Source organism: Streptomyces camponoticapitis (genome assembly GCF_014646115.1).
Taxonomy (GTDB): domain Bacteria; phylum Actinomycetota; class Actinomycetes; order Streptomycetales; family Streptomycetaceae; genus Streptomyces; species Streptomyces camponoticapitis.
The window spans coordinates 57928-114990 of record NZ_BMMV01000018.1 but is presented as its reverse complement, the minus strand read 5'-3'; the positions used below and the strand labels follow the sequence as shown (position 1 = coordinate 114990).

At 71.0% G+C, this 57063-nt stretch carries 51 protein-coding genes (1 of these 51 only partly in view); 26 read left to right on the top strand and 25 right to left on the bottom strand.

The window, feature by feature from the left end; translation table 11 throughout:
- The 6 genes from sepX to galU form a co-directional block, all read right to left on the bottom strand.
- A protein-coding gene (gene sepX, locus IEY79_RS25095; RefSeq protein WP_189109855.1) for a divisome protein SepX/GlpR crosses the window boundary here: on the bottom strand, positions 1-464 show its start. It extends 613 nt beyond the left edge of the window; 464 of the gene's 1077 nt are visible here — the first part of the coding sequence; it begins with the start codon at positions 462-464; its stop codon lies beyond the left edge, outside the window.
- 142 nt (positions 465-606) lie between these two features.
- Positions 607-1230: a GNAT family N-acetyltransferase gene (locus IEY79_RS25090; protein WP_189109854.1), complete on the bottom strand. Its 624-nt coding sequence runs from the start codon at positions 1228-1230 to the stop codon at positions 607-609.
- Entirely contained in the window at positions 1227-1757 is a 531-nt protein-coding gene (locus IEY79_RS25085) for a MogA/MoaB family molybdenum cofactor biosynthesis protein (protein WP_189109853.1), read from the bottom strand. Before IEY79_RS25085 ends, IEY79_RS25090 begins: the two co-directional genes overlap by 4 nt.
- The gene (moaC, locus tag IEY79_RS25080; protein ID WP_189109852.1) at positions 1754-2323 is read right to left on the bottom strand and encodes a cyclic pyranopterin monophosphate synthase MoaC; all 570 of its coding nucleotides are present in this window, start codon (positions 2321-2323) and stop codon (positions 1754-1756) included. Before moaC ends, IEY79_RS25085 begins: the two co-directional genes overlap by 4 nt.
- Before the next feature lie 71 nt (positions 2324-2394).
- Positions 2395-3735, bottom strand: coding sequence for a molybdotransferase-like divisome protein Glp (gene glp, locus IEY79_RS25075; RefSeq protein ID WP_229701104.1), 1341 nt, complete (start codon positions 3733-3735; stop codon positions 2395-2397).
- A gap of 4 nt (positions 3736-3739) precedes the next feature.
- Positions 3740-4642 carry a UTP--glucose-1-phosphate uridylyltransferase GalU gene (galU, locus tag IEY79_RS25070; RefSeq protein WP_189109850.1) on the bottom strand — a complete coding sequence of 301 codons (903 nt, stop codon included), beginning with the start codon at positions 4640-4642 and terminating at the stop codon, positions 3740-3742.
- 93 nt (positions 4643-4735) lie between these two features.
- Between galU and IEY79_RS25065 the strand changes: the two genes are divergently transcribed.
- Positions 4736-5332, top strand: coding sequence for a 5-formyltetrahydrofolate cyclo-ligase (locus IEY79_RS25065; protein WP_189109849.1), 597 nt, complete (start codon positions 4736-4738; stop codon positions 5330-5332).
- A gap of 22 nt (positions 5333-5354) precedes the next feature.
- On the opposite strand, the gene IEY79_RS25060 is transcribed toward IEY79_RS25065, so the two are convergent.
- Positions 5355-8171, bottom strand: coding sequence for a penicillin acylase family protein (locus tag IEY79_RS25060; RefSeq protein WP_189109848.1), 2817 nt, complete (start codon positions 8169-8171; stop codon positions 5355-5357).
- A 222-nt stretch (positions 8172-8393) separates the two neighbouring features.
- On the opposite strand from IEY79_RS25060, the gene IEY79_RS25055 reads away from it, so the two are divergent.
- From IEY79_RS25055 to IEY79_RS25030, 6 genes are all read left to right on the top strand, one after another.
- The gene (locus IEY79_RS25055; protein ID WP_229701103.1) at positions 8394-9968 is read left to right on the top strand and encodes a potassium/proton antiporter; all 1575 of its coding nucleotides are present in this window, start codon (positions 8394-8396) and stop codon (positions 9966-9968) included.
- Positions 9969-10281: 313 nt separating this feature from the next.
- Positions 10282-11649, top strand: a complete 1368-nt coding sequence (locus IEY79_RS25050; RefSeq protein WP_189109847.1) for an MFS transporter — start codon at positions 10282-10284, stop codon at positions 11647-11649.
- A 65-nt stretch (positions 11650-11714) separates the two neighbouring features.
- The gene (locus tag IEY79_RS25045) at positions 11715-12122 is read left to right on the top strand and encodes an FmdB family zinc ribbon protein (protein WP_189109846.1); all 408 of its coding nucleotides are present in this window, start codon (positions 11715-11717) and stop codon (positions 12120-12122) included.
- Between the two features lie 108 nt (positions 12123-12230).
- Positions 12231-13091 carry an S-methyl-5'-thioadenosine phosphorylase gene (locus IEY79_RS25040; RefSeq protein ID WP_373292620.1) on the top strand — a complete coding sequence of 287 codons (861 nt, stop codon included), beginning with the start codon at positions 12231-12233 and terminating at the stop codon, positions 13089-13091.
- A gap of 269 nt (positions 13092-13360) precedes the next feature.
- Positions 13361-13885, top strand: a complete 525-nt coding sequence (locus tag IEY79_RS25035; RefSeq protein WP_308426690.1) for a hypothetical protein — start codon at positions 13361-13363, stop codon at positions 13883-13885.
- Between the two features lie 178 nt (positions 13886-14063).
- Positions 14064-14552: a large conductance mechanosensitive channel protein MscL gene (locus tag IEY79_RS25030; RefSeq protein WP_189109845.1), complete on the top strand. Its 489-nt coding sequence runs from the start codon at positions 14064-14066 to the stop codon at positions 14550-14552.
- Between the two features lie 41 nt (positions 14553-14593).
- Here the strand turns inward: IEY79_RS25030 and IEY79_RS25025 are convergent, their stop codons facing one another.
- Complete coding sequence (locus tag IEY79_RS25025; RefSeq protein ID WP_189109844.1) at positions 14594-14851, bottom strand: hypothetical protein; 258 nt, start codon at positions 14849-14851, stop codon at positions 14594-14596.
- Positions 14852-14932: 81 nt separating this feature from the next.
- Between IEY79_RS25025 and IEY79_RS25020 the strand changes: the two genes are divergently transcribed.
- The 4 genes from IEY79_RS25020 to IEY79_RS25005 all read left to right on the top strand — a co-directional run bounded on the left by IEY79_RS25020 (position 14933) and on the right by IEY79_RS25005 (position 20045).
- Positions 14933-15964 carry a P1 family peptidase gene (locus IEY79_RS25020; protein WP_189109843.1) on the top strand — a complete coding sequence of 344 codons (1032 nt, stop codon included), beginning with the start codon at positions 14933-14935 and terminating at the stop codon, positions 15962-15964.
- Positions 15965-16109: 145 nt separating this feature from the next.
- Positions 16110-16964, top strand: a complete 855-nt coding sequence (locus IEY79_RS25015) for a DUF6227 family protein (RefSeq protein ID WP_189109842.1) — start codon at positions 16110-16112, stop codon at positions 16962-16964.
- 430 nt (positions 16965-17394) lie between these two features.
- Complete coding sequence (locus IEY79_RS25010) at positions 17395-18264, top strand: DUF427 domain-containing protein (RefSeq protein WP_189109841.1); 870 nt, start codon at positions 17395-17397, stop codon at positions 18262-18264.
- 38 nt (positions 18265-18302) lie between these two features.
- Positions 18303-20045 carry an MOSC and FAD-binding oxidoreductase domain-containing protein gene (locus tag IEY79_RS25005; RefSeq protein WP_189109840.1) on the top strand — a complete coding sequence of 581 codons (1743 nt, stop codon included), beginning with the start codon at positions 18303-18305 and terminating at the stop codon, positions 20043-20045.
- Between the two features lie 10 nt (positions 20046-20055).
- On the opposite strand, the gene IEY79_RS25000 is transcribed toward IEY79_RS25005, so the two are convergent.
- Positions 20056-21558: an MFS transporter gene (locus IEY79_RS25000; RefSeq protein ID WP_189109839.1), complete on the bottom strand. Its 1503-nt coding sequence runs from the start codon at positions 21556-21558 to the stop codon at positions 20056-20058.
- 62 nt (positions 21559-21620) lie between these two features.
- Here IEY79_RS25000 and IEY79_RS24995 point away from each other — a divergent pair, with 62 nt between their 5' ends.
- Positions 21621-22607: a helix-turn-helix transcriptional regulator gene (locus IEY79_RS24995; RefSeq protein ID WP_189109838.1), complete on the top strand. Its 987-nt coding sequence runs from the start codon at positions 21621-21623 to the stop codon at positions 22605-22607.
- Between the two features lie 76 nt (positions 22608-22683).
- Here the strand turns inward: IEY79_RS24995 and IEY79_RS24990 are convergent, their stop codons facing one another.
- The 6 genes from IEY79_RS24990 to IEY79_RS24965 all read right to left on the bottom strand — a co-directional run bounded on the left by IEY79_RS24990 (position 22684) and on the right by IEY79_RS24965 (position 29630).
- The gene (locus tag IEY79_RS24990) at positions 22684-23682 is read right to left on the bottom strand and encodes a sigma-70 family RNA polymerase sigma factor (RefSeq protein WP_189109837.1); all 999 of its coding nucleotides are present in this window, start codon (positions 23680-23682) and stop codon (positions 22684-22686) included.
- Between the two features lie 372 nt (positions 23683-24054).
- Positions 24055-25557: a glycoside hydrolase family 3 N-terminal domain-containing protein gene (locus IEY79_RS24985; protein ID WP_189109836.1), complete on the bottom strand. Its 1503-nt coding sequence runs from the start codon at positions 25555-25557 to the stop codon at positions 24055-24057.
- On the bottom strand, positions 25554-26381 hold the full coding sequence (locus tag IEY79_RS24980; protein ID WP_189109835.1) for a carbohydrate ABC transporter permease: 828 nt from the start codon (positions 26379-26381) through the stop codon (positions 25554-25556). The genes IEY79_RS24985 and IEY79_RS24980 overlap by 4 nt, the downstream gene beginning before the upstream one ends.
- A complete protein-coding gene (locus IEY79_RS24975) occupies positions 26378-27325 on the bottom strand; it encodes a carbohydrate ABC transporter permease (RefSeq protein WP_308426692.1) in 948 nt (315 codons plus the stop codon). Before IEY79_RS24975 ends, IEY79_RS24980 begins: the two co-directional genes overlap by 4 nt.
- Positions 27326-27377: 52 nt before the next feature.
- The gene (locus IEY79_RS24970) at positions 27378-28667 is read right to left on the bottom strand and encodes a sugar ABC transporter substrate-binding protein (protein ID WP_189109834.1); all 1290 of its coding nucleotides are present in this window, start codon (positions 28665-28667) and stop codon (positions 27378-27380) included.
- Between the two features lie 180 nt (positions 28668-28847).
- Positions 28848-29630: a dioxygenase family protein gene (locus tag IEY79_RS24965; protein ID WP_189109833.1), complete on the bottom strand. Its 783-nt coding sequence runs from the start codon at positions 29628-29630 to the stop codon at positions 28848-28850.
- Positions 29631-29758: 128 nt separating this feature from the next.
- On the opposite strand from IEY79_RS24965, the gene IEY79_RS24960 reads away from it, so the two are divergent.
- Positions 29759-30256 (top strand): MarR family winged helix-turn-helix transcriptional regulator, encoded by a 498-nt coding sequence (locus IEY79_RS24960; RefSeq protein WP_189109832.1) that lies wholly within the window; start codon positions 29759-29761, stop codon positions 30254-30256.
- Positions 30257-30392: 136 nt separating this feature from the next.
- Here the strand turns inward: IEY79_RS24960 and IEY79_RS24955 are convergent, their stop codons facing one another.
- Together IEY79_RS24955 and IEY79_RS24950 are read right to left on the bottom strand one after the other, a co-directional pair.
- Complete coding sequence (locus IEY79_RS24955) at positions 30393-31940, bottom strand: MFS transporter (RefSeq protein ID WP_189109831.1); 1548 nt, start codon at positions 31938-31940, stop codon at positions 30393-30395.
- A gap of 234 nt (positions 31941-32174) precedes the next feature.
- A complete protein-coding gene (locus IEY79_RS24950; protein WP_189109830.1) occupies positions 32175-32828 on the bottom strand; it encodes a TetR/AcrR family transcriptional regulator in 654 nt (217 codons plus the stop codon).
- A 254-nt stretch (positions 32829-33082) separates the two neighbouring features.
- On the opposite strand from IEY79_RS24950, the gene IEY79_RS24945 reads away from it, so the two are divergent.
- The gene (locus tag IEY79_RS24945; protein WP_229701101.1) at positions 33083-34384 is read left to right on the top strand and encodes a M6 family metalloprotease domain-containing protein; all 1302 of its coding nucleotides are present in this window, start codon (positions 33083-33085) and stop codon (positions 34382-34384) included.
- Here the strand turns inward: IEY79_RS24945 and IEY79_RS24940 are convergent.
- A complete protein-coding gene (locus IEY79_RS24940) occupies positions 34357-35391 on the bottom strand; it encodes an AMP-binding protein (protein ID WP_229701100.1) in 1035 nt (344 codons plus the stop codon). The genes IEY79_RS24945 and IEY79_RS24940 overlap by 28 nt on opposite strands.
- 57 nt (positions 35392-35448) lie before the next feature.
- Here IEY79_RS24940 and IEY79_RS24935 point away from each other — a divergent pair, with 57 nt between their 5' ends.
- The gene (locus IEY79_RS24935; RefSeq protein ID WP_308426689.1) at positions 35449-36075 is read left to right on the top strand and encodes a phosphoribosylanthranilate isomerase; all 627 of its coding nucleotides are present in this window, start codon (positions 35449-35451) and stop codon (positions 36073-36075) included.
- Here IEY79_RS24935 and ppk2 read toward each other — a convergent pair whose 3' ends face one another.
- The 7 genes from ppk2 to IEY79_RS24900 all read right to left on the bottom strand — a co-directional run bounded on the left by ppk2 (position 36076) and on the right by IEY79_RS24900 (position 44779).
- The gene (gene ppk2, locus IEY79_RS24930) at positions 36076-37110 is read right to left on the bottom strand and encodes a polyphosphate kinase 2 (protein ID WP_189109828.1); all 1035 of its coding nucleotides are present in this window, start codon (positions 37108-37110) and stop codon (positions 36076-36078) included.
- Positions 37097-37303 (bottom strand): hypothetical protein, encoded by a 207-nt coding sequence (locus IEY79_RS24925; protein ID WP_189109827.1) that lies wholly within the window; start codon positions 37301-37303, stop codon positions 37097-37099. The genes ppk2 and IEY79_RS24925 overlap by 14 nt, the downstream gene beginning before the upstream one ends.
- Positions 37304-37428: 125 nt before the next feature.
- A complete protein-coding gene (locus IEY79_RS24920) occupies positions 37429-38865 on the bottom strand; it encodes a nitrosuccinate lyase (protein WP_189109826.1) in 1437 nt (478 codons plus the stop codon).
- 39 nt (positions 38866-38904) lie between these two features.
- Positions 38905-40917 (bottom strand): FAD/NAD(P)-binding protein, encoded by a 2013-nt coding sequence (locus tag IEY79_RS24915; protein WP_189109825.1) that lies wholly within the window; start codon positions 40915-40917, stop codon positions 38905-38907.
- Positions 40918-41025: 108 nt separating this feature from the next.
- Entirely contained in the window at positions 41026-42291 is a 1266-nt protein-coding gene (locus IEY79_RS24910) for a nucleotide sugar dehydrogenase (RefSeq protein WP_189109824.1), read from the bottom strand.
- A 101-nt stretch (positions 42292-42392) separates the two neighbouring features.
- Positions 42393-43574: a DegT/DnrJ/EryC1/StrS family aminotransferase gene (locus IEY79_RS24905; protein WP_189109823.1), complete on the bottom strand. Its 1182-nt coding sequence runs from the start codon at positions 43572-43574 to the stop codon at positions 42393-42395.
- Positions 43571-44779, bottom strand: coding sequence for a DegT/DnrJ/EryC1/StrS family aminotransferase (locus tag IEY79_RS24900; protein ID WP_189109822.1), 1209 nt, complete (start codon positions 44777-44779; stop codon positions 43571-43573). The genes IEY79_RS24905 and IEY79_RS24900 overlap by 4 nt, the downstream gene beginning before the upstream one ends.
- A gap of 313 nt (positions 44780-45092) precedes the next feature.
- Between IEY79_RS24900 and IEY79_RS24895 the strand changes: the two genes are divergently transcribed.
- The 11 genes from IEY79_RS24895 (at position 45093) to IEY79_RS24845 (ending at position 56790) form a co-directional block, all read left to right on the top strand.
- Positions 45093-46040, top strand: coding sequence for a 4-hydroxy-3-methylbut-2-enyl diphosphate reductase (locus tag IEY79_RS24895; RefSeq protein ID WP_189109821.1), 948 nt, complete (start codon positions 45093-45095; stop codon positions 46038-46040).
- A 162-nt stretch (positions 46041-46202) separates the two neighbouring features.
- Positions 46203-47270 (top strand): polyprenyl synthetase family protein, encoded by a 1068-nt coding sequence (locus IEY79_RS24890; RefSeq protein ID WP_189109820.1) that lies wholly within the window; start codon positions 46203-46205, stop codon positions 47268-47270.
- A gap of 78 nt (positions 47271-47348) precedes the next feature.
- Positions 47349-48452: a Gfo/Idh/MocA family oxidoreductase gene (locus IEY79_RS24885; protein ID WP_189109819.1), complete on the top strand. Its 1104-nt coding sequence runs from the start codon at positions 47349-47351 to the stop codon at positions 48450-48452.
- Positions 48442-49383, top strand: a complete 942-nt coding sequence (locus IEY79_RS24880) for a sugar phosphate isomerase/epimerase family protein (protein WP_189109818.1) — start codon at positions 48442-48444, stop codon at positions 49381-49383. Before IEY79_RS24885 ends, IEY79_RS24880 begins: the two co-directional genes overlap by 11 nt.
- A gap of 56 nt (positions 49384-49439) precedes the next feature.
- Complete coding sequence (locus IEY79_RS24875; RefSeq protein ID WP_189109817.1) at positions 49440-50768, top strand: M20/M25/M40 family metallo-hydrolase; 1329 nt, start codon at positions 49440-49442, stop codon at positions 50766-50768.
- Between the two features lie 3 nt (positions 50769-50771).
- Positions 50772-51896 (top strand): Ldh family oxidoreductase, encoded by a 1125-nt coding sequence (locus IEY79_RS24870; protein ID WP_189109816.1) that lies wholly within the window; start codon positions 50772-50774, stop codon positions 51894-51896.
- Between the two features lie 69 nt (positions 51897-51965).
- Positions 51966-52889 (top strand): Gfo/Idh/MocA family protein, encoded by a 924-nt coding sequence (locus IEY79_RS24865; RefSeq protein ID WP_189109815.1) that lies wholly within the window; start codon positions 51966-51968, stop codon positions 52887-52889.
- Complete coding sequence (locus tag IEY79_RS24860; protein ID WP_229701099.1) at positions 52889-53395, top strand: DUF6917 domain-containing protein; 507 nt, start codon at positions 52889-52891, stop codon at positions 53393-53395. The genes IEY79_RS24865 and IEY79_RS24860 overlap by 1 nt, the downstream gene beginning before the upstream one ends.
- Before the next feature lie 50 nt (positions 53396-53445).
- Complete coding sequence (locus IEY79_RS24855) at positions 53446-55251, top strand: 1-deoxy-D-xylulose-5-phosphate synthase (RefSeq protein WP_189109814.1); 1806 nt, start codon at positions 53446-53448, stop codon at positions 55249-55251.
- Entirely contained in the window at positions 55248-56405 is a 1158-nt protein-coding gene (gene ispG / locus IEY79_RS24850) for a flavodoxin-dependent (E)-4-hydroxy-3-methylbut-2-enyl-diphosphate synthase (protein ID WP_189109813.1), read from the top strand. The genes IEY79_RS24855 and ispG overlap by 4 nt, the downstream gene beginning before the upstream one ends.
- 172 nt (positions 56406-56577) lie before the next feature.
- On the top strand, positions 56578-56790 hold the full coding sequence (locus tag IEY79_RS24845; RefSeq protein WP_189109812.1) for a DUF4287 domain-containing protein: 213 nt from the start codon (positions 56578-56580) through the stop codon (positions 56788-56790).
- Positions 56791-57063: the final 273 nt, after the last annotated feature.

Genomic DNA, 57063 nt, shown 5'->3' with positions numbered 1-57063 from the left:
GTGAAGACGAGGAAGAGCACCACGGTGGTGCGCCGGCGGCGGGCGAGGACCTGGGACCGCTGGGCGCGGCGGGCGCGTTCGGCCGCTGCGCCGGAGGGGGCCTCGCGGCGCGCGGGCAAGGGCTCAGGCGACGGTGCCGGTGCCGGTGCCGGTGCCGGGATCTCCAGGCGGACTTCCGTATGGTCCGGGGGCGCGGAGAAGGCCCGGACGTCGACGGAGCTCGTCGGCTCCGCCGGGACGTCCGGTTCGTCGTCGGGCCCGGCCTCCTCGGTGGTGCGGTCCTGCAACTCCCTGGCGTACCGGCGCTCCATGGCCGCCCGTCCGGACAGCAGCCGGATGGCGGTGCTGAAGCGTTCCGTCGGACGGGCTTCGTTGAGCTCGTCCTGCCTTCGGAGCCACATCGGTACCAAGTAGGCGGCCCAGGCCCCGACGATGACTGCGTAGATGAGGCCGCTGCTGCTCACGGTTCACACCGTAGAGGTGTTCGCGCGAGGGGATCCGCCAATTGAGCCGGTGTGTCGCACGATCTGGCTGATATCACGGACTTTTTTTGTGATTGTTCGGATCACTTGATGGTCGGATGGCGACCATTATCGAACACATATTTCATTTATGTGGCGTCCCAGGTCGCGCCTGGTGCCAGCGGTACAGGAGTCCTTCGGGCACTTCCTCGGCCGTGAGCGCGAAGACCAGATGGTCCCGCCACGCCCCGTCGATGTGCAGATAACGGGGTCGGGTGCCTTCCTCACGGAATCCGAGTTTCTCCACGACCCGGCGGCTCGGCCCGTTCTCGGGCCGAATACAGACCTCGACGCGGTGCATCCCCACCAGACGGAAACAGTGGTCGACGGCGAGGGCGACGGCCGTGGGCATGACGCCGCGCCCCGCGACGTCCCGGTCCACCCAGTAGCCGACGTGCCCCGAGCACATCGACCCCCAGGTGATCCCGGCCACGGTCAACTGGCCGACCAGGCGCCCCTGGTACTCGATGACGAAGGGCAGCATCCGCCCCGCGTTCGCCTCGGCGCGCAGATGACGGACCATCTGCCGGTACGTCGGGCGCTGGACGACCGGGGCGCCGGGCGGGGCCGGCGGGATCGTCGCCTCCCAGGGCCGCAGCCACTCGCGGTTGCGCCGGTTCACCTCGCGCCAGGCCCGTTGGTCGCGCGCCTTTATGGGCCGGAGGACGACATCGCCGTCCACCAGCGCCACGGGCCAGGAGGGGTTCATGCGTCGGTACGGGGGTGATCGCCGCCGTGGATCTGGTCGACGGCATGGACGAGCAGCCGGTTCAGGACGGCGAGCCCGTCCCGTACACCGCCGGAGGAGCCCGGCAGATTCACGATCAGGGTCCGGCCGGCGACACCCGCGAGGCCCCGCGACAGGGCCGCGGTGGGGACCTTCCGGGCGCCCTCGGCACGGATCGCCTCGGGGATGCCGGGGATCTCGTGGTCCAGGACGCGGCGGGTGGCCTCGGGGGTGCGGTCGGTGGGCGAGATCCCGGTACCGCCGGTGGTCAGGATGACGGCGTACGACGCGGCCACCCCGTCCCGCAGGGCGCGCTCGACCGGGTCGCCGTCGGGCACCACCAGCGGGCCGTCGACGGAGAAGCCCAGCTCCGTCAGGGCGCTCGCGATGATCGGGCCTCCGGTGTCCGCGTAGACGCCGGCCGCCGCCCGGTTGGACGCGGTGACGACGAGCGCGCGGTACGGCTCCCCCGCCCGGGGCGCGGTGCCGCTCTCGGCGGGATCGGTCATGCCGTGCCCCTCTCCGCTGTGCCGTTCGTCCGCGGCCGTCCGTCCGGGTCCGGCGCCCGGCGGGAGTAGTGGCCCGACTTCCCGCCGGTCTTCTCCTCGACCCGTACGTCCGTGATGACGGCGCCCTTGTCGACGGCCTTCACCATGTCGACCACCGTCAGCGCCGCGACGGAGACCGCGGTCAGGGCCTCCATCTCCACACCGGTGCGGTCGGTGGTCCTCACCGTCGCCAGGATCTCCACCGCGTCGTCCGTGACGGCGAGGTCGAGCGTGACACCCGAGAGGGCCAGCGGATGGCAGAGTGGGATCAGCTCCGGCGTGCGTTTCGCGCCCATGATGCCCGCGATACGGGCGGTGGCCAGGGCGTCGCCCTTGGGCACCCCCTCGCCCCGCAGCAGTTCGACCACGCGGGGCGAGACCAGCACCCGGCCGCTCGCGCTGGCGGTGCGCGCGGTGACCTCCTTGGCGGAGACGTCGACCATACGGGCCGCGCCCGCCTCGTCGATATGCGTCAGGCGGCCTTGTGGAGATGGTCCGGGGGTCTCCCCCCGGGAAAACGCAGTCATCGCTGTGGCGCTCCCGGTCCGGGCCCGGCGGGGCCTGTCTGGCAGGACACGCTACCGCCACCGTGCGGCGCTCAGCCGAGCAGCACCACGTCGACCTCGCTGCCGGGCTCCGCCGAGACCGCCTCCTCGGGGACCACGATCAGCGCGTCGGCGTGCGCCAGGGCGGCGACGAGATGGGAGCCGGAGCCGCCGACGGGGACGACCGAGCCCGCCTCGGCGTCGTACGTCCCACGCAGGAACTGGCGCCGGCCCGCAGGGGACCTCAGCGCCTTGTCGGCCTTCAGCGTCGCGCGGACCGTCCGGCGGTGGACGTCCTCGCGGCCCATGAGCGCACGGATCGCGGGGCGTACGAACAACTCGAAGGAGACGTAACTGGAGACGGGGTTGCCGGGGAGGGCGAGCAGCGGGGTGTGATCGGGGCCGATCGAGCCGAAGCCCTGGGGCTTGCCCGGCTGCATGGCGAGCTTGCGGAAGTCGATGCCGCTGCCCGGCTCGTCCTCGTCTCCTACGGAGGACAGCGCCTCCTTGACCACGTCGTACGCCCCGACGCTGACCCCGCCGGTCGTCACGATCATGTCCGCGCGGATCAGCTGGTCCTCGATCGTGGCCCGGAGGGTGTCCGCGTCGTCGGTGACCGCGCCGACCCGGTAGGCGATGGCGCCCGCGTCCCGCGCGGCGGCGGTGAGCGCGAAGCTGTTGGAGTCGTAGATCTGGCCCTGGCCCAACGCCTCGCCCGGCTGGACCAGTTCGCTGCCGGTCGACAGGACGACCACGCGCGGGCGCGGGTGGACCCGGACGGTGGCGCGGCCGATGGCGGAGAGCAGGCCGATCTGCGGCGGCCCCAGGATCGTGCCGGCCTCCAGGGCGAGATCCCCGGCCTGGACGTCGCTGCCGCGCGCGCGGACGTGAGCGCGGGGCTCGACCGGGCGGTAGATCCGGACCTCGCCGCTCGCGCCCTCGGGCGCGGAGCCGGCCGGCCGCATGGAGGTGGCGGCCCCGCCGCCCGTACCGCCGTCGGTCCATTCGACGGGAATCACGGCCTCGGCGCCGGGCGGCAGAGGTGCGCCGGTCATGATCCGGGCCGCCTCGCCGGGCCCGACGCGCGGCAGTGACTCGCCGCCCGCCGCGACATCGCCGATGACGGTCAGGACGGCCGGGAACTCCTCGTCGGCGCCGGACACGTCGGCCGTACGGACCGCGTAGCCGTCCATGGAGCTGTTGTCGAACGGTGGCAGCGCCACCGGCACCGTGACGTCCTCGACAAGGACGCAGCCCTGGGCGTCGGGCAGTTGCAGCTCGATCGGGTCGAGCGGGCGGACCGTGGCGAGGATGTCCGCCAGGTGCTCGTCCACCGTCCAGAGCCGTCCTTGGCCCGAGGCAGGCGCCGGTGCCGGTGTCGCCGTACTGCTCAAGGTCTTACATCTCCTCGTTGACGTAACTGCGGAGCCAGGTCCGGAAGTCCGGTCCCAGGTCTTCACGTTCGCACGCGAGTCTGACAATGGCACGCAGATAGTCGCCGCGGTCACCCGTGTCATAGCGGCGTCCCTTGAAGACGACTCCGTGCACCGGGCCGCCGATCTTCTCGTCCGCGGAGAGCTGCTGGAGCGCGTCGGTGAGCTGGATCTCGCCGCCCCGGCCGGGCTCGGTCTGACGCAGTATCTCGAAGACGGCCGGGTCCAGGACATAACGGCCGATGATGGCGTAGTTGCTGGGCGCGTCGGCCTTGTCGGGCTTCTCGACCAGGTCGTGCACCTTCACCACGTCGCTGTACGGGGTGGGCTCGACGGCGGCACATCCGTAGAGGTGGATCTGGTCGGGCTCGACCTCCATCAGGGCGATGACGCTGCCGCCCTCGTTCTCCTGGATCTCGACCATGCGGGACAGCAGCGGGTCGCGCGGGTCGATCAGGTCGTCACCGAGGAGCACCGCGAAGGGCTGGTCGCCGACATGCGGGGCGGCGCACAGGACGGCGTGGCCGAGGCCCTTGGGGTCGCCCTGCCGGACGTAGTGCATCGTCGCGAGGTCGCTGGACTCCTGCACCTTGGCGAGGCGTTCGGTGTCTCCCTTGCGGGTGAGCGCCTCCTCCAGTTCGTAGTTGCGGTCGAAGTGGTCTTCCAGGGGACGCTTGTTGCGTCCGGTGACCATGAGAACGTCGGAGAGCCCTGCCATCACGGCTTCCTCGACCACGTACTGGATCGCGGGCTTGTCGACGACAGGCAGCATCTCCTTGGGAGTGGCCTTGGTGACAGGCAGGAAGCGAGTTCCCAGCCCTGCGGCAGGGATGACAGCCTTGCTGATCCTGGGGGGCGACTGAGTCATGACGAGCAGCCTATCCGCCGCGGATGAGAGGAAGATGTGGCTCCGGTTAACTTTCTCCCCTTACATACGCATACGAGAGATTTGCGAAGGCCGATGAACTCCGACATGTCAGGAAAACCGGCTCTGCGGCAGGAGCTCCTCGGTGCACGGCGCCTGCTGTCCGAAGAGGACGTCCGGAACGCCTCCGCGGTTCTCGCCCGGCGGGCGCTGGAGCTTCCCGAACTCGCGGAGGCCGGGACCGTCGCCGCGTACGTCTCGGTGGGGCGCGAGCCGGGCACGCGCGCACTGCTCGACGGGCTGCGGGAGCGGGGGGTGCGGGTCCTCCTGCCGGTGCTGTTGCCTGACAACGATCTGGACTGGGCGGCGTACGAGGGGCCGGAGCGGCTGGTGCGCGCGGGGCGGGGGCTGCTGGAGCCGGAAGGCGTCCGGCTGGGGGTGGACGCGGTCCTCGCGGCGCGGGCGGTGCTGCTTCCCGGGCTCGCGGTGGACGGGCGCGGGATGCGGCTGGGGCGGGGCGGCGGGTCGTACGACCGGGTCCTGGGCCGGCTGGAGGTGGCGGGAGCGGGGGCGGTACTCGCGGTGCTGCTGTACGACCACGAGGTGGTCGAGCGGGTCCCTGAGGAGCCGCACGACCGCCCCGTGCACGTGGTGGTGACTCCGGGCGGGACCAGGCGCTTCGCGAGCGCGTGAAGGCACCGCCCGGCCGGGGTGCTTACGGCGCGAGCGTCAGGGTGTCCCCCGTACTCTCCTCCACGGCCCTGCTGCTGAACGACCAGTCGATCAGCTCGCCCTTGGCCCACTTCTCCGTCTGGTCGGTGTAGTTCGGGCTGTACGCGTGCCCGGAGGCGCCCGTCAGGTTGATCCACCGGGACTTGTCCCAGTCACCGACGTTGACCACCATCCGCATCGACGGCACCCACATGACCTCGTAGCCGCCGGCCGCGTTCCAGCCGGTGGCGTTGACCGCGGCCTCGCCGCCGCCCAGGTTCCACGGGCCGCGGTTGAGAAGGGTCTTCACGATGCCGGGGCCCTCCGTACCGAGGGTCTGGTTCTCCAGGTTCAGCTGGTGCAGCCGGCCCCAGCTCCAGGTGGAGACGTCCTTGCCGAGCTTGGCGGTCAGCTCCCAGCGCGCGTCCGTGAGAGCGCGCAGCAGAAGTTCGTCACGTGTCTTGGTGGCTTTCTCCGTACGGGTCTTCGGGGACTGCCACCACTCGTTGTCCGGGTCCTTGAGGATCTTGCGGGTGATCTCGAACCAGCGGTCGCCGCCGTCCGGCTGCGCCGAGTCCGCGGACCGCTGGCCGCACTCCCGCACCAGCTCCGCGAGGTCGTCGACCGGGCCCGTGCTGTCGGCGGGGCGCACGCTGAGGCACTCCCCCTTGACACGCATCTCCTTGGGAAGCTTGTTCCCGAAGGCGAGCTTGAGGACGTTGCGCCAGACAGCGTTGAAGTACGCGGCGGCCGCCGAGTCCGGCTCCTGGGTGGAGTCCCAGCCTTCGAGAAGTTTCTGGGCCTCGCGGATGGCGGGGTCCGAGACATCGATCTTCAGCAGGTGCGGCATGAGCTGCGTGGCGATCTCGCTGCGGTTGTCCGTCTGCATCGTGCGCATGTCGTCGGTGGAGATCTTGCCGCCGTCCTTGATCTTCGACTTGATCAGGTCGTTGATCCGCTGGCTCCGGGCGCCGTAGCCCCAGTCCCCCGTCAGCGGGTACGGGTAGTCGTCCTTGTCGATGACGGCCTGGTTGGCGGTGACGATGTAGCCGCGCTTCGGGTTCTCCTCGTAAGGAAGCTCGTCGAAGGGGATGTAGCCCTCCCAGCGGTACTCCGGGTCCCAGCCCGGGGCCGGCCGCGAGCCGTCGCCCTTGGCGCGGACCGGGATCCGGCCGGGCGCCTGGTAGCCGATGTTGCCCTTGGCGTCGGCGTAGACCAGGTTCTGCGAGGGGACCTCGAAACTCTGCGCCGCCCTGCGGAACTCCGCGAAATCCTTCGCCTTGTTGAGCTCGAAGACCGCGTCCATGGACTTGCCGGGCTTCAGGGCGGTCCACTGGAGGGAGACCGCGTATCCCTCGCCGCGGTCGGGGGCCGCGTTGTCGACGGGGGCCTTGTCGCCGACTCTGCGCAGCTCGGCGTCGCGGTCGGAGACGACGGGGCCGCGCCCGGTGGAGCGGACCGTGATGGTCTCGCTCTCGGCACCGGCGATCTTGATCGTTTCCTGACGGGTCGTGAACTTCTTCTGTTCGTTCCCGTACTGGTAGGTGTCGCCGTTGACCTTCTCCAGATAGAGGTCGGTCACGTCCGCGCCGAGGTTGGTCATGCCCCAGGCGATGTCCTTGTTGTGGCCGATGATCACGCCGGGCATCCCGGCGAAGGTGTAGCCGGCGACGTCGTACTGGCAGTCCTTGGTGAAGCTGCGGCAGTGCAGGCCCATCTGGTACCAGACGGAGGGCAGCTGGGGCGCGAGGTGCGGGTCGTTGGCGAGCAGCGGGTTGCCGGTCGTCGTGTACTTGCCAGAGACGACCCACGAATTGGATCCGATGCCGCTGCCGCTGGGGCCGAGGAGGGCGGGGATCTCGTCGAGGGTGGCGGAGAGTGCGTCGAGCTGGGACTCCAGGCCGTCGGTGACGGCGCCGCCGGAGCCGTTGCCCGTGTTCCCGGTGCCGGTGTCTATGCCTGTGCCGGTCCCTGTTCCCGTGCCGGTCCCAGTTCCCGTTCCCGTACCGGTTCCCGTGCCCGTACCGTCCCCCGACGCCTCGCCCGGCTCGGCCTCGGGGTCGTACTCCTCCGCCAGCGGGTCGACCGCGCCCTCGGAGACGATCGGCTGGTTCCTGTCGTACGGATACGACGGATACAGGTCCTTTATCTGCTTCTCGTCCATCCTGCTCGTGAGCAGCGAACGGTCGATCTCGTCCTGCATGTTGGAGCGCAGGTCCCACGCCATCGCCTTGAGCCAGGCCACCGAGTCGACGGGGGTCCACTTCGCGGGCTTGTAGTCGTTGGTGAAGTTCAGCGCGGCGTACTCGACGGAGATGTCCTTGCCGTCGCGGCCTTCGAGGTAGTCGTTGACACCGTCCGCGTACGACTGGAGGTTCTTCTTCGTCTCGTCGGAGAGCTTGTCGTCGTACTCGTCCTGGGCCACCTGCCGCCAGCCGAGCGTGCGCAGGAACTCGTCCGTCTTGACCTGGCCCTTGCCGAACATCTCGGAGAGCCGCCCCGAGGTCATGTGGCGCCGGACGTCCATCTCCCAGAAGCGGTCCTGCGCCTGGACATAGCCCTGCGCGCGGAACAGGTCCTGGTCGGTGTTGGCGTAGATCTGCGGGACGCCGTAACTGTCGCGCTTGACCTCGACCCGGCCGTCGAGTCCCGGCACCTTTATGGTGCCGGTGGTCTGCGGGAGCGAGGCACGCACGGTACTGACGCCCCAGTAGGCGCCGTAACCAACGCCTGCTACCAGAGCCAGCACCAGGACGATCACGACAAGGCGGGCGCGTCGCCCCTTCTTTTTGGTGGCAGGGGGCGTTGAGTTGGCGGGCATCGCTGTCCTTCGAGGGGCAGGGTGGTCCTGGAATGCTGCAGCAACCATAGGCGCAGCGCTTCACCCGCCCCGACGCGGTGTCACTAGTACGACCGTTGAGGACTCCTCGGACGATCACACAGGAAATCACGCGATCGATCGCACGAACGATCGATCGCGTCAAGAAAACGTTAAAGATTAGGTAAGGTAACGAAGTGCCGACTGCCGGGAAAACGATCCGGTGTGCGTGAGGGGAAGGATCGGCCGCTGACTGTCCACCAGCTCAATGAACTCCTGCTCATCTGCTCGCTCGTGCTGCTGATCGCAGTGGCCGCGGTGCGGATCTCGTCCCGTAGCGGGCTGCCCAGCCTGCTGCTCTACCTCGGGATCGGCGTCCTCATCGGCCAGGACGGCATCTTCAACGTCAAGTTCGACAATGCCGAGTTGACCCAGGTGATCGGCTACGCGGCCCTGGTCGTGATCCTCGCCGAGGGCGGTCTCGCCGCGAAGTGGAAAGAGGCGAAACCGGCGCTGCCGGCCGCCGTCGCCCTGTCGACCGTCGGTGTGGCCGTGAGCGTGGGCGTGACCGCGACCGCCGCGTACTTCCTCGTCGGCCTCGACTGGCGGCAGGCGCTGATCATCGGCGCCGTCGTCTCCTCCACGGACGCCGCCGCCGTCTTCTCCGTACTGAGGAAGATTCCGCTGCCGTCGAGGGTGACGGGTGCGCTGGAGGCGGAGTCGGGCTTCAACGACGCCCCCGTGGTGATCATGGTGGTGGCGCTGTCGACGGTCGGGCCGGTGGAGCACTGGTACGTACTGGTGGGCGAGATCTTCCTGGAACTGGCCATCGGCGCCGCCATCGGGATCGCGGTCGGCTGGCTCGGTGCCTTCGGGCTCCGGCGCGTGGCGCTGCCGGCTTCCGGTCTGTATCCGATCGCCGTGATGGCCATCGCCGTCGTCGCGTACGCGGCGGGCGCCATGGCCCACGGCAGCGGGTTCCTCGCCGTGTACCTGGCGTCCATGCTGCTGGGGAACTCCAAGCTGCCGCACGCGCCCGCGACCCGCGGTTTCGCGGAGGGTCTCGGCTGGCTCGCGCAGATCGGCCTGTTCGTCCTGCTCGGACTGCTGGTGACGCCGCACGAACTGGGCGACGACTTCTGGCCCGCGGTGATAGTGGGTCTGGTGCTGACGGCGGTGGCGCGGCCCCTGTCCGTGCTGGTCAGCCTCGCGCCGTTCCGTATTCCCTGGCAGGAGAAGGCGCTGATGTCGTGGGCGGGGCTGCGTGGCGCCGTGCCCATCGTCATGGCGACGATCCCGATGGTCTCGGAGATCGAGGGCAGCCACCGGATCTTCAACATCGTCTTCGTGCTCGTCGTCGTCTACACGATCGTGCAGGGGCCGACGCTGCCCTGGGTGGCCAGGACGCTGCACCTCGGCGACCCCTCCGAGGCGGCCGATCTCGGGGTCGAGTCGGCGCCGCTGGAGCGGCTGCGCGGTCATCTGCTGTCCGTGGCCATCCCGGACCGGTCGAAGATGCACGGCGTGGAGGTCGGAGAGCTGCGGCTGCCCCCGGGGTCGGCGGTCACGCTGGTCGTACGGGAGAACAAGAGCTTCGTGCCGGGGCCGTCCACGGTGCTGCGGCACGGGGACGAGCTGCTGGTGGTGGCAACGGACCCGGTACGGGACGCGGCCGAGCGGCGTCTGCGGGCCGTCGGGCAGGGCGGAAAGCTGGCCGACTGGCTGGGCACGAACGGGACGGGCGGGCCGGGCGGCGGGGGCGGGCCCGCCAGGAAGCCGGGAGGGCTGGGGGCGAGGTAAGGGCCCGGGGACGAGGTAGGGGCCCGGCCTGGGAATCGAAGGCCGTGGCGCCCGGAGGCGCCAATCACAGGTACGGGCCGGGATCTTCCTGGTATTTCCCGGGTAGCATGAGGCCCGTGCCTGTCACGTCGAGGACGTGACGCACAGACTTGATCGACCAACTCTGCCTGACGCAGAGCTGGCGCGACCGTATGGCGGCCGTGGTGTCCCCTCCAGTGGACCCGGGTATCTACCGCAGTTCCGCGCAAGAGGACAGCTCTCGGCAGCCCCCGCACGTCCGGGGGTGCCACCAGGCGGCAGAAAGGCAAGGACCGTGTCCGACACGGTCGACACCACCGCCGGCTCCTCCGAGGGAACCGCACCGCGCCGCCCGGGCTACGGGCAGCTCCTGCGTACACCCGGCGCCTGGACGTTCCTGCTCCCGGGCTTCGCCGCGCGACAGCCCTTCGCGATGCTCACGATCGGCATCGTGCTGCTCGTCGAGCACACCTCCGGTTCGTACGGCACCGCCGGCATGGTCGCCGCCGTCACCGGTGTCTCCATGGCCCTTTTCGCGCCGCAGAACGGCAAGCTCGCCGACCGGTTCGGGCAGCGTGCGGTGCTGGTGCCGGGGGTGCTGCTGCACGCGGCGTCGGTCGCCGCCCTGACCACGCTCGCGCTGGCCGGCGCGCCCCTGTGGGCGCTGTTCGCCGCCGCCGTACCGACCGGTGCGTCGATCCCGCAGGTGGGGCCGATGGTCAGGGCGCGCTGGGCGGCCCTGCTCGGCGTCTCCGACGAGCGCGCGCGGCTGCTGCCGACGGCGGCCGCCTTCGAGTCCGTCACGGACGAGTTCACCTTCGTCATCGGGCCCGTCCTCGCGACCGCGCTGTGCACCGGCGTACACCCGGCGGCGGGGCTGCTCGCCGAGGGAGCGCTGACCCTGGTGGGCGGGCTGCTGTTCGCCGCGCGGCGGGGGACACAGCCGCAGGCGGCCGGGCGCGGCGCGGGCGGCGCGACGGGTTCCGGCGGGGCGGGCGCGGCGGGCGGCTCGGACGGCTCAGGTGGTTCAGGCGGGGGGCGGGTCTCGGCGCTGTCCGTGCCCGGCGTACGCGTGCTCGCCGTGGTCTTCCTCGGCATCGGCTCGGTCTTCGGCGGTATGCAGGTCTCGCTCACGGCCTTCGCCGAGGAGATCGGCAACCCCGGCGCGAACGGCCTTCTGTACGGAGTCTTCGCCGCCGGCAACATGCTCGCCGGTATCGCGTGCGGCGCCATCGCCTGGAAGACCGGGCCCCGCCGCAGGCTGATCACCGGTTATCTGGGCCTCACGCTGGCCGCCTCCGGGCTGTGGGCCGTGCACTCGGTGCCGCTGCTCGCCGGCCTCGGCCTGCTGGTCGGGCTCTTCATCGCGCCCGCGCTGATCAGCGGCTACACCCTGATCGAGGCCCTGGTCCCCGCCGGAGCCCGTACGGAGGCCTTCACCTGGCTGACGGGCGCCGTCGCGCTGGGGCAGGCCGGCGCGGTCACGGCGGCCGGTCAGCTGGCGGACGCGCATGGCGCGAGCGCCGGATTCGTGGTGCCGCTGGTGGGCACCGCACTGGCTCTGGCCACACTTCTCACGCTGCGCTCGCGGCTCACGCCGAAGGCGTCCGGCCGCGTCGCGGCGCGTGGAATGGGTCACCGCGTGCCGGTGGCAGTGGACTGATCCAGCGGAATACGTCACTATGGAGCGTCGTTAGCACTCATTGAGTGAGAGTGCCAGGAGGAAAAGTGCCGACCTATCAGTACCAGTGCACCGATTGCGGCGAGGGCCTCGAGGCGGTGCAGAAGTTCACCGACGATTCCCTCACCGTGTGCCCCGCGTGCGAAGGACGCCTGAAGAAGGTGTTCTCGGCGGTCGGCATCGTCTTCAAGGGCTCCGGTTTCTACCGGAACGACAGCCGCGGCTCGTCGTCGAGCAGCACGCCGGCCAAGGCGGGCGCCTCGAACGGTTCGGGTGACTCGGGCGGTTCGAGCGATAAGTCGTCCTCCTCGTCGAGCTCGTCGTCGGACTCGAAGCCGTCGTCGGCGTCCACGTCGTCGAACGGGTCCTCGTCGGGCTCGGGCTCCTCCGGCTCCGGCTCGAAGTCGGGCGCCGCGAGCGGCAGCTCCGGCTCCAGCGGTTCCTCCGCCGCCTGACCGACCCATACCTTCTCCGGGACCCCGCCGTTCGGTACGGCGGGGTCCTCGGCGTTCCCGGCTGCCCGCGCTCCCGCGCACGAGGCGGCCCCGGTTAGGGTGATCGTCATGGCGACCATGGCGAACGCAGAGGGCTCGGAGACCGCGGAGATCGGCGTCATCGGCGGTTCGGGCCTGTACTCATTCCTCGACGACGTGACCGAGGTCACCGTCGACACACCGTACGGACCGCCCAGCGACTCGCTGTTCCTCGGTGATGTCGAGGGCAGGCGCGTCGCGTTCCTGCCGCGCCACGGGCGCGCGCACGACATCGCTCCGCACCGGATCAACTACCGCGCCAATCTGTGGGCGCTGCGGTCCGTCGGCGTACGGCAGGTGCTCGGCCCGTGTGCGGTGGGCGGGCTGCGCGAGGAGTTCGGCCCGGGGACGCTGCTCGTGCCCGACCAGCTGGTGGACCGTACGAAGGCGCGTACCCAGACGTACTACGACGGTGTGCCGCTGCCCGACGGCTCGCAGTCGAAGGTCGTCCACATCTCGCTCGCCGACCCCTACTGCCCCGAGGGGCGCAAGGCGGCACTCGCCGCGGCTCGCGGACACGAGTGGGAGCCGGTGGACGGCGGGACGCTGGTGGTCGTCGAGGGGCCGCGTTTCTCGACGCGCGCCGAATCGCGGTGGCACGCGTCGATGGGGTGGTCGGTGGTCGGCATGACGGGTCATCCGGAGGCCGTTCTCGCCCGTGAACTGGGGCTCTGCTACACGTCGTTGACCCTCGTGACCGACCTGGACGCCGGGGCGGAGACGGGTGAGGGTGTGTCGCACGGGGAGGTGCTGAAGGTTTTCGCCTCCAACGTGGACCGGCTGCGCACGGTGCTGTTCGACGCCGTGGGCGGGCTGCAGGACGGCGAGACGAGGGACTGCCTGTGCTCGCACGCGCTGGATGGCATCGATACGGGGCTCAAGCTGCCGTAGCTCGGGCGGAAGGACTCGTTCGGGTGGGCGAGTTATTCACATTCGGGTAGTTGTCCACAGGCTTCGGCGGGATTCCGGCCGGGCGTGGATCGTGAGGGGTGGCCAGCAGAAACTCCTCACGGCAGGTGGTGGTTGCCATGTCCCGTTCGTCCTCACGCTCCTCTTCGCACTCCTCATCAACTTCGGCTTCGGCTTTGTCCTCGTCCTCGATCCCGTCTTCCCGTTCCCTGATCAGCCGTCCCTCGGATCCTCCTCTCTTCCCGCCGCCGGTGGCCGCCGCGCCCGCTCCCTGCGGGGTGCCGGCGTTCGATCCACTGCGGGTGCGCGGCGGCGGGCACCGGCTGCGCAGGGCGCTGCTCCGGCGGAGGCGGGCCATGGCGGCGGGGCTGGCCGTGACGGCGGCCGCGTTGGCGGCGTCGGGGGCGGGCGGTCCCGGTGCGGCGGCCGGAGCGGAGGAGCGCTCCGAGGCGGCGGCCCGCGCGGCCGCGGGCGCTCAACCGGACGTGGAGAAGGTGCGGTCGGTCACGGCTCCGGTGCGGATCGCGGATGTGGAGACGGTGCGGCTGCTGCGCCCCGGCGACCGGGTCGATGTGATCGCCGCCGCGCACTCCCCCGGCGGCGGGGCATCGGACGTCCGGGTACTCGCCACGGGTGTGCTGGTGAAGTCCGTCCCGCGGGCGCCGGAGAGCTCCGCCGAGGGCGGAGCGCTGGTCCTGCTGACCGTCGCGCGTGACGTGGCGGCGGAGTTGGCGGGTGCGAGCACGAACTCCCGCCTGGCGCTGACGCTGTGCTGACCTGCTGTGTGGGGACCCGCGCTTCTCGCCGTCGTACTGATGAGCAGACTGGTCACACGAGAGCATGGGCGGATTGGACAGCCGGGGCGCGAGTTGCCCATGGTGTCGGGGGCGATCGGCGGACCCCTCCGCCGTCCCCGTTCCGGTCCCCGCGGCACACACAAGGAAGGGCTCACTGGTGAGCAACGAGAAGGAGAGCGTGCTGGAGGGCTTCAAGGCCTTCCTTACGCGAGGCAACGTGATCGACCTCGCGGTCGCGGTGGTCATCGGCGCGGCCTTCACCAATGTGGTGAACTCCCTGGTGAAGGGCGTCATCAATCCGGTGGTCGGCGCGTTCGGGACCAAGGACCTGGACCACTACTCCTCGTGTCTCAAGTCCCCGTGCGAGACGAACGCCGCGGGCGATGCCGTGTCGGGCATCCCGATCATGTGGGGGACGGTGCTCAGTTCGACGCTCAGCTTCCTGATCACCGCCGCCGTCGTGTACTTCCTGATGGTCCTGCCGATGGCGAAGTACCTCGCCAGGCGCGCCAGGCTGCTGGCCGCGAAGGAGAAGGTGGAGGAGGTCCTGGAGGTGAGCGAGCTGGAGGTGCTGAAGGAGATCAGGGACGCCCTGGTGGCTCAGCAGCGGGTGCCTGGGCGGGGACAGGGGCAGAGCGCCCCGTAGGACCCGTCCGGTTGACGCCGGCCCGTCGGGCTCCCCCGCGATCAGATGTGGTGGGGCGGCTTCTCGTCGAGGAAGCGGGCCAGGTCGGCGGCGCCGTCACCGCTCGTGGCCTGGCGGTCGCCCCAGCCGGTGTCCGTGTCGTCCGAGGACTGCCGGTCCAGGGGGTCGTCGAAGACGAGCGACGGCTTGGGCGGGCCCGGCTTCGGGGGTGCGGGCTTGGGCGGTGCCGGGCGCTGGGGGGCGGGGCGCTGCGGGTCCGTCTCGGTGTCGCTCGGTCCGGAGGTGCGGGCGATGCTCATGCGTCCAGAGTACGGGGGTGGGCGCGGCGGCCGGGGTGATCCGCCGTGGCGGGGTCCGGCGTCGTGGTACGCATGGGATCCATGGCACTCAATGACGCATTGACGGATGTGGCGGGGATTCGGGTCGGCCACGCGCGGGTGGCCGGGGACCGGGCGCTCAGCGGTACGACGGTCGTTCTCGCCCCGGAGGGCGGGGCGGTCGCCGCCGTGGACGTACGGGGCGGCGGGCCGGGCACCCGGGAGACCGACGCGCTGGATCCGCGCAATCTGGTGAGCCGTGTCGAGGCCGTCGTGCTCACCGGCGGCAGCGCGTTCGGGCTCGACTCCGCCTCGGGCGTGGTGGCGTGGCTGGAGGAACGGGGGCGGGGTGTGCGGGTCGGGCCCGACCCGGCCCAGGTGGTGCCGGTCGTGCCGGCCGCGTGCGTCTTCGATCTGGGGCGCGGTGGCGACTGGCGGGCCCGCCCGGACGCCTCCACGGGCCGTGCGGCGGTCGAGGCGGCGGCCCGTACGGAGTCGGGGGCGCCCGTCGCCGAGGGCGGCGTCGGGGCCGGGACCGGGGCCGTGGTGGGGCGGCTAAAGGGCGGGGTCGGTACGGCGAGCGTGCTGCTGCCGTCGGGGATCACGGTCGCCGCGCTGGTCGTCGCGAACGCGGCGGGGTCCGCGGTCGATCCGCTGACGGGGGTGCTGTACGGGCGGTACTTCCAGGGCCGTCCCGGCTATCCGCCGGCCGGTGTGCACGAGGCCGCTCTCGCGCGCCTCGCCGAGGTGCGCGAGCGTGACGGACGGCCTCCGCTGAACACCACGCTCGCCGTCGTGGCGACCGACGCCGACCTCTCCAAGGCCCAGGCGCAGAAGCTCGCGGGGACGGCGCACGACGGTATCGCGCGCGCCGTCCGTCCTGTACATCTGCTCAACGACGGGGACACGGTCTTCACACTGGCCACCGGGGAACGCATGCTCGATGCCGGGAACCCGCTGGCGCTCAATGAAGTCCTTGCAGCCGGGGCCGACGCTGTGACCAGGGCGATCGTACGGGCGATGATGGTGGCGGAGGGTGTGGAAGGGCCGGGCGGCACGTTCCCCGCGTACCGCGATCTGTACGGCACGGACTGACCCACGGCGCAAGGGACTTGAGGGGGGCTTGAGGAACTTCTCGTGCGCCCCCAATCGTTTTACCGAACTTGGGACGCAATGTCAGTCCCAGGGGCTACGTTATGCAATCACCAAGTGACATGTGGCGACGGCCTGGAGACCCACCTTGAACGATCCGTATGAGACAAGCGAGACGCATCTTGAGCGTCTTCTGGGTCGGGCACTCAACTCCTTCGATCTGCCCGACGCCGTGATCGAGCGGCTCGACTCCGCTCTGGCGCACGCCAGTTCATTGCGGTCCTCGCACCACAGTGCGGGACTGCATCGCGAGACCTACCGGCATACGTATCTGCTCGCCGACAGCACCGCCCTCACCCTCTGGGAGCTGGTCCACAACACCGGGCGCGACGGCGCCGAACAGCATGAGCTCTACACCGACGAGCACGAGGTGCGCCTCGCCGCCTCCCGGCTGCGCCGCCCTCACCGGACAGGCGGTGCCGACGAGGCCGCCGCCCGTTCCCTCGCCGCCCTTGATCCCGCCGCCGATTCCGATTCACTGTTCGAGTCCCGTTTCGAGTCGGGCCTGGGTGCGAGTCTCGATCCGAGCTTCGAGTCCGACCTCGCGGCCGATCTCGAACTGCTCAGCGGCCTTCTGACGGCGCCACAGACACCGCTGCCCCGGGTGTATCTCCCGGACAACTCCGCCGACCACGCGCGCCGGGTGCTTCGGCGCGCGGAGAACGTGGACCGGCCGGGCGAGGAGGTCGCGGGATCGCTGCGCGCCGCCTTCGCCCACCAGATCACCCAGGTCTTCGGACGGCACGGCCATGCCGAGGCCAAGGACGCGGGGTTCACGCTCTACGAGCACGCGTTCCTGCTCCTGGACGGTACGGAGACGAGCCTGTGGGAGGTCGAGCACACGGCGACACCCGACGGCCGTCATATGTGTGAGGTGTACACCGCGCAGAGCGCCGCGCGCGAAGCCATGGAGCTCCGCGCGCGGGGTCAGGTGAGTGGCTGAGGGGGCCCGCCCGGAGGATCAGCGGACCTGGGGCGCCGGGGTCGCCTGGGGCGGCGGAGAACGGCGTCCTCGTCGCCCCAGGCGACCTGCGCGTCCACGAGCCGGTCGGACGAAGAGGACCCCGTCGCGGCGGTCAACCGTTGGCTGGACGCCCACGTCGAGCAGGGCCGCATGTTCGACGGCCTGGCCCGGACCCTCGCCAGTCCCCCGGCGCCGAGGAGGAATTCCGGAAGCCGGTATGCGCATACTGAAACAGAACGGAATTCCGGGACGGAGGCGTCGGCGCGCAAGGGCGCGAAGGCGCGGGCACCCGAGACGAAGAATGGCCTCGTCCGGCCGCGGCTGTTCGTATCCCAAAGCGCGCGCTTTCCCGCGTGAGAGCCCGTGCCGGTGGCGTGACGTCGCCTTCTCACACGGAAGGAACGGAACGATGGGACTTTCCTGGCAGCAAGGCCCACTCGCCCCGGGAACGGTCGGCCAGTTCCTGGTCCCCGACCCCCTGCCCGAACGGCTGCTGTTCGCCGAACCGCTGCGCCGTCGTATGCGGGCCGAACTCGGGGACAGCTGGATCGCCGACAGTGAGGATGTCGTACTCCTCCACGAGCCCGGCCGCTACCCCGTGGCCTACTTCCCGCCGGCCGACATCGCGGCCGACGTCCTGGAGGAGTCCGAGCACACCACTCAGCACCGGGATCTGGGCCGGACCTCCTGGTACACCGTCCGGGCGGGGCCGCTGAGCAAGGAACGTGCCGCGTGGCAGCACACCGACCTTCCCGGTCACGCGAAGATCCTCGAAGGGAGGATCGCCTTCGCCTGGCGGGCGATGGACGCTTTCTACGAGGAGGACGACCGGATCGTCGGACACGCGGCGGACGCCTATCACCGCATCGACATCCGAAGGACGAGCCGTCGCCTGGTCGTCCGCGGTGACGACCGGGTGATCGCCGACAGCGGGCGCCCTCTGGTGCTGTACGAATCGGGCTTCGCGCCCCGCTGGTACGTTCCGCGGGAGGACGTGGACGAATCGGCGCTGGCACCGGTCGAGTTCCAGACGTTCTGCCCGTACAAGGGCATGGCCAGTTATTACGACATCGAGGGCGCCCGGCATGCGGCGTGGTCCTACGAGGACGCCTGGGACCAAGTGCGTAGTATCTCCGGAATGGTGTCGTTCGAACCGGACGAGATCCAGGTCGAACTCGACGGCGTACGGCAGAGGCTGGAATCCGGTCAGGGTGTCATTCCGCACGGGGCCGACCGCAACCTCGACCTTGACGAAGCGATGTTCGACAGGCCGGGCTGACCCCCGTCGTATGCGCAGAACTTCCACCGGAGGTCCCGATGCCTTCTCTGCTTTCGGTGAATGTGGGAATGCCGAAGGACGTGCCCTGGCAGGGCCGGACCGTATACACCGGTGTGTGGAAGTACCCCGTGGACGGGCCGGTGACCGCCCGCCGTACCAACATCGACGGTGACGGCCAGGGTGACCTCGCGGGGCACGGCGGTGAGCAGCGTGCCGTGCTCGTCTATCAGATCGAGTCCTACCGGCACTGGGCGCGGCACTTCGGACGTGATGACTTCGAGCACGGTCAGTTCGGGGAGAACCTCACCGTCGACGGGCTGCCGGACGACGAGGTCTGTATCGGCGACCGTTACCGCATCGGCGAGGCCGAGTTCGAGGTCACCCAGCCGCGCGTCACCTGCTACCGCGTGGGCATGCGCCTGGGCGAACCCGAGTTGCCCGCTCTTCTCGTCTCCCATCGCCGCCCCGGCTTCTACATGCGGGTCATCCACGAGGGCCGTATCGAGGCGGGCGACGAGATCCTGAAGACGGGGACGGGGCCCGGCGCGCTGAGCGTGACGGCCACCGACGAACTGCTCTACCTGCCCGGCAGAGACCCCGCGAAGCTTCGGCTCGCCCTGGACATCCCCGCGCTGAGCCCGGGTTGGCAGGGCTCCTTCCGTGACCTTCTCGACGACGCCGACAAGACGGGCACCGCGGCAGAACCCCCGCTCCCTGAGGCGGCCTGGACCGGCTTCAGGCAACTGCGGGTGGCCAAGGTGGTGCCCGAGAGCACCACCGTCTCTTCGATCCACCTCGCCGCCGCCGACGGATCGCGGCTTCCTCCGGCCCGCGCGGGCCAGTATCTGACGCTGCGTATCCCCGGAGCCGGAGAGCCGGCCCCGGTCCGCAGTTACTCGCTCTCCTCGGCGCCCGTCAGCGACCACTACCGGATCAGCGTCAAGCACGAACCGCACGGCGTGGCCAGCGGGTATCTGACCACGCGGCTGCGCCCGGGGACCGTTCTCGACGCCGCGGCTCCCCGGGGCGACTTCGTCCTCGACGGCGGCGGCGGCCCGGTCCTTCTCATCTCCGCCGGCATCGGGGTGACCCCCGTGCTCGCCATGCTGCACGAGCTCGCGGCCGCCCGCAGCGACCGGGAGGTGTGGTGGATCCACGGTGCCCGCAGTCCCCAGGAGCATCCGCTGGCGGCCGAAGCGCACGGTCTGCTCGGATCGCTGCCGCGGTCGACGGAGCACGTGTTCTTCAGCGCCGCCGCGCCGCGGGGGCGCGGCGGCGATCACGCGGCGTCCGGACGGCTCAACAGGGACAAGCTGCTGGCTCTCGGTCTCCCGGCCGGTGCCACCGCCTATGTCTGCGGGCCCGAGTCGTTCATGGCGGACATGAAGGACGTGCTCACCGCCTGCGGGCTCGAAGAGGCGGCCATCCACTCCGAGTTGTTCGGTTCCCTGCCGTCCATCAACCCCGGCCTGGCAAACAAGGATCTGCCGCAACCGCATCAGCCGACCGGCCCGCCCGGGACCGGCCCTTCGGTGACTTTCGCCCGCAGTGGGATCTCCACCCCGTTCCGCGACAGCGAGAAGAGCCTGTTGGAACTCGCCGAGGCGTGCGATGTTCCCGCCCGGTGGAGCTGTCGTACGGGGGTGTGCCACACCTGCATCACCTCCGTGCTGTCCGGCGGGGTCGCCTACGACCCGTCCCCACTCGAAGCGCCGCCCGAGGGGCAGGTGCTGATCTGCTGCTCCCGCCCCACGGACGGCGAAATCGTCCTCGACATGTGAGGGCCCGGCCTCAGGCGACGAGCACCGGCTCCGCCGCCCGCCGCTTCGGGAGCGCGAACATCAGCAGGAAGATCCCCACCAGCACCGCCGCCACCCACCACAGCGCGTTCTGGAACCCGTCCGCGAAAGCCGTCGCCACCGCGTCCGGCGTCGTCGCGCGACGGTCGTCGATCACCCCGAAGAAGACCACCGACACCAGCCCCAGCCCCAGCGCGGTACCCATCTGCTGCACGGTGTTGATCAGCCCGGACGCCGAGCCCGAGTGCTCGCGCGGGACGTCCGACAGCACCGCGTCCGTCAGGGGCGCCACGATCAGTCCCATCCCCGCGCCCATCACGACCAGCGGCGGCAGCATCTGCCAGGACGTGATGTCCGATCCGTACTGCCCGGCCTCCCAGATGTAGATCAGCACGCCCACCGCCATCGTCAGCGCGCCGCACTGGAGGACCTTGCGGCCGAAGCGCGGGACGAGCTTCTGTACGGAGAGCCCCGCCGCCGTGGAGACGGCGATCGAGAACGGCAGCCCGGTCAGCCCGGCGTGCAGCGGGCTCCAGCCGAGGCCGATCTGCATGTAGAGCGTCCAGACGAGGAAGAAGACGCCCAGGGTGACACCGAAGGTGAGTTGTACGGCGATGCCCGCGGCGAAGCTCTTCACCTTGAACAGGGAGAGTTCCACCAGCGGCGACCCGTCCTTGCGGGTCTTCGCCTTCTCGTACGCCACGAACGCGGCGAACACCAGCACGCTGCCCGCCATGCACAGGTGCCCCCAGAGCGGCCAGCCGAGCTCGCGGCCCCGGGTGAGCGGGTAGATCAGCATCAGCAGCGCGCCGGTCACCAGGACGACGCCGACCACGTCGAGCCGCAGGGCCTTCGGCGCCTTGGACTCGGTGATGAACTTGCGGCCCAGGATCACGCCGGCGATGCCGACGGGCAGGTTGATCAGGAAGATCGGGCGCCATTCGAGCCCGAAGAGGTTCCACTGGGTGAGCAGCGCGCCGAGCAGCGGTCCCGAGACGGCGCCGAGGCCGACGATCGCGCCGAACATCCCGAAGACCTTGCCGCGTTCGTGCGCGGGGAAGGTGACGTGGATGATCGCCAGCACCTGAGGCACCATCATCGCGGCCATCGCGCCCTGGAGGAGCCGGGAGGCCACGAGCATCTCAGGGTTCGCGGCGAAGCCGCAGAGCGCGGAGGCGAGGGTGAAGCCGGTGATGCCGAGGAGGAAGAGCCGCTTGCGGCCGTAGATGTCGCCGAGCCTGCCGCCCGTGATCAGTCCGGCGGCGAAGGCCAGCGCGTAGCCCGCGGTGATCCACTGGATGGAGCCGAAGCTCGCGGAGAGGTCCCGCTCGATGCTGGGGATGGCGATATTGACGATGGTGACGTCGACCAGGTCCATGAAGGCCGCGGTCATGACCACGGCCAGCGCCAGCCAGCGCCGGCGGTCGCCGGGCCCGCCGGAAGAGGTCGTGGTGGTGTCGATGGCCGTATCGGCTACGGCGACTGGAGAAGTCATGCGAGAAAGCTATGCAGCATCTAGGCCAGGTCATGTCCTAGATGGCTGGCACTCTGGTTCGTATGACGGATACTCCGGCACGACTCCTGAATCTGCTGTCTCTTCTCCAGACACCGCGCGAGTGGCCGGGCAGCGAGCTGGCCGAGCGTCTCGACGTCAGCGCGCGCACGATCCGCCGGGACATCGACCGGCTTCGCGATCTCGGCTATCCGGTCGAGGCCACCAAGGGCGCGGTCGGCGGATACCGGCTGGTCGCGGGCGCGGCCATGCCGCCGCTGCTGCTGGACGACGAGGAGGCCGTGGCCATCGCGGTGGGGCTGCGGGCCGGCGCGGGGCATGCCATCGAGGGCGTCGAGGAGGCGTCCGTACGGGCGTTGGCGAAGCTGGAGCAGGTGCTGCCCTCCCGGCTTCGGCACCGGGTCTCCACGCTCCAGGCGGCGACGGTGCCGCTGCTCGTCCGGGGGGACGCCGCGAGTGTGGACCCGCGGACGCTGACGGTCATCGCCTCCGCGATCACCGGTACGGAGCGGCTGCGGTTCGGCTACCGCGCGAAGGACGGCGCGGAGACCAAGCGGCAGGTCGAGCCGTACCGCCTGGTGTCGACGGCCCGGCGCTGGTATCTCGTCGCGTACGACCTGGGGCGGGAGGACTGGCGTACGTTCCGCGTGGACCGGGTCGGCGATCCGTATCCGACGGGTGCCCGCTTCACGCCGCGTGAGCTGCCGACGGGCGACGCGGCGGAGTTCCTGACCAGCTCGATGGCGCGCGCGCAGCCGCAGGTGGAGGTGGACGTGACCTTCGCGGCGCCGGCGGAGTTCGTGGCGGCGCGGCTGCCCGCCTCGCTCGGGGTGGCGGAGCCGACCGGCCCGGACAGCTGCCGGATGCGGGGCCGCGCGGCGGACTCTCTGGAGTGGCTGGCGCTCCGACTGGCCCTGGTGGACTGCGAGTTCACCGTCCACGAACCGGCGCGGCTGGTCGAGCACGTCAGTGAGCTGGGTGGCCGTCTGACGCGCGCGGGGGGCTGTACGCGGAGCGCCGGGGAGAAGTGAGCCGGGTGGACGGGCGTACGTGAGGAGTCCCGGCACCCGGGGGGGGATGGGTGCCGGGACTCCGTCCGGCGGGGCCTCACGCCGCGGCGTCGAAGCCCACGTCGTGCGCCATCTTCTTCAGTTCGAGAAGGGCGTGCTTCTCGATCTGCCTGATCCGCTCACGGGTCAGGCCGTGCTGCTTGCCCACCTCGGTGAGCGTCCGCTCCCGGCCGTCCTCGATGCCGTACCGCATCTTGATGATGGAGGCCGTGCGGTGGTCGAGCTTGCCGATCAGCTCTTCCAGCTCCTCGCTGCGCAGCAGCGTGAGGACGGACTGCTCGGGCGAGACCGCCGAGGTGTCCTCCAGCAGATCGCCGAACTGGGTGTCGCCGTCGTCGTCCACCGACATGTTCAGACTGACCGGGTCACGGGCCCAGTCCAGGACGTCGGTGACCCGCGCGGCGTTCGAGCCGAGCTCGGCCGCCACCTCGGAGTGCTCCGGGTCGCGCCCGTGCTCACGGTTGAACTCGCGCTGCACCCTGCGGATGCGGCCGAGCTCCTCCACGAGGTGGACGGGCAGCCGGATCGTGCGTGACTGGTCCGCGATGGACCGGGTGATGGCCTGGCGGATCCACCATGTCGCGTAGGTGGAGAACTTGAATCCCTTGGCGTAGTCGAACTTCTCGACCGCTCGGACCAGGCCGGCGTTGCCTTCCTGGATCAGGTCGAGCAGGGGCAGTCCACTGCGCGGGTAGCGCCGGGCCACGGCGACGACGAGGCGGAGATTCGAGCGTATGAAGACGTCCTTCGCGCGCTCACCGGCGGCCACGAGGGCTTCCAGCTCCTCGCGCCCGGCACCGGCGCCCTCGCTCTCCACCGATCCGTCGAGGATCTGCTGTGCGTACACACCCGCTTCGATGGTCTGGGACAGCTCGACTTCCTTGGCGGCGTCGAGCAGAGGTGTACGCGCGATCTCGTCGAGGTACATGCCGACCAGGTCGCGGTCGGCGATCTCCCCGCCCACGGCGCGAACACTGCTTGCCGCTTTCGAACCACCCGTGGTGGTGGAACGACGGGCGACGGCACGGGTTGCCATGCGAGCTCCCTTACTGAGTCGGTCGCGACACCCTCCCGGGTGCCCTGCATCCGTTGGAAACAACGACTGGAATCCGGACAGAATTCCCAAGGCGTGCACTGATTTTTGTGATCATGCAGTACCCTGTCCCGCCACCGAGGGTGGTGTGTGCTGCAAAGCAGGGGCGGAGGCGCTGGTCAGAAGCTGACCTTCCACTTCTCACAACGTCGTCCGTGTCTGTTCTGTTACCCGGAAGACGGCACACATCGCGGAAAGGTTGCTCGGGATGTCCGTTCTGACCTCATTGCCGCGGGCCGACGCCGGGCGAACGCATGCCGAAGGCCCCGGACGGTTGCCGTCCGGGGCCTTCCGGGGCCGTCCCCGGACGGGAGATCAGCCGCCGTGCGGGGTGCCGCCCAGGAGGCGCTCCACGGCCGCCTGCGCGTTGACGCGGGCCGAGCCGTACGTCACCACCGTGTTGGCGGCCAGCGCGTCCACGGCGTGCGGCCAGCCGGTGAGGACGACGACGGCGTCCGGGCGGCGGGCGACCAGCTCCCGCAGGAGCGCGGTCTCCGCCTCGTCCCGGTGGGGCTCTCTGGCGAGGACGACCAGGGGGCGGCCCGCGGAGCCCTGGAGCGCGGTGTCCGCGCGGGCCGCGGTCGGTCCTTCGGCCGGTACGCCCGTGGTGGTCAGGCCGGGCATGGCCTCGGCGAGCAGCCGGTTGAGATGCGGTGCGCGGCTGCCGGACGCGTGGTTGACGCGCTGTCGCAGGTCGATCACGTACGGCGGCGAGCTGAGGGCCACATTGCCGCGTACCCGCAGTGCCTCGCGCGCCACGGCGAGTGGGAGCCCTTCCTCCTTGGGAGGCGGCGCCGTGTCGCGGGCCTGGCTGATCCACCCGGCCAGCTCGCGCGCCCGGCGGCCGGCGTCGGCGAGCCGGCCGGTGGGCAGCACACCGTCGGCCACGGCGTCGAGGAGGGCGTCACGCGCGGTCCGGTAGGCGGTCTCGGCGGCCTCCGGGCTCTCCGGGTTGCCCAGGCAGAGCAGATCGGCGCCGCCGAGCACCGCCTGGACGCAGGCGGGGCCGAAGCCCGGGTCGAGAAGGACGGCGCCCATGTCGAGCGCGTCCGTGACGACGGCGCCGGTGAAGCCCAGCTCCTCCCTTGCCAGCCGGGCGGCCTCGGGGTTCAGTGACGCCGGGGCATCGCCGAAGGGAAGGGCCCTGATGTGCCCGGTCATCAGACAGCGGCTGCCCGCCTCGATCGCGGCGGCGAACGGCACCAGGTCGCGCCGCCGCAACAGATCGAGATCGGCGTCCAGTTGGGGCACCCGCAGATGCGAGTCGACGGCGGTGTCGCCGTGCCCGGGGAAGTGTTTGGCGCAGGCCGCGACGCCCGCGGCCTGCATGCCCCTGACGTACGCGGCGGAGTGCCTGGCCACCAGGGCGGCGTCCGCGCCGAAGGCCCGTACGCCGATCACCGGGTTGTCCGGGTCGGCGTTGACGTCCACGTCGGGGGCGAGATTCAGCCCGATGCCCGCCGTGCGCAGGTCGTGGCCGATGGCGCGGGCGACCCGTTCGGTGATGTCGGTGTCGTCGACCTGGCCGAGGGCGCCGTTGCCCGGGTACGAGGAGCCGGTCGCCGCCTCCAGGCGGGTGACGTCGCCGCCCTCCTCGTCGCTCGCGACGATCAGGTCCGCGCGGCGGGCGAGCAGGGCGGCCGAGAGCGACGCGGCGGTCTTCGGGTCGGGCACGTTGTGCGCGAAGTACACGACGCCCGCGAGCCCGGCGTCGACGGCGTCGAGCAGCCACGGGGGCGGCACGGTGCCGTGGAAGCCGGGCAGCAGGACGGCGTTGACGAGCCGCGAGGCTCCGGTGCCGGCGGTCGCCGGGCTCATCCCTTGACCGCCCCGGCCGCGAGGCCGGAGGCCAGCCTGCGCTGCACGATGATGAAGAAGACCAGCACCGGCAGGGTGATGAGGGTGGAGCCGGCCATGACCGGACCCCAGGACGTGGAGTTCTCGCCGAAGAACTGGAACAGGCCCACGGCGGCCGTGTACTTGGAGCCGTCCTTCATGAAGGTGTACGCGAAGACGAACTCGTTCCACGCGGTGATGAAGGCGAACACGCTGGTGGCGACGAGCCCCGGCGCGACCAGCGGCAGCAGCACGGACCAGAACATCCGCGGCCACGAACAGCCGTCCAGATAGGCGGCCTCCTCGACCTCCTTGGGCACCGTCGCGACGAAGCCGCGCAGCGTCCAGATCGCGAACGGCAGCGACAGCGCGATGTAGACGACGGTCAGCCCGATGAGGCTGTTGAGCAGTTCGTAGTCCCGCATCTGGAGGAAGAGCGGGATGACGAGCGCCTCCAGCGGCACCATCTGCACGATCAGCACCATGATCAGTACCGAGGTACGGAACCGGAACCGGAAGCGCGCGACGGCCACGGCGGCGAACAGCGCCAGCAGCCCGGAGATCAGGATCGTGCCGAGCCCGACGAGCATCGAGTTGGTCAGGAACTGGCCGAAGTTGCCCCGGTCGAAGATGTAGCTGAAGTGCTCGCCGCTGATCCCGCTCGGCAGGACGTCGGCACCACGGGTGATCGCGTTCGGGTCGAGCGCGGTGCTGACCATCCAGTACACCGGGAACAGCGTGAAGACCAGCAGCGCGAACACCGCGACAGCGAGCCCGATCCGCCCGGCGGTCGTCGTGCGCGTCACAGCTCGTCACTCTCCTTGAAGAGGGTTCGGATGTAGACGATGGTGATCAGCAGCAGGAGCAGGGTCAGGAGTACGGCGGTGGCCGCTCCCGCGCCGTAGTCGTTCAGGGCGAACGCCTGCTGGTAGGACCACACGCCCAGGTTGAGGACCTCTTCGTTGCTGCCCGCGCCGCCCGGCATCAGATAGATCTGGGTGAAGACCTTGAAGTCCCAGATCGTCGACAGGATCGTGACGACGAGGAAGATCGGCTTGATGGTGGGCACGGTGATCTTCCAGAACCGCTGCCAGGCGTTCGCGCCGTCGATCATCCCCGCCTCGTACAGCTCTCTGGGGATGGTCAGCAGGCCCGCGAGGACGGTGATGGCGACGAACGGGAAGCCGTGGTGCACCACGTTGAGGGTGGCGATGGCGTAGAAGGACAGCCGCTCGGTGAACCAGTTCGTGGTCTCGGGGTCGATGAGCCCGAGCGAGCCGGCGAGCTGGCTCATCATTCCGTCGCCCGCCGAGAACAGCCAGACCCACACATAGGTGCCGGTGACGGCGGGCATCGCCCAGGCCGCCATGATCGCGGTGGAGCAGATGACCCGCCAGGTGGTGCCGAGCCGCTGGAGCAGCAGGGCGGCGAGGGTGCCGAGCGCGACGGTGAGGGCCACGCAGGCGACCGCGAAGAACGCGGTGTTGGGCAGGACGGTGCGCCACAGATCGCCGTCGCTCAGCAGGTCCTTGTAGTGGTCGAAGCCGGTGTACACACCGACGCCGCCGCCGAACTTCACCTCGTAGTCCTGGACGGACAGGATGCCGACCTTGACCAGCGGCCACAGCAACAGGCCCGCAAGCACCACGAGGGACGGCAGGAGCAGCAGCCAGGGGCGGGTGGTACGGCCGAGCTGCTTGCGGCGCAGCGTCGGGCTCGGCCGCCCGCCGCGTGGCCGCGACGACTTCACGGGGGAAGTCGTCGCGGCCACGTCGTCGTGCGCCGAGTCTTCGATGAGCGACTCAGGAGGCAAAGATCTTGTCCATCTCGTCGGCGGCCTGGTCCGCGGCCTCCTGCACGGTCTGCTTACCGGTGAGGATCGACTGGACCATCTTCGTGACGACCTGCGTGGCCTGGATCTGGCCGTACGCCGGGGTCTTCGGGACGGTCGCGCCGGCCTCGGTCATCTGCTTGGCGAAGGGGGCGACGAGCGGGTCGTTCTTCGCCTGGACCTCCTTGAGGAGGGAGTTCTGGCCGGGGAAGTAGTTCGTCTGCTCGGCCCACTTGGTGGCGAACTCGCCGGTGGTGACCATCTTGACGTACTCCCAGGCCAGGTCCTGGTTCTCGCCCTTGAAGGTGGAGAGGTAGGAGCCGCCGAGGAAGGACTTGCTCATGCCGCCGGTCTCACCCGGGATGGGCGCGGCCGCGAGCTTGCCCTCAAGGTCGGGGGCCGCCTGGACGAACGCCTTGGGCGTCCAGTTGCCGGAGAGGGTCATGGCGACCTTCCCCTTCTGGAAGTCGGTCGCCACCTCCTTCTCGGTCCAGGTGGTGACCTTGGCCGGGGACAGCTTGTCCTTCTTCGCGAGGTCGGTGTAGTACGTGATGCCCTTCACCGACTCCGGGGAGTTGATGCCGGACTTCCACTTACCGCCCTCCTCTATGGCCAGTTCGCCGCCGGCGCCCCAGACGAAGGGGGTCGCGAACATCTCCGCGCCGCCCGCGACCGGGAAGGGGATCATGCCCGGCTCCTTCTCCTTCAGGACCAGCGCGGTGTCGCGCAGTTCCTTCCAGTTGGTCGGGGCCTTGAGGTTGTGCTTCTCGAAGATGTCCTTGCGGTAGAGGAGACCGCGGACACCGGCGTACCAGGGCATGCCGTACTGCTTGCCGTCCAGCGTGCCCGCGTCGGCGAGACCCTCGACCAGGTCGTCGTTGAGCCCGGAGTCCTTCACCTTGTCGGTCACGTCCACGAGGCCGCCGGTCTCGGCGAACTGCGGGATCCAGGTGGTGCCGACCTCGGCGACGTCGGGGACCTGGCTCGGTCCGCCCTCGATCGCGGTGGTGAACTTCTTCTGCGCGGTGGCCCACTGCTGGTACTCGACCTTGACCGTGGCACCCGTCTTCTTCTTGAAGGCCGCGGCGACCTCGTTGAAGAAGGGCTTGGGGTCCGGGTTGGTCCCCTCCATGATCCACACGGTCAGGGTCTTGCCCTTGCCCGACGTTTCGCCGCCGTCCCCGCCCGAGTCCCCGCTGCCGCAGGCAGAGAGTCCGAGCGCCATGGTGACGACAAGGGCCCCGATGACATGTTTCCGCATGGCCGCTCCCTAACAGGATGTCTAGACCATCAGGAACGTACGGAGGCCGGAATGCCCGGTCAAGTGACATTGGCCGGGGGATGTCGAACCGTTGCCTATCTGAACCCGTCTGCCATTGGCCGGACCTCTGGCGGAGTACGGCACGTACACGGACGGGTCGGGCGGGGCGGACCTCGCGTATCAGCCGAACTGGAGCGAGCGCTTGGCGAGCCCCATCCAGAATCCGTCGATGACGTTCCGTACGCTCCCGAGCTCGTCCTCGGCCGCGCCGAGTGTCACGAACAGCGGTGCGAAGTGCTCGGTACGGGGATGGGCCAGCGCCCCGGCCGGTGACTTGTGGGTGAAGTCGAGCAGTGCGTCGACGTCCCGCGCGGCCAGCGCCTCCCGGCCCCAGTCGTCGAACTCGGCGGACCAGCCCGGCACTCCGTGGCCCGCATGGCGCAGCGCGGCCAGGTTGTGCGTGAAGAAGCCGCTGCCGACGATGAGGACTCCCTCGTCCCGCAGCGGGGCCAGTCTCCGGCCGATCGCGAGGAGTTGGCGGGGGTCGAGCGTCGGCATGGAGATCTGGAGGACGGGGATGTCGGCGCCGGGGAACATCTCGACGAGCGGGACGTACGCCCCGTGGTCGAGCCCCCGGTCGGGGACGCGCTGTACGGGGGTGCCGGGGCCGCGCAGCAGCTTCTCGACGGAGTCGGCGAGCGCGGGGGCGCCCGGGGCGGCGTACTTCACCCGGTAGTAGCGCTCGGGGAAGCCCCAGAAGTCGTACACCAGCGGCAGGGTCTCGGTGGCGCCGAGGGCGAGCGGCGCCTCCTCCCAGTGGGCTGAGACGATCAGGACCGCCCGGGGGCGCGGCAGGCCGGCGGACCAGTCGGCGAGCTGTCCGGGCCAGACCGGGTCGTCGGCGAGGGGCGGGGCACCGTGGGAGAGATAGAGGGCGGGCATGCGCTCCGCTGTGCTGGTCATGGCGTCTCCCTGCCGGTGGTGGTCCGGGCGGTCCGTTCGGACCGATCTGCTTGAACCTTAAAGCACTTACCGAGTGTGACCCTACGACTATCTAGTTCAACTTTCAAGAAGCACTTAGGGTGGGAGACATGGAGAGCGACGGACAGCCACGCTGGCTCAGCACCGAGGAGCAGGGCGTCTGGCAGGCGTACCTCCAGGCCACCACGTTGCTGGAGGACCATCTCGACCGCCAGTTGCAGCGCGACGCCGGGATGCCGCACATCTACTACGCCCTGCTCGTCCATCTGTCCCGGGCCCCGCACCGGCAGATGCGGATGACCCAGCTGGCGAAGAACGCCAAGATCACCCGGTCCCGGCTCTCGCACGCGATAGCCCGGCTGGAGAAGAGCGGCTGGGTGCGCCGCGAGGACTGCCCCTCCGACAAGCGCGGGCAGAACGCGATCCTGACGGACGGGGGCCAGGAGGTGCTGATGCGGTCGGCGCCCGGCCATGTCGCCGCCGTACGGCTGGCGATCTTCGACCGGCTCAGTCCGGAGCAGGTGACCCAGCTCGGGGAGATCATGCGGGTGATGGCGAAGGGGCTTCAGCCGGACGGTTCGGACGCGGATCTGCCCTGGCGCCGCTGAGGAACAGCGGCGCCAGGGCAGAGGCGGGACGAGCGGATCACGGGACCATCGGGTGCCGGACCCTCGGGTGCCGGACCCTCGGGTGCCCGTCCGGGGCCCGGACCGTCAGGCGCCGGGACCCCGCGGGCCGGGACCGTCAGTGCATGGCCACCGGGATCTTGACGTCTTCCGCCAGACCGTCGGCGCCCTCACCCTTGGCCACCTGGGTGCTCCCCGGACGGCCGGTGTTGATGAAGGTGAAGGCGATGCCGGCCGCGATGACCAAGATGCCGACCGCCCACCAGATGGCACTCGCGTAGCCGTGCACCATCGCCTGGAGCTCCAGGAGCTTCGGGTTGCCGGCGCCCGCCGAGTTGGCGGCGACGTACGCGGTGGTGGCGGAGGCGGCCACGGTGTTCAGCAGCGCCGTACCGATCGCGCCGCCGACCTGCTGCGAGGTGTTGACCATCGCCGAGGCGACGCCCGCGTCACGCGGCTCGATGCCGTGGGTCGCGAGGGACATGGCCGGCATGAAGGCCGTACCCATGCCGAGGCCGAGCAGCAGCAGCGCCGGCAGGATCAGGGCCGGGTACGAGCTGCCGATCTCCAGCTGCGTCAGCAGCAGCATGCCGGTCGCGCCGACCAGGAAGCCGGGGCCCATCAGCAGCCGCGGCGGGACGCGGGTCATCAGTCGGGCGCCGATCTGGGTGGAGCCCGTGATCATGCCCACGATCATCGGCAGGAAGGCGAAGCCGGTCTTGACCGGTGTGAAGCCCTTCACGACCTGGAGGTAGTAGGTCAGGAAGAGGAACAGACCGAACATGCCGATGATGGCCAGGCCCAGCGAGAGATAGACACCGCCGCGGTTGCGCTCCATCAGGACGCGCAGCGGCAGCAGCGGCGACTTCACCCGTGCCTCGACCGCGACGAACGTGGCGAGCAGCACGGCCGAGATGACGAACATGGCGATGGTCGTCGGGTCGGACCAGCCCTCGGACTCGGCGCGCGTGAAGCCGTACACCAGCGCCACCAGGCCCAGCGTGGACAGGAAGACACCGGGGATGTCGAGCGGCGAGCGGTTACGGCCGCCCGCGGGCTCCCGGATCACGAAGTAGGCGCCGGCGGCGGCCACGATCGCGAAGGGGATGTTGACGAAGAAGGTCCAGCGCCAGTCCAGGTACTCGGTGAGGAATCCGCCGAGGATCAGACCGACCGCGCCACCGCCACCGGCGATCGCACCGAATATGCCGAACGCCTTGGCGCGCTCCTTCGGGTCGCCGAACGTCACGGCGAGCAGGGAGAGCGCCGCGGGCGCGAGCAGGGCACCGAACGCGCCCTGGAGGGCACGCGAGCCGAGCAGCATGGCCTCGCTGGTCGCGGCGCCGCCGACGGCGGACGCGGCGGCGAAGCCGAGGAGACCGACGACAAAGGTGCGCTTACGGCCCCACAGGTCGGCGATGCGTCCGCCGAAGAGCAGCAGGCCACCGAAGGCCAGCGCGTAGGCGGTGATGACCCACTGGCGGTTGCCGTCCGATATGCCCAGGTCCTGCTGGGCGGAGGGCAGCGCGATATTCACGATGGTCGCGTCGAGCACGACCATCAGCTGGGCCAGGGCGATGAACACCAGGGCTCTCCAGCGCTTGGGATCGGGGACCGACTCGGGGACCTTGGGGTCCGGGAGCCGGCTCTCGGCAGTTTTTGACATGGGTGTGGCCGCCTATGCGTACGAAGAGGTCATAACGGGCGCGGGGACGCACTGGTCGGCCCCATGCGCGGGTTACGGGTTACTGGTTCGTGGAATCCGGCCCGCCCGATCGCGGTCGCCGGTGTACGTGGTCGTCAAAAGTGGTGAGTGGTCCTCGGGCACGAGCGGCCCTCGGAGCGTGCTTGGGCTACGTGGTCGACAGAAGTTCTTGGTCCGGGGGCGCGGCACACGTCGTCATCGACGGTGGCGCAGATCCTCCAGAGTCGCCGCCGCACCCGGCAGCCGGGAGCGCGCGGGCGCTTCCAGACCGTCCAGGAACAGCTGTAGATGCCGGTGCGTGAAGCGGTCGATGTTCAGACAGCCGGTACCGGGCAGCGGACGGGTGAGCTGGGAGAGAGCGACCATCAGGTCACCGACCGCGACGTCGGTGCGCAGCCTGCCGGTCGCGCGCGCCTTCTCCATGAGGCCTTCGACGGCCGCTTCGAGGCGCTCGCGTTCCGCGTGCAGATGAGGGAGGTCTCCGTTGAAGCTGCCGGAGAGGAGCGGGCACAGGGCACCGATCCGCTCGTCGGCCGCCGCGTGGACGAAGCGGCTGAGCGCCTCGAACGCGTCGGTCTCCTCGGCCGCCGCCCGCTCCGCCTGGTCCGCGGTGCGCGCCATGACGGAGTGCACCACCTCCAGTATCAGCGTGGAGCGGTCGGGGAAGTGACGGTAGAGCGTCGCGTTGCCGACGCCTGCGCGGCGAGCGATCTCGTCGAGCGGCACGTCCGGGCCCGACTCCACGAGGATTTCCCGGGCCGCCGCCACAATGCGCTCCCTGTTGCGCAGCGCGTCCGCGCGCGGACGCGGAACGCGGCGCGTGTCGGATTCGGTGGCAACGGCGGTCACGACGGGGTCCTTCCCTCGGTCACACAAGTGGGGAACGCATCCCCGTTTCCTTGACACGAATGCAAACGGGGAAGCCGTCCCCGGTTATTTCGCCAGATCCTGTGAGCTGGGTCACAGGATCCGGGCCAGCCGGCCGCCGGTCCGGAAAACCCCACGATCGGCGCACCCAGCGAGCGCCGACACGCCGACCGACGCAGGGTGATCGAACGGAGAGCAGTCAGGTAGGACGACTGCCGCTGACCCGAAGGCGGCCGATGAAGCACTCCCGCCGGATACGTGAGACAGCAGCTCGCGGCAGCCACGCCCGACCCGGCCGGCTCGGCACACTCGCCGCGCTCGCCACCCTGACCCTCGCCGCTCTCACCACCGCCAGCGCGACTCTCCCGCTGCCGACGCGGGCCTCCGCCGGGCCGGTCTCCACCTCGCACGACGCCACGCTCGTGCCGTGCCGTATCGCCTCCGCGGTCGGGGTCCAGATGTCCGAGGGCGTGCCCACCCCCGCCGGCTACACCCGCTCCACCGGTACGGTCCGCGCGCTCAACCTGATGGTCGACTTCTCCGACGCGGAGGGTTCCGGAAGCGCCGCCGACCGGCTCGCGGAGTTCTTCCCGCAGACCTCGCGGTGGTTCCGCACCAGCTCCTACGGACGGCTCGACTACCGGCCCGAGGCCCCGCTGAAGGACTGGCTGCGGATGCCGCTGCCGTTCGCCGACTACGGGATAGAGCGCGGCGCCCCTTACGAACCCGGCTACCGGCGTCTCGTCCAGGACATCGTGCGGGAGGCCGACCCCGAGGTCGACTTCAGCGAGTACGACCTGGTCAACATCCTCGTCACCCCCAACGCCGGCCCCTCGGCCCTCGACACCGTCCTGTCCGTGACGTTCTCCGGCAACGGCGAGGCCCCCAAGGCGGACGGTGTCCCCCTCGCCAACACGTCCTTCGTCTACAGCCGCCAGGACGACGGCTCGGGGTCGTACGCGCGGACCGGCTACCGCGTCCTGCCGCACGAGAACGGCCATGTCTTCGGCCTTCCCGACCTCTACACCCTGGACGGCGGCGGCGCGGTCGGGCACTGGGACATCATGTCCGAGGACTGGGGGGCCAACAACGACCTGCTGGGCTGGCACAAGTGGAAGCTCGGCTGGCTCGACAACAAGCAGATCAGCTGCGCGTCCGCCCCCGGCCGCAGCGAGCACGACCTCACCCCGCTGGCCACCGAGGGCGGTCACAAGCTGGCGTTCGTGCCGCTCTCCGAGGACTCCGGGTACGCGATCGAGGTCCGCACCCGCGCGGGCAACGACGAGGCCGTCTGCAAGCCGGGCGTGCTGGTCTACCGGGTCGAGTCCGACATCGACACCGGCCGCGGCCCGGTGACCGTCTCCGACAGCGAGGAGCGCAGCGGCGGCTGTACACGGCGCCCCAACGTGCACGCGGAGCTGTCGGACGCGCCGTACGGGCCGGGCGAGACGTTCCGGGACCGGGAGGGCGGCATCAGCGTCGCGGTGGTCGGAAAGGCGGGGAAGGACGGCTACCGGGTCCGGATCAGCCGGTCCTGACCCAGCCGTCGGCGGTGAACGCCTCGGCGGTGGCCCGCTCTTCGCGCCAGTAGGCGTACGGGAGCGACTGGCCGCGCAGCCACACCTCCCCGGTGTCCGGGGACACGCGTGACTCGACGGCGGGCGTCCCGGCGTACGCGGGTTCCGGCGCGTCCGGTCCGTCCGCCCGCGCTTCCCCCCGCCGGTGCGTCCAGGACCAGCGCGCCGCCCGCCGCCATCGCGCCGTACGCCTCGAAGAGCGCGGCCTGCCCGGAGAAGGGGCGCGTCAGCCGTCCGACGGGTGCCGGGCCCAGCCCCGGCAGCTCCCCGCGTCCGAGCGCGTCCGCAGCGACGCGGTAGCGGGCGTCCATCGCGGCGCCCGCCTGTGCGAGCTGGGTGGAGACGGCGCCTCTGAGGGGTTCCGCCGGTGACACGTAGCGGATGGTGGCGTCGGACTCCGCGCGGATCTCGATGTCGGGCGGGGCCGCGTACGGATCGGGGGCGGGCAGGTCCTCGTACCGCTCGGTGAGCGCTCCCTCGGCCTCCCCCGGGCCGAAGACCACCACACGCGCCCGCTCGCGCTCCGCCCACCCCGTGACGGCGGGCAGCCGCTCGCCGTCCACGAGCAGCACGCGGGGCGCGCAGTGGTCCAGTGCGCGGCCCACCTCGTCCCCCGCCCATCGGGCATCGAGCGGTACGGCGACGAGCCCGGCGAGCTGTGTGGCCCAGAAGGCCGTCTGCCAGTCCGGTCGGTCGCCCATCACGACGGCGGCCCGGTCGCCCGGCCGCAGGCCGTGGATGTCCAGGAATCGGTTCGCCAGCATCGTCGCGGCGGCGAAGAACTCACCGTACGCAAGGAGGCGGGATCCGTCGCCGCCTACAAGGAAGGGCCGCTCCCCGTAGGCCCACGTCGTCTCCACGAACTCCCGCAGGGTGCGCGGGCCGTCCGCGTACATCAGCGAGCCGTTCTCGGCGCGTTTGACCTCGAAAGGCGCCCCGGGGGCGGTCAGGGCGGCGGTGTCCGGCAACGTACGTCTCGCTTTCTTCGTACTCTCGGGTTGAGTCCATCGAGCGAGGAGCTCCTGTTGCACAACTTGTACGTCAAGGTCTGCGGGCTGCGGAAGCCCGCCGAGGTCGAGGCCGCCGTGGCCGGCGGTGCCTCCGCCGTCGGATTCATCCTGACCACGAGCCCCCGGCGGCTGGCGGCCGCCGAGGCCCGCCCGCTCACCGCGCTCGTGCCCCCCGGTGTCGCCAAGGTCGCGGTCTTCCGCGGCGAGCCGCTGGAGGAGGTGCGCCGGGCGGCGGCCGAGGCGGGCGCGGACACGGTCCAACTGCACGGCGGCGAAGCGCCCGAGGCGTTCGCCGCGCTGCGCGCCGACGGCTTCCGCCTCATCCGCGCCACCTCGCCGCGCTCGGGCGATCCGCTGGCCACGGGCGCGTACGGCGAGGACATGCTGATCATCGACTCGCCGCGGCCGGGCTCCGGCGAGCGCTGGTCGCCGGAATCGCTCCCCGAGCCGCCGAGGGGCTCCTGGATCCTGTCCGGCGGCCTCTCGCCGGACAACGTGGTCGACGCCGTGGCCGCGCTGCGGCCGTGGGGTGTCGACGTGTCGAGCGGGGTGGAGAGCAGCCGGGGCGTGAAGGACGTCGGGCTGATCGAGAAGTTCCTCGCCGCTGTCGGCGCTCCGGGAGGACTCGACAGGACCCGGTGATCAGCCCTCGGGCTCGCCCTTCCCCTTCGGCTTCCGCTCCGGGTCCGGGCCGGGCGGCGGCCGCTCGTCCACCGGGTGGTCGCCCGGCCCGTGCATACGGGCCGCGAGCGGGGTCGGGGACAGGTCCGTCCTCTCCTCGCCCGCCTCGAGCAGGGTGTCGGCAGGGCCCACGATGAGCGGGTCGGGCACGCCGAGGACCGTCTCGTCCTTCTTGTCGTAGTCCATCCGCCACAGCAGGCTGCGCATGGCCTCCAGCCGCCCACGCTTCTTGTCGTTGTTCTTGACCACGCTCCAGGGCGCGTGGGAGGTGTCGGTGGCGCGGAACATGTCGACCTTCGCCGTGGTGTACGCGTCCCAGAGGTCGAGCGACGCCAGGTCGGTGGGCGAGAGCTTCCACTGCCGTACGGGATCGATCTGACGGATCGCGAAGCGTGTGCGCTGCTCGTCGTGCGAGACCGAGAACCAGAACTTCACGAGCAGGACGCCGTCGTCGGTGAGCATCCGCTCGAACTGGGGCGCCTGGTGCAGGAAGTGCTCGTACTCGTCCTCCGTACAGAAGCCCATCACCCGCTCGACACCGGCCCGGTTGTACCAGGAGCGGTCGAAGAAGACGATCTCCCCGGCGGACGGCAGATGCGCCACATACCGCTGGAAGTACCACTGCCCCGCTTCTCGCTCGGTGGGCTTCTCCAGGGCCACCACGCGGGCGCCACGCGGGTTGAGCCGCTCGGTGAACCGCTGGATGGTGCCGCCCTTGCCCGCCGCGTCCCGGCCCTCGCAGACCACCACCACGCGCTGGCCGGTCTCCTTCACCCAGCGCTGGAACTTGAGCAGTTCGATCTGGAGCGTGCGCTTGGTCCGCTCGTACTCGCGGCGGCGCATCTTCTTCGCGTACGGGTAGTTCTGCCGCCATGTCTGTATGGGGCGGCCGGACTTGTCGAGCAGGACGGGCTGCTCGGGGTTCCGGTCGTCGACGGTCAGCCCGTCGAGCAGGACACTCGCCTCGGAGTCCTCGTCCTTCTCATCCACCGGCATGCGGGCGCCCTCCCCGGTAGGCGCCGCTGTCCGTGGCGGGAGCGCCGTCGAACTCGGCGTCGTCCTCCAGGGGCGGAAGGTCGACGGTGTAGTGCGCCTCCAGAAAGAGGTCGCTGTGCTGCGGACGCGAAACGGACTCATCTGCGGCGGGAAGAGGCGCGGTTCGGACGATACGACGCTGAGAGCTCTGCATCCAAGACCATCCAGTGGAGGGAGTCGTACGGGCCGCGCGGCCCATTGCCGGGCGACGGGCTCATCCTTACATAGGGCTCGATCTTGACAAGCGAGCGCAAATGCCTGGTGGGCTCCCCGACCGGCTCAGCCCGTCGGCAGATCGCGGTCGAGGCCCCGATGACGCGCCAGGACGCGGTCCACCAAGTGGCCTGCCGCCCCCGTGTAGTGCGCCGGGTCGCAGAGCTTCCTGAGGTCTTCGGCCGAGCGGCGGCCGGCCAGGGCGGGGGCCTCGGCCAGGACGTCCGCGAGATGGCGGCCGGTGGTCGCCGCCTCCGCCGAGACGCGGGCAAGCAGCGTCTTCGCCTCGGCCCGGCCGAGTCGCACCGACAGCTGGGCGGCGAGCCGTTCGGAGACGACCAGACCTCCGGTCAGGTCCAGATCGGCCCGCATCCGGTCCTGATGGACGGTCAGGCCCTCGGTCAGTTCGGCGGCGGTGTGCGCGGCGCCGCCGGCCAGCCGCAGACAGTCGCGCAGCGGGGGCCATTCGGCGTGCCAGGCGCCGGCGGGCCGTTCGTCGTCGTGGACGGACGCCTGCATGAGGGTGCCGACGAGGGAGGGCACCTGGTAGGCGGCGGAGCGGATCAGCGCCGAGAGCGCGGGGTTGCGTTTGTGCGGCATGGCGGAGGACGTGCCGCGGCCCTCGGCGGCCGGTTCCGCCAGTTCGCCCGACTCGGTGCGGGAGAGGAGCTGGACGTCGGCCGCGATACCGCCGAGCGCGCCCGTCAGCAGGGCGAGCGCCGCGCCCAGGTCGGCGACGGGCGTACGGACGGTGTGCCAGGGCACGAGGGGTTCGGTCAGGCCCAGTTCGGCGGCGAGCGCGGCGGGCAGCTCCCGGATGTACCGCCGGCCGCCGTCGTCGGCGGCGTGCGGCACATGCAGGAGGGCGTACTCCAGATATCCGGCCATCGTGCCCGCCGCGCCGCCGAGTTGGACCGGCAGGCCCTCGCCGCGCACCCTGCGCAGCCGGTCGCGCGCGTCGAGTACGCCCTGGAGCCAGCCCGCCGCCTTGAGGCCGAAGGTGGTCGGCACGGCGTGCTGCCCCAGGGTGCGGGCCGCCATGGGGGTGTCGCGGTGCCGGGCGGCGAGGCGGGCCAGCGCGTCGGCGGTGCGGTCGAGGTCGGCCAGCACGAGGTCCAGGGTGCGCGCGGCGACCAGCATGAGGCCGGTGTCGAGGATGTCCTGGCTGGTGGACCCCTGGTGGACGCTGTGCGCGGCCTCGGCGTCCTCGGCGGCGACCAGCGCGGTGAGCCGCCGTACGAGCGGCACGACCGGGTTGGCGGCGCCACGGGCCTGGACCGCCAGGTCGTACAGGTCGAAGTTCTCGGCCCGCGCGGTCTCCCCGATGACACGGGCGGCGGACTCGGGTACGGCCCCGAGCCGCGCCTGGACCCGGGCCAGGGCGGCTTCGGTGTCGAGCATGGCCTGGAGGCACGCGGCGTCGGTGGTGGCCGCCTCGGCCGGGGTGCCGGCCCGGACCGGCGAGAAGAGCCCGGTGTCGGCGGCGGACTGAGTGCTCGTCATATCTGATTCCTCGTCAGCTGGTGCTCGACAGCGATGACTTCAGGTGGTCCGGGATCGCTGGGGGTCCTGGACGGGCGGCCGTGGCCGGCCGGCGGGCGGCAGGGCCAGGACGGCCAGGGAGATCGCGTCGGAGTCCCCCAACGTAACGGAGTTCACACCGGGCCGGACACCGGCGGCCGTCGCCCAGTGCACGGATTCGGTCGGCACGCCGTAGGCGAAGCGCCGGGGATGCGCACGGCCCTCGGCGTCCACGAGCCGGTACGGCCGGGGGGTGACGGCGAGGCCGCCGGTCTCGTACGCGCCGGATCGCGGGTCGGCTATCGCGTACGGGCGGCACTGCCCGGTCGCCAGCAGGTCCGTCAGCAGCGGGTCGGTCGTCCGGCGCAGGTCGGGCTCGGGCAGCCGGGCCTCGACCAGGGTGGTGACCGTCGTCAGCGAGCCCGGTACGGCGGGCGCCTCGACGGTGAAGACGCCCCGGTCCGGGTCGGTGCCGACGCGCATGCCCGGGCCGAGTACGGCCAGTACCCCGGCCTCGATCAGCGCGATCATCTGCTCGATCCGCGCCGCCGGCGGACCGATGGAGAGGAAGGCGTTGAGCGGGGTGTACCAGCGCTCCAGGTCGTCGCGGTGCGAACGGCCGGTGAGTCCGCCGTGGTCCACCACCAGCCGGATCTCGTTGCGCAGGTCCCGCAGCACGTCGAGGGCGGCCTTGAGCGGGCCGTCGACGTTGCCCGCCTCGGACTCGGCGAGGTCCCCGCGCAGGATGTCCAGCAGCCAGTCCCGGTAGTCCGCCACACCCCGGAAGCCCTGGTCGGCGTGGGGCCCCGCGAGATGCTTCCAGTCCCAGTGGGCGTCGGGCTCGATGCCGTACGCGTCGAGCAGGTCGGACTCCTCGGCCGACCCCCAGGCCGGTCCCAGATAGCGGGCGGCGAACCGGTCGGCCTCGCGTCCGCCCACGCGCCGCGCGAGCAGCGCCGTGTAGTAGACGGTCTCGACCTCCTTGGCGATCAGCGGCCACAGGTCGCGGCCGAAGTCGAGGCCGCCACCGAGCCGGGCGGCCGTGCGCAGCCGCTCCAGCACGGCCGGAGTGAGGACCCGCGGGATGTGCCGGCCGTGCGCCCCCTTCTGGTTGCGGCCGCGCGAGTGGTACGGGATACCGCGCCGGGAGGCGGCGTACAGGCGCGGTTCGCGTCCCGAGGGGCCGTAGACGAGCCGGCCGCCCCGGCGGGTGTAGGTGCCGCCGCGGCCCAGCGTGAACAGGGTGAGATGGTCGAAGAAGTTGAGTCCGAGTCCGCGCAGGGCGACGGCCTCGCCCGGCCGGACGGCGGACAGATCGATGTCGGCGGGGTTGGCGGGCGGTACGTAGGTCAGGGCGTGCGCCCTCGCGAAGTCGGCCAGTTCGCGTGTCCCGGGTCCGCCGCGGACCGGGAGATGGCCCTGGGCGAGGACGACCGCGTCCAGGTTCTCGATCCGGGAGCCGTCGGCGAGGCTCACGCTCTGCGGCCCGTCCGACCCGTCCGGCCCGCCCAGGCGGTCCGGGCCGCCCTCCAGCCGTACGGCCCGGCCGCGGTGGACGACGACCCGCACTCGCGGCGGCGCGGTGCGCACGACATGGCGCAGGACCCACTCCAGGTAGTGGCCGTAGAAGGCGCGCGTCGGGTAGGAGTCCGGGGTGAGGTCGCGGGCCTCGGCGAGGACCTGGTCGTCGTACGCCGCCTCCCCGGGCCCCGCGGCCCCACCCCCGCCGGGCGCCGGTGCCAGCCGGGCCGCCCATTCGAACAGGCTTGGCCCCGGGGCGAGTTCGCCGTCGATCTCCACGCTCGCGTCGGTGAACAGCGTCACCTGCGAGGCGACGGTGTTCATCAGCAGATGGTGGGACTGGTCGGTGCGCCACACCCCGCCGGCGCCGGCTCGGTGCGGATCCACCACGTGCACCACGAGGGTGGAGCCGGCCGGCCGGCGACGGCGTGCGTTGACGCAGAGCCGCTCCAGGACCGAGAGGCCACGAGGTCCGCCGCCGACGATGCAGACCTCCAGATGTCCGTCACTCACGTATGTCTCCGTCTCCCGTTGGACTGAGGACTCAGCGATCTCAGCGATCTCGGAGAGGCCCGCGGACCCGGCGGTCCCGGCGGTCTCGTCTCGTGGGGCTCGTACGTCTCAGAGGACTTCGACCGTGGGCCCGGTCTCCAGCCGGTGCCGGCAGTCGAGTACGAAGTCCGAGCCGCGGGCGACGAGTTCGTAGTCGAAGGCGTCGTGGTCGGTCAGCAGCACCACCGCGTCGGCCGCCGTCAGCTCCTCGGCGGAGAAGTCGCAGCGGACCAGCTTGCTGTCCACGGTCACCGCCTCGACGACGTACGGGTCCGCCGCGCGTACGTCGGCTCCCATGCCGAGCAGCAGCTCCGCCACGCGCAGCGCGGGCGACTCGCGCGCGTCGCCGGTGTTCGGCTTGTAGGCGAGGCCCAGAAGCAGGACGCGGGATCCCGCGAGCGGCTTGCGGCGGGCGTTGAAGGCGAGCAGCAGCCGCTGGACCACATGGTCGGGCATGTGCCCGTTGATCTCGTTGGCCAGCTCGACGAATTGGAAGCTGCGGCCGAGCGTCCGCCGTACCCGCCAGGACAGGTACTCCGGGTCGACCGGCAGACAGTGCCCGCCGACGCCGGGGCCGGGGGTGAAGCGCATGAAGCCGAAGGGCTTGGAGGCGGCGGCGTCGAGCGCCTCCCAGACGTCGACGCCGAGTTCGTGCGCGTACATCGCCATCTCGTTGACCAGCGCGATGTTGACGTGCCTGAAGGTGTTCTCGATCAGCTTGGACAGCTCGGCGACCTCGGTCGTGCGTACGGGCACGGTGGTGCTGGTGATGGTGTCGTAGAAGGCCTTCACCGCCACGAGTGATGCCGCGTCGATGCCGGACACCACCTTCGGGGTGTTCTCCAGGCGCCAGGTGGGGTTGCCGGGGTCGATGCGCTCAGGGCTGTAGCCGAGGTGGAAGTCGTCTCCCGCGACGAGGCCGGAGCCCTCCTCCAGCAGCGGGACGAGCAGTTCGACGGTGGTGCCGGGGTACGTGGTGGACTCCAGGACCACGGTCGTGCCGGGGCGCAGCCGGCCGGCCAGGGTGTGGGCGGCCGACTCGATGTAGGAGAGGTCGGGTGCGCCGTCCCGCAGCGGGGTGGGCACGGTGACCACGGCGATGTCGAAGCCGTCGAGGTCGGACGGGTCGGTGGTGGGCAGGTAGGAGCCCTGGTCGAGCAGGACGGTGAGCTGTTCGCCGGGGATGTCCTCGACGTAGGACTCACCGGTCATGAGCCGTTTGACGCGGTCGGTGTCCACGTCGTAGCCGACCACTTGATGGCCGGCCAGCGCGGCTCGGACTGCCAGTGGCAGGCCCACGTACCCCTGCCCGACAACGACGACCTTGCTTTTCACGGTTTCTCCCGTCGGAAGAAGTGGGTCAGGTGGTTGATGAGGGGTGATTGGTGAGGGGTGGGTCGGTCGGTGAGCTGATTCCGCTGTGCGTGGCGCGGCCGTCAGTCGAAGAACGCGCCGACCACATCGGCCGTACGCGCGACTTGACGGTCCGTCAGATTCAGGTGGAGCGGCAGCGCGAGGTGCCGCGCGCTCGCGAGTTCGGCGCCGGGACGCCGTGCTCGCGCGCCCTCCCCCGCGTAAGCGGCGAAGGCGGCAAGTCGTGGCAGCGGGACGGGGTAGTAGACGCGGCTGCCGATGCCGTGCGCGGCGAGGTGCGCGGCCAGCGAGTCCCGGCAGACGGTCTGTACGGCGTAGACGTAGTGGCACCGGCCGTCGGCGCCCGGTGCGGGCGCGAGCAGCCCGCGCTCGCGCAGCGCGGCGAAGCGCGCGTTGTACTGCTCGGCGATGGCGGCGCGCCGGGCGACCATGCCGTCCGCGCGGTGCAGCCGGGCGAGCTGGAAGCCGGCGAGCACCTCGTCGAAGCGGCTGTTGTACCCGACCTCGTGGTGCACGAAGCGCCGCACCCCGTCCTGGCCGTGGTTGCGCAACCGCCGCACGAGCGAGGCCAGTTCGGCGTCGTCGGAGAGGACGACCGCGCCTTCGCCCGGCATCCCGAACGGCTTGACCGGGAAGAACGAGTAGAGCCCCACGTCCCCCCAGGTACCGGCCGCCCGGCCGCCCAGGGTCGCGCCCTGGGCCACCGCCGCGTCCTCGACGACCGCGATCCCGCGTCGCCGCGCGAAGGCCAGGATCGCGGGCATGTCGGCCATCGCCGTGAAGGTGTGCGCGGGAACGACGGCGCGGGTGCGCTCCGTCACGCGGCTCTCCGCGTCGGCCGGGTCCATGACCATCGTCACCGGATCGACGTCGGCGAAGACCGGCACGGCGCCGAGACCGAGCACCGTCGCGGCCAGCGGCTCGGCGCCGAAGGCGGGCACGATCACCTCGTCGCCCGGGGCGACGCCGACGGCGCGCAGGGCGAGGGTCAGCGCGCCGGTCCCGCTGGCGCAGGCGACGGCGTCGCACACGCCCGCGCGGTCGGCCAGCCGCCGCTCCAGTTCGGCGGTGCGGCGGCCGAGGATGAACTTCTGCTCGGGGTCGGTGCCGACCTCGTACAGCACCTCGCGCAGCAGCTCGCGCTCGGCGTCGGGGAGCCGGGTGTGCGCGTAGGGGACGGCGGTGTCGTCGGAGGCGGGGGCGGTGGACCGGGCCGGGGCGGGCCGGGCAGTCTCGGTGGTCATGACGTACTCCCGGTGAAGAAGGACCGGACCGCGTCGCACACCTGGCCGAGCTGGGCGAGGGTCAGCTCCGGATACAGGGGCAGGGCGACGGTGCGCCCACTGGCCGCCTCGGCGTGCGGGAAGTCCCCCTCGCGGTGGCCGAGACGGGCGAAGCACGGCTGGAGATGCAGCGGCAGCGGGTAGTACGTCTCGGTGCCGATACCGGCCGCCGCGAGGTACCAGACGAGGGCGTCACGCCGGTCGGTCTCGATCAGATAGACGTAGAAGACGGGATCCACCGGCTCGCCGCGGTCCACGACCGTAGGGAGCCGGCGGACACCGGGGATGTCGCGCAACCGGCGGGTGTACGCGTCGGCGAGCACGGCGCGGCGGCGGATGTCGTCGTCCAGCGTGGTCAGTCTGGTCAGCAGGGCGGCGGCCTGGAGCTCGTCCATCTTGCTGTTGGTGCCGGCCAGTTCACCCTGCCGCGCGTACTCCGCGCGGGGCACGGGTGCGGCGGGCGGCGCCTGCGGTGCGGGCAGCGCGGGCCGGCCGTGGTCGCGCAGCCGCTGGACGGCGCCGGCGAGGGCGTCGTCGTCGGTCAGCACCATGCCCGCGTCACCGAGCGCGCCCAGCGTCTTGGTGGGGAAGAACGACAGCACGCCGCCCGCCCCGATCAGGCCGGTGTGGCGGCCGTTCAGCCGCATCCCGATGCCCTCGGCGCTGTCCTCCAGGACGAGCAGACCGTGCCGCTCTGCCATGGCGAGCAGCGGCGTCATGTCGGCGGGCTGGCAGAACAGGTGCACCGGCATGACGGCCTTGGTGCGCGGCGTGACCGCCGCTTCGAGGACGGCCGGGTCGAGGTTGTAGGTGAGCGGGTCGATGTCGACGAACACCGGGACCGCCCCGGCCAGCGCCACCGAACTGGCGGACGCGAAGAAGCTGAAGGCCGGCACGATCACCTCGTCGCCGGGTCCGATCCCCGCCGCGCGCAGCAGCAGGACGAGCGCGTCGGTGCCGTTGCCGACGGCGATCGCGTGCCGCGCACCGGTGTAGACGCGCAGGGCGGCCTCCAGCTCGGCCGTCTTCGGCCCGTTGGAGTACGTCCCCGACTCGCACACCTCGTCGAGATACGCGCTCAGGCGGGGCCACAGCCGCTCGAAGGATTCCGCCTGTGTGAAGAACGGGACGGTGCTCGCCGGGGCCGGCATCGCCTTGCTGTCCATTTCACTCCAGTCGTCTGGCGGTTGGCAGTCCGGCGGAACTCGGTGGTTATCGACAGTTCCCCGCAGTTCACCGCGGTGCGATTCGTGAACGCTTGTTACGTCCGACAGAACGTAGACCGCACGCCGACACCCCTTCGATAGCAATCACCCGGCAACTCATTGACAAATCCAGGTGAAGTCACAGGCAAGCGCGTGCAGGACCCTGCCTATTACCCGGGTGCTCACTTATTGCCGGTCCGGAAAACCTTGACTTGCCTCTGCGGTGTGAAGGACGGTGAAGCCCAATTCCACGGACCGACAGGAGTTTCCAGTCGTGACCGACAAGAAAGTGATCCTCGCCGAACCACGCGGATTCTGTGCGGGGGTACGCCGGGCGATAGAAATCGTCGAGAAGGCATTGGAGGTGCACGGCGCTCCCGTCTATGTGAGGAAGGAGATCGTGCACAACCACTACGTGGTGGGGGTGCTGAAACGACGCGGTGCGATCTTCGTGGACTCCGAGGCGGACGTACCGCCGGGCGCGGTCTGTGTCTTCTCCGCGCACGGAGTGGCCCCGGCGGTCCGCGAGAACGCGAAATCCCGCCGGCTCGACACCATCGACGCGACCTGCCCGCTGGTGTCGAAGGTCCACCAGGAGGCACGGCGCTACGCCCGCGACGGCCGCACCCTGCTGCTGGTGGGCCACGCCGACCACGAGGAGGTCGAGGGCACGTACGGCGAGGCCCCCGACCGTACGGTGATCGTGGAGAGCGTCGAGAGCGCGCGGGAGCTCGACCTGCCCCGCGACACCCCGGTGGCGGTGCTCACCCAGACCACGCTCTCGATGGACGAGACCGAGGGCATCGTCGCCGCCCTGGGCGAGCGCTTCGACGATCTGCGCAGCCCGGCGGACGGCGACATCTGCTACGCGAGCACCAACCGGCAGGTCGCGGTGAAGGAGATCGCCGTACGCAGCGATCTCGTCCTGGTCGTCGGGTCCCGCAACTCCAGCAACTCGGTGCGGATGGTGGAGGTGGCCCTCCTCGAAGGGACCGCCGCCTATCTGGTGCCGGACGTCACGGAGCTCGACACGAGCTGGCTGGAGGGGGTGCGGACGATCGGTGTGAGCGCCGGCGCCAGCGCGCCCGAGCTGCTCGTCGACCAACTGCTGGAGCGCCTCGACCAGTTGGGCTACCACGACGTGGAGCTGTCCGTCACCACCAAGGAGGACGTCGTCTTCCAGCTGCCGTCGGGCCTCAACCAGGCGCGTCCGTCCGCCTGACCCGTCCGGACACGGGGCAGCAGCCGGATCCACCGGAATCGCGCCGCGTACGAACCGGAGCCGGCGCCGCGAGCCCGGGGCCCCGGGCCTCGGAGCCGTACGCCCGAAAGGCACGGGCCCGTCCCAAGGACCAGATCCGCCGACACGACAGGAGAAACGCTCATGACCGTCTCACCGCCCGCACCGGCCGTCGGACACCTCGGGGGCCTCGCCGCGCAGTCCCGCGCGGCCGTCCTGGACCGCACCGAGGAGCGGCTCGACGCCCTGCTCGGCGCGGAGCGCTCCCGGTGGGCGGCGGTCGACCCGCGGGCCGCGGTCCCCGTCGACGCCATCGGCGAGCTGATCCGCGCCGGCGGCAAACGGCTGCGGCCCGCGTTCTGCGCGGCCGGATTCCTCGCGGCGGGCGGCGAGTTGTCCGACCCCCGCGTGGTGGACGCGGCGGCGGCCATCGAGATGCTGCACGCGTTCGCGCTGATCCACGACGACGTCATCGACGACTCCGACCTGCGCCGTGGCGCGCCCACCGTGCATGTCCGGCACATCGAGCGGCACCGGGCACGGGGCTGGCAGGGTGAGGCCCGCCGGTACGGCGAGGGCATCGCCGTACTCGCGGGCGACCTGGCCTTCTCGTACGCGGGGCAGCTCATCCAGGAGCTGCCCGCCGGGGCCAGGCTGGTCTGGGGCCGGCTCGTCAGCGAGATGATCATCGGCCAGCATCTCGATGTCACCGTGGCGGCCGAGTCCCTCCCGGACCCGAAGCTCGCCCGGTACATCGCCAACGCCAAGTCCGGCCACTACAGCATCCACCGTCCGCTGGAACTCGGCGCGGCCATCGCGGGCGACTCCACGTCGGCCGCCGCCTTCGAGGCGTACGGCACCGCGCTCGGCGAGGCGTTCCAGCTGCGGGACGACCTCATCGACACCTACGGCGACGCCGAGGCGGTCGGCAAGCCCGTCGGTCTCGACGCCGAACAGCACAAGATGACGCTGCTGGTGAGCCTCGCGGCGCTGCGCGACGCCCGCGTCGGGGAGCTGGTCCAGGCCGCCGAGTGGGACGGCGCGGCCCTCGCCGAGGCGCTGACGAGCAGTGGCGTACGCGCCGAAGTGGGGCGCCGTATCGACGAGTTGGTGGTCCAGGCGCACGACGCGCTGTCGGCCGCCCCCATCAGCGAGGAGTGGAAGCGCGAACTCGCCGACATGGCCACGTCCGTGGCCTACCGGGACCACTGATCCGGGCCCGCTGCCTCCCGGCGGGACGACGCCACTTCTGAACACGCCCTGGATCTCCTCAAGAGCGAAGGTCACGTCATGCTGAACACGTTCATCGTCGGCGGCGGGCGAGCCGGCCTCGGACTGCACTGGCCGGTGCTGCGCAAACTGCGCGCCCTGCCGGACCCGTCCGGCCTGTGGTCGCCTGACCCGCCGGTGGTCTGGGACGTCCAGGACATCCGCGAACAGGCCCTGGCCGAGGGGCTCGTACCGGCCGACTCGCCGGCCCACGCCGCCACGCTCGCGGACCCCGAGACCACGGTCGTCCATCTCTGCACCCCGCCGGCCGACCGGTTCAGCACGCTCCAGCGGCTGGCCGACCTCGGCTACACCCGCATCGTGGTGGAGAAGCCGATGGCCGTCGGCATCGCGGGTATGGAGGCCATCGACATGCTGGCGCGGGTGCGGGGTCTGCGGCTGCGGGTCGTCTCCCCGTGGCTGGCCAGCTCGCTCACCCGGGAGCTGGGGGCGCTGACGCGGTACGGCGCGCTGGGCGAGCTGCGCTCGATGACCTTCACCCAGTTCAAGCCGCGGTGGACGCGCACCCTGCGCTCCGACAACCACACCACCGCCTTCGACGTCGAGCTGCCGCACTCCCTCGGTGTCGCCCTGCTGCTCGCGGGGGACGCCCGGGTCGTGGACGCCGAACTGACGGACATGCGGATCGGCGACACGGTCATCCCCGACATGGGCAGCGCCCGGCTGGCGCTCAGGCACCACAACGGCGTCACCACGGAGATCGTCTCCGACCTCGCCTCGCCCGTCCGGGAGCGCCGGATCGGGCTGCGGTTCGACACCGGTCATGTCGTCGGCCACTACCCGATCAGCGACGCCGACCACCACGCCACCCTGACCGTCCACGACGACGCGGTCGGCGGCACGGCGACTCCCCGGCTCCTCTTCGACGACGCGCTCACCAGCTATGTCGACCAGGCCTATCGCGACTACCGGGCGGACGCGGACCGGTCGGGCGGCTCGGCCGGCTGGGACGACTACGCGATCGCCCGAAGGGTGGTCCAACTGCTCCAGGACGCCTGCCTGTTGGCCACCAGGCGGCAGGACCGCGCGGACTCGCCGGCCGCCCGCCCGCCGCTGACCGGCGTCTCCACCGCGCTCGGGGGCGGGGCCGGGCATGACGGCTGACGACAGGGCGGCGGTGGGCCGGCCCACCGGCATCGGCCCGTCCGAGGGGCGGCTCCCCGGCTTCCGGCCCCACGGCGATCGGCCCAACGGCATCCGGCTCAGCGGGATCGGCGACGAGGCCGCGCCCGGTCTCGACCGCCAGATCGAGGCGGTGCGACGGCTCGGCTGGGACAGCATCGAGCTGCGCTCGGTCGACGGCGTCCCGCTCGCCGATCTCGACGACGCGGCGTTCGACCGGGTGGCCGGCCGAGTCGCCGACGCCGGTCTCGGGGTCTCCTGCGTCGACTCCCGGATCGGCAACTGGGCCCGTACGGTCGTCTCCCCGTTCGCCGACGACCTGACCGAGCTGGACCGGCTCGCCGGCCGGTGCGACCGGCTCGGCACCCGCCTGGTGCGCATCATGTCGTACCCCAACGCCGGTCTCTCCGAAGGCGATTGGGAGCGCGAGGTGCTCAACCGGGTGCGGCGGCTCGCGGCCCGCGCCGAGGACACGGGGCTGGTGCTGGTGCACGAGAACTGCGCGGGCTGGGCCGCCACCGACCCGGCCCGCATGCTGCGCCTCCTGGAGGCGGCCGGCAGCCCCGCGCTACGGCTGCTCTTCGACGTCGGCAACGGCATCGCGTACGGCTACGAGGCGTACGACCTGCTCCCGCACATCGCGCCGTACGTCGCCCATGTGCATGTGAAGGACGGTACGGGCGACACGAACGCGCAGTTCTACTCGCTCCCCGGCGACGGGGACTGCCGGGTCGCGGACTCGCTGCGGCTGCTGTACGGCCAGGGCTACTCCGGCGCCGTCTCGATCGAGCCGCACATCAACATCCGTCCGCACGAGGGGTGGTCGGACCCGTCCGGGGACTACGTGGACGAGTTCGTGGCGTACGGGCAGCGCCTCGAAAAGCTCGTGCACGAGCCGGCCGGAGGCAACTGACCGCCGCACCGCCCGAACACCACGACCAGCTCAGGAATCACGAGGGGAGGACCCGGATGACCTACGCCCAGCGACCCCGCCAGATCAGCCCGTGCCCCGCCGTCGGGCTGACCGACTCCGACCGGGAACTGCTCCTGCACCTGCTCGCCCTGCGCACCGCGGGCCCTCTGGAGACCGGCGGCGCGGAGCCGGTGGAGCTCTGGGAGGCGCAGAGCGCGTACGCGGACGCGGCGGCCAAACTCGGCTTCCGGGTCGTCCACCACGCCCCCGCCGGGCCCGACGCGCTCACCGGCGCGGATGTACCGCAGGCGGTGCGCCAGGCCGCCGACACGATGCCCGGCTTCCTCGACCGCCAGCCGAACATGGTCCTGCGGCTCGGCCCCGAACTGCCCCGCGCCGCCACGGTGATGTTCAACGTGCACCTGGACACCGTCGCGGGCGGCGGCCCCGTCTCCTTCGGCGGATCGCGGTTCCACGGCCGGGGTTCCATCGACGCCAAGGGCCCCGCCGTCGGACTGCTCGCCGGGCTGCGGGCCGCCCTCGGAGCCTCCCCCGCCCTCGGCACCGAGGTGGGCGTGCTGATCCAGCTCGTCGCGGGCGAAGAGGGCGGCGCCATGGGCGTGTTCGGCACCAAGCCGCTGGTCGAGCAGGGGTACGTGGGACGGCTCAACGTGTTCTGCGAGCCGACGGGCTCTCGCGTACTGAGCAGGGCCACCGCCTCCATGACCGCCCGCCTGCGCGTCGACGGCCGCGACGGCATCGACGACGAGCCGGGCGCGGGCCACAACGCCACGGTGCTCCTGGGCTATCTCGCCCAGCACCTCGCCACGGAACTGCCCCCGTACGCCGTCGACGGACAGGTCTGCGTCGCCGGCCTGAACACCGGCTCGATGCACAACAAGGTCTACGGCACCGGGCAGTTGCTGATCAATCTGTCGTACGGCTCCGAGGACACGGGCCGCAAGCTGGAAGCCGCGGTGGACGACGTGCTGCGGACCGGGGTGGAGCGGTTCCGCGAACGCTTCGCCGACAGCCCGACCTTCGCCACCACGGCCCGCGACGCCGCGCGCGTGACCCATCTGGACTGGCTCAAGCGCGGACTGCCCGCGCTGTACGGCGACGACGCGTGGGTCGGGGAGCTGCTGCTCGACCGGGCCGGGCTCGCCCCCTGGCCCGCCGATCTGCCCGCCTTCACCTGCGACGCGATCTGGCTGGCCGGCCTGCCCGGCACCTCGACCGTGGTCTTCGGCCCCGGCGACCTCGGCGCGAACCAGGCCCACGCCGAGGGGGAGTTCGCCGACCTCGCCGACCTCGACCAATACGCGCGGCACATCGCGCGCCTGCTCATCGCCTTCGCACGCGACCGGCTCGACCAGGGGAACTGACCTATGACGACGACCACTGCCACCACCACCTCCATACGGGTCGGCCACACCGGGCTGGTGGAGTTCACCGCCGCCGTGTTCCGGCACCACGGTCTGCCCGTCGAGCGGGCCCTGACCGCCGCGCACGCCCTGGTCCACGGCGACCTGACCGGCATCACCTCGCACGGCCTGACCAACCTCACCCGCCTCTATCTGAAGCTCTTCGAGGACGGCCGCTGCGACCCCGCCGCCGAGCCCGAGGTGCTGGCCGACCGGGGCGCGGCCGTGCTGCTCGACGCCCACCGCGCGCTCGGCCTCTGGTCGGCGAGCGAGGCCGTGGACCTGGCGGCGGAACGCGCCCTCCGGTACGGCGTCGGGCTCGTCTCCGTACGCGACGCCACGCACCTGGGCTGCGCGGGCGCGCACGCCAAGCGCGCGGCGGACCGCGGGATGATCTGTCTGCTGGTCTCCAACTGCGGTCAGCAGCGCATCATCCGGCCGCCCGGCGGGGTGGCCGCCCTGCTCGGCACCAACCCGCTCGCGTTCGCCGCGCCCGCCGGTCCGCGCCCGCCGCTCGTGCTCGACATGAGCACCACCGTCGTCCCGACCGGGCGCGTCCGGGCCGCGGCACGGGCGGGAGAGCCGATCCCGGAGGGCTGGCTGGAGGACGGGGACGGCCGCCCGGTGACCGACCCCCACGCGCTGGACCGGGGCGACGGCTATCTGAAGTGGCTGGGCGGTGATCCGGCCACCGGCGCGTTCAAGGGATACGGGCTCGGGCTGCTGGTCGAAGTCCTCGGCGCGGTCCTGCCGGGCGCCGGGCTCGGTCCCGCGCCCGAGGCATGGACGGGCGGGGGCGGCCCCAGCGGCCAGGACGACAACATCGGGTTCACCGTGCTGGTCGTGGCACCGGCGGAGCTGCGTCCCCGGGAGGACTTCGAGGCGCAGACGGCGGGGATGTTCGACGCGCTGACCGGCTCCCCCGCCCTGCACGAGGACCGACCGGTGCGCTACCCGGGCTGGTTCGAGGCAGAGCGCGCCACGGAGCACGGAAAGAGCGGAGTACCGCTGTCGGCCGCCCTGTTCGAGGAGCTGGTGGCGGTGGCGGCGGAACGGGGCCTGCCGGCGCCGACGGCGCTGGAGCGGTGACCGGCTGACGTACGTACACCCCCCGCAAACCCCTGGCATCGCCGAGCGTTTCCAAGGAGGACACACACAATGAAACCCCTGCGGACAGGCGTGGTGGGGCTCGGGGTCATCTCCCGGTTCTACCTCGACGCCTTCCCCGGCCTGCCCACGCTCGACCTGGTCGCGGTCTGCGACCTGCGCGAGGAGGCGCTGGCCCCGCATCGCGCGGCCGGGCTGCCCAGCTACCGGGACCACCGGCGGATGCTGGCCGAGGCCGGACTCGACGCGATCGTGGTCAACGTGCCCAACGACGCGCACGCGGCTGTCTGCCGCGACGCGCTCGACGCGGGTGTCGCGGTCTGCGTGGAGAAGCCGCTCGCGCTGGACCTGGCGGAGGGCCGCGCGCTGACCGAACTGGCGTTGGGCGGCGGGGCGGTGCTGTTCACCGCGTTCCACCGGCGCTACAACGACAACGTGCTCGGGCTGCTGCGTTCGCTGCCCGGCCCGGCGGCCGTGGAGTCGGTGACGGTCCGCTACCTGGAGAAGATCGAGGAGCACGTCGGCCAGGACCGGTGGTACCTCGACCCGGACCGCTGCGGCGGCGGCTGTGTCGCCGACAACGGCCCCAACGCCTTCGACGTGGTGCGGCTGTTCCTCGGCGAGCTGACGGTCGAGTCCGCCGAGGTCGTACGCGACGAAGCGGGCGTCGACCGGCAGGCGCGGGTGGGGCTGCGCTCCGCCGCCGGGGTGCCGGCCACGGTGGAGCTGGACTGGTCGTATCCGCGCGGCGAGGCGAAGGACGTCACCGTACGGCTGAAGGACGGCACCGAGCACCACGCCGACATGCTCGCCGGACACCACGCGTTCAAGAGCTCGCTGAAGCATGAATACGTGGGTGTGCTCCGGGAGTTCGAGGAGGCGATACGGAGCGGCACGGACGCCTCCCGCGCCGGGCTGGCGATGCTGGAGCTGGTCGACGCGACGTACGGCACGGAGCGGGCGGAGGTGGTCTGATGCCGAACAGAACGGCGGACGGCCCCCCGGCCTCCGCAGGGACGGCGGACAGCCCCCGGGCCCTCGCGCCGAGCCCGGAGAACGGCGCCAAACGCACGGTCACCGCCGAGGTGGTCAAGGTGCTGCTGCACCGCCGCGCGGACCGCGGGATGCGCATGGAGGAATTCGCCTCCCGCTGCGTACGCCAAGGCGAACTGCACGAACTTGTCACCACCGATCAGCTGGAGACCGAGGAGGGCGCCCGTATCGACCGGGTGGGCTTCCTCGGATTCGTGGAGATCTCGGTGGCCGGGGTGCTGGACCGGGGCGACATCGTCCTCGTCGACGGGGTGCCCATGGGCACCCTCCTGGGCTTCGACGCCTGCCACTTCCCCAACCACTACAACGTACTGATCCACACCGCCTGGACGCTCACCGGTCCCGAGGCCGGGCTGCGGCCCGGCTCGCAGGTCAGCTTCCGCCCGCCGCCGTCCACGGACGGCGACCAGGGCCCGGGCCGGCCGTGACGGATCCGTACCACCGTCGCACGGACACGTCGGACATGGAGGATTCAGTCATGGCACTGCTCGACGAGATCGCGGCTCCCCGCGACCTCCGCGGACTCTCACACCCACAGCTTGACCAACTGTCATCGGAAATAAGGGAGTTGATGATCGAAGCGGTGTGCCGCTCCGGCGGCCACCTCGGGCCCAACCTCGGCGTGGTCGAGCTGACCATCGCGCTGCACCGGGTCTTCGACTCGCCCAGGGACACACTGCTCTGGGACATCGGCCACCAGACGTACGTCCAGAAACTGCTGACCGGCCGGCGCGCCGCGTTCGGCGGTCTGCGGACGCGCGACGGCCTGTCCGGTTACGCCTCGCGCGCCGAGTCGGAGCACGACGTGATCGAGAACTCGCACGCGTCCACGGTGCTCGGCTACGCGGACGGGCTCGCCCGCGCCCGGGAGCTGAGCGGCGAGACGGACCGCGCGGTGGTCGCCGTCATCGGGGACGGGTCACTGACCGGCGGCCTCGCCTGGGAGGGACTGAACAACCTGGGCGGCGCGCCGCGGCGGCCGGTGATCGTGGTCCTGAACGACAACGAGCGCTCCTACGCGCCGACCGTGGGCGGCCTCGCGGCGCACCTCGGGCGGCTGCGGGCGGCGAAGGACGACGGCGGGACGCCCGGCGGGAACGTGTTCGAGGAGTTCGGGTTCGGCTACGTCGGTCCTGTCGACGGGCACGACATCGCCGCCGTCGAGGACGCGTTGGGCCGCGCGAGGGCCCTGGGCGGACCGGTCGTCGTGCATGTCGTGACGGAGAAGGGGCGCGGCTGGGAGACGGCCGAGACGAACGAGCTGGACCGGTGCCATGTCGTACGGGCGACGCCGACGTCGGCGCCCGCTCCCGGCGCCGCTCCCGCCTGGACGTCGGTCTTCTCCGACGAGATGGTACGGATCGGGGCGGCACGTTCCGATGTCGTGGCGATCACGGCGGCGATGGCGGAACCGGTCGGACTGCTGGAGTTCCAGCGGGAGTTCCCCGCGCGTACGGTCGACGTGGGGATCGCCGAGCAGCACGCCGCGGCGGCCGCCGCCGGCCTGGTGCTCGGCGGGATGCACCCGGTGCTGGCCATCTACGCCACCTTCGGCAACCGCATGATCGACCAGATGGTCACCGACATCGCCCTGCACAACGCCCCCGTCACACTGGTGATGGACCGCGCGGGCGTGACCGGCGACGACGGCGCCAGCCACAACGGCATGTGGGACCTGACGCTCTTCCAGGCCGTACCCGGAATCCGTATCGCCGCGCCGCGCGACGGTACGCGACTGCGTGAACTGCTCCGCGAGGCGGTCTCCTGGGACCAGGGGCCGACGGTGCTCCGTTTCCCCAAGGGGTCCACCGGAGCGGACATGCCCGCCATCGACACGACCGACGGCTTCGACGTGCTCCACAACGCGCCCGGCCGCGATCTGCTGATCGTCTCGGTGGGCCCGATGGCGCGGCTCGCGCTGGAGGTCGCCGAGCGGCTCGGCGACGCGGGCATCGGGGCGACGGTGGTCGACCCGCGCTGGATCGCGCCGGTCAACCCCACGCTCGTGAAGGCCGCCGCGTACTTCAAGCAGGTGATCACCATCGAGGACAGCGGACGGGTCGGCGGCGTGGGCGCCGCGTTCGCGCAGGCCCTGGGAGACGCCGGAATCGGCACGCCGGTACGGAACTTCGGGCTGCCGCGCGAGTTCCTGGACCACGGCTCGCGCGCCCAGGTCCTCGCCCACTGCGGGCTGACCGCCGACGCCGTCACCGCGGAGGTACTCGCCCGGACGCCCTCGGCGTCAGCCGTATCCGGTATCTCTGGAAGGACACTCACCTCATGACCGCCATCGCGCTTGGCATGCCGGATGTTCCGACGAAGCTCGCCGACCGGAGGGTCAGCCGACAGATCCAGGTCGGTTCGGTGGCTGTCGGTGGGGATGCGCCGGTTTCGGTGCAGTCGATGACGACGACGCGTACGTCGGACATCGGGGCGACGTTGCAGCAGATCGCCGAGCTGACGGCGTCGGGGTGTCAGATCGTGCGGGTGGCGTGCCCGACGCAGGACGACGCGGACGCGCTGGCGACGATCGCGCGGAAGTCGCAGATCCCGGTGATCGCGGACATTCACTTCCAGCCGAAGTATGTCTTCGCGGCGATCGACGCGGGGTGTGCGGCGGTGCGGGTGAACCCGGGGAACATCAAGCAGTTCGACGACAAGGTCAAGGAGATCGCGCAGGCGGCGTCCGGGGCCGGCATTCCGATCCGTATCGGCGTGAACGCGGGGTCGCTGGACGCGCGGTTGCTGAGGAAGTACGGGAAGGCGACGCCGGAAGCGCTGGTGGAATCCGCCCTGTGGGAGGCGTCGCTCTTCGAGGAGCACGGCTTCCGGGACATCAAGATCTCGGTGAAGCACAACGATCCGGTGGTGATGGTCAACGCCTACCGTCAGTTGGCGGCCCGGAGTGACTACCCGCTGCATCTCGGGGTGACGGAGGCCGGTCCGGCGTTCCAGGGGACGATCAAGTCGGCGGTCGCGTTCGGGGCGCTGCTCAGCGAGGGCATCGGGGACACGATCCGGGTCTCTCTCTCGGCGCCGCCCGCCGAGGAGGTCAAGGTCGGCCTGCAGATCCTGGAGGCGCTCAATCTCAAGCAGCGCCGTCTGGAGATCGTCTCCTGCCCGTCCTGCGGCCGCGCCCAGGTGGACGTCTACAAACTGGCGGACCAGGTGAGCGCGGGTCTGGACGGCATGGAGGTGCCGCTGCGGGTGGCGGTGATGGGCTGCGTCGTGAACGGTCCGGGTGAGGCCCGGGAGGCGGACCTGGGTGTGGCGTCGGGCAACGGCAAGGGCCAGATCTTCGTGAAGGGCCAGGTCATCAAGACGGTGCCCGAGTCGAAGATCGTCGAGACCCTGATCGAGGAGGCGATGAAGATCGCCGAGGAGATGGAACGCGACGGCGTCCCCTCCGGCGAACCGCTGGTCGTGGCGGGGGCCTGAGCGGGTCCTCGATCGCCGGGCGGGTCGCGTATGCGGGCCTCCCGGCGGTCGAGGGATCGCCAGTGGCGCAGCTCACTCCCGGCCGGCCGATTACTTCGCCGGCCGCCTCCGGTCGTACAGGCAGATGGAACACCCCAAGATCTTTCCGCACCAATGGATGGGAACTGCCGCCATGACTGACACCGTGAAGGGCCCTGCCAGCTACTTCCCCTCGATCGAGAAGAAGCACGGCCGCCCGATCGCGGAGTGGAAGGAGATCATCCGCTCCTCGCCCCTGACGAAGCACATGGAACTCGTCTCCCTGCTCAAAACGGAACACGGCCTGGGCCACGGCCACGCCAACGCCCTCGTCGCCCACACCCTCGCCGAGCCCAACCCGAAGTAGCCGCCCCACGCCGCTACCACCCGTGCTCACCCAGAGCACCCGAGCCTGACCGGGACAGCGCCGGAGCGGCGCCTGTGGTCTCGCGGACGAGTGTTGTGTAGTCGGGGTGCGCATCATCGGGCGATGTGGTCATGGAATCTCCGAGGTGGAGGAGGCCGGTGACGCTGAGGTCTCCTGTGGCTCAGGACCGCATGCCCCGCCCGCCCCTCGTCGTCCGGACCCGCCTGCCGCAGCTCCGGAGACGTACTGCCACACCCTGCGCGGCAACCGCTG

Coding starts and splice junctions, on each gene's coding strand:
- IEY79_RS25090 (WP_189109854.1), bottom strand. CDS start 1,230: ATGAACCCCTCCTGGCCCGTGGCGCTGGTGGACGGCGATGTCGTCCTC.
- IEY79_RS25085 (WP_189109853.1), bottom strand. CDS start 1,757: ATGACCGATCCCGCCGAGAGCGGCACCGCGCCCCGGGCGGGGGAGCCG.
- moaC (WP_189109852.1), bottom strand. CDS start 2,323: ATGACTGCGTTTTCCCGGGGGGAGACCCCCGGACCATCTCCACAAGGC.
- galU (WP_189109850.1), bottom strand. CDS start 4,642: ATGACTCAGTCGCCCCCCAGGATCAGCAAGGCTGTCATCCCTGCCGCA.
- IEY79_RS25065 (WP_189109849.1), top strand. CDS start 4,736: ATGAACTCCGACATGTCAGGAAAACCGGCTCTGCGGCAGGAGCTCCTC.
- IEY79_RS25060 (WP_189109848.1), bottom strand. CDS start 8,171: ATGCCCGCCAACTCAACGCCCCCTGCCACCAAAAAGAAGGGGCGACGC.
- IEY79_RS25040 (WP_373292620.1), top strand. CDS start 12,231: ATGGCGACCATGGCGAACGCAGAGGGCTCGGAGACCGCGGAGATCGGC.
- IEY79_RS25025 (WP_189109844.1), bottom strand. CDS start 14,851: ATGAGCATCGCCCGCACCTCCGGACCGAGCGACACCGAGACGGACCCG.
- IEY79_RS25020 (WP_189109843.1), top strand. CDS start 14,933: ATGGCACTCAATGACGCATTGACGGATGTGGCGGGGATTCGGGTCGGC.
- IEY79_RS25010 (WP_189109841.1), top strand. CDS start 17,395: ATGGGACTTTCCTGGCAGCAAGGCCCACTCGCCCCGGGAACGGTCGGC.
- IEY79_RS25005 (WP_189109840.1), top strand. CDS start 18,303: ATGCCTTCTCTGCTTTCGGTGAATGTGGGAATGCCGAAGGACGTGCCC.
- IEY79_RS25000 (WP_189109839.1), bottom strand. CDS start 21,558: ATGACTTCTCCAGTCGCCGTAGCCGATACGGCCATCGACACCACCACG.
- IEY79_RS24995 (WP_189109838.1), top strand. CDS start 21,621: ATGACGGATACTCCGGCACGACTCCTGAATCTGCTGTCTCTTCTCCAG.
- IEY79_RS24990 (WP_189109837.1), bottom strand. CDS start 23,682: ATGGCAACCCGTGCCGTCGCCCGTCGTTCCACCACCACGGGTGGTTCG.
- IEY79_RS24985 (WP_189109836.1), bottom strand. CDS start 25,557: ATGAGCCCGGCGACCGCCGGCACCGGAGCCTCGCGGCTCGTCAACGCC.
- IEY79_RS24970 (WP_189109834.1), bottom strand. CDS start 28,667: ATGCGGAAACATGTCATCGGGGCCCTTGTCGTCACCATGGCGCTCGGA.
- IEY79_RS24965 (WP_189109833.1), bottom strand. CDS start 29,630: ATGACCAGCACAGCGGAGCGCATGCCCGCCCTCTATCTCTCCCACGGT.
- IEY79_RS24960 (WP_189109832.1), top strand. CDS start 29,759: ATGGAGAGCGACGGACAGCCACGCTGGCTCAGCACCGAGGAGCAGGGC.
- IEY79_RS24955 (WP_189109831.1), bottom strand. CDS start 31,940: ATGTCAAAAACTGCCGAGAGCCGGCTCCCGGACCCCAAGGTCCCCGAG.
- IEY79_RS24945 (WP_229701101.1), top strand. CDS start 33,083: ATGAAGCACTCCCGCCGGATACGTGAGACAGCAGCTCGCGGCAGCCAC.
- ppk2 (WP_189109828.1), bottom strand. CDS start 37,110: ATGCCGGTGGATGAGAAGGACGAGGACTCCGAGGCGAGTGTCCTGCTC.
- IEY79_RS24925 (WP_189109827.1), bottom strand. CDS start 37,303: ATGCAGAGCTCTCAGCGTCGTATCGTCCGAACCGCGCCTCTTCCCGCC.
- IEY79_RS24920 (WP_189109826.1), bottom strand. CDS start 38,865: ATGACGAGCACTCAGTCCGCCGCCGACACCGGGCTCTTCTCGCCGGTC.
- IEY79_RS24905 (WP_189109823.1), bottom strand. CDS start 43,574: ATGACCACCGAGACTGCCCGGCCCGCCCCGGCCCGGTCCACCGCCCCC.
- IEY79_RS24900 (WP_189109822.1), bottom strand. CDS start 44,779: ATGGACAGCAAGGCGATGCCGGCCCCGGCGAGCACCGTCCCGTTCTTC.
- IEY79_RS24890 (WP_189109820.1), top strand. CDS start 46,203: ATGACCGTCTCACCGCCCGCACCGGCCGTCGGACACCTCGGGGGCCTC.
- IEY79_RS24885 (WP_189109819.1), top strand. CDS start 47,349: ATGCTGAACACGTTCATCGTCGGCGGCGGGCGAGCCGGCCTCGGACTG.
- IEY79_RS24880 (WP_189109818.1), top strand. CDS start 48,442: ATGACGGCTGACGACAGGGCGGCGGTGGGCCGGCCCACCGGCATCGGC.
- IEY79_RS24875 (WP_189109817.1), top strand. CDS start 49,440: ATGACCTACGCCCAGCGACCCCGCCAGATCAGCCCGTGCCCCGCCGTC.
- IEY79_RS24870 (WP_189109816.1), top strand. CDS start 50,772: ATGACGACGACCACTGCCACCACCACCTCCATACGGGTCGGCCACACC.
- IEY79_RS24865 (WP_189109815.1), top strand. CDS start 51,966: ATGAAACCCCTGCGGACAGGCGTGGTGGGGCTCGGGGTCATCTCCCGG.
- IEY79_RS24860 (WP_229701099.1), top strand. CDS start 52,889: ATGCCGAACAGAACGGCGGACGGCCCCCCGGCCTCCGCAGGGACGGCG.
- IEY79_RS24855 (WP_189109814.1), top strand. CDS start 53,446: ATGGCACTGCTCGACGAGATCGCGGCTCCCCGCGACCTCCGCGGACTC.
- ispG (WP_189109813.1), top strand. CDS start 55,248: ATGACCGCCATCGCGCTTGGCATGCCGGATGTTCCGACGAAGCTCGCC.
- IEY79_RS24845 (WP_189109812.1), top strand. CDS start 56,578: ATGACTGACACCGTGAAGGGCCCTGCCAGCTACTTCCCCTCGATCGAG.